This window comes from Thermoclostridium stercorarium subsp. stercorarium DSM 8532 (assembly GCF_000331995.1).
GTDB classification, from domain to species: domain Bacteria; phylum Bacillota; class Clostridia; order DSM-8532; family DSM-8532; genus Thermoclostridium; species Thermoclostridium stercorarium.
Genome location: NC_020134.1, coordinates 1,439,919 through 1,497,589, shown reverse-complemented (window position 1 = coordinate 1,497,589; position 57,671 = coordinate 1,439,919). Strand labels below are relative to the sequence as shown.

The 57,671-nt window shown below is 40.5% G+C and carries 55 protein-coding genes (2 of these 55 cut by a window edge); all 55 read left to right on the top strand.

Going from position 1 to position 57,671, the window contains the following annotated elements; all coding sequences use genetic code 11:
* Nucleotides 1-329 carry the 3' end of a 3-isopropylmalate dehydratase large subunit gene (gene leuC, locus CST_RS06550; protein ID WP_015359061.1) on the top strand. Its footprint begins 937 nt before the window's first position, so 329 of the gene's 1,266 nt are visible here — the last part of the coding sequence; its start codon lies beyond the left edge, outside the window; it ends in the stop codon at nt 327-329.
* Nucleotides 330-378: 49 nt separating this feature from the next.
* On the top strand, nt 379-867 hold the full coding sequence (leuD, locus tag CST_RS06545) for a 3-isopropylmalate dehydratase small subunit (protein ID WP_015359060.1): 489 nt from the start codon (nt 379-381) through the stop codon (nt 865-867).
* Nucleotides 868-913: 46 nt separating this feature from the next.
* Entirely contained in the window at nt 914-2,005 is a 1,092-nt protein-coding gene (gene leuB, locus CST_RS06540; RefSeq protein WP_015359059.1) for a 3-isopropylmalate dehydrogenase, read from the top strand.
* Between the two features lie 28 nt (nt 2,006-2,033).
* The gene (ilvB, locus tag CST_RS06535) at nt 2,034-3,704 is read left to right on the top strand and encodes a biosynthetic-type acetolactate synthase large subunit (protein WP_015359058.1); all 1,671 of its coding nucleotides are present in this window, start codon (nt 2,034-2,036) and stop codon (nt 3,702-3,704) included.
* Nucleotides 3,705-3,801: 97 nt separating this feature from the next.
* A complete protein-coding gene (ilvD, locus tag CST_RS06530; protein ID WP_015359057.1) occupies nt 3,802-5,460 on the top strand; it encodes a dihydroxy-acid dehydratase in 1,659 nt (552 codons plus the stop codon).
* Between the two features lie 72 nt (nt 5,461-5,532).
* Nucleotides 5,533-6,021, top strand: a complete 489-nt coding sequence (gene ilvN / locus CST_RS06525; protein WP_015359056.1) for an acetolactate synthase small subunit — start codon at nt 5,533-5,535, stop codon at nt 6,019-6,021.
* Nucleotides 6,022-6,055: 34 nt separating this feature from the next.
* Nucleotides 6,056-7,048, top strand: a complete 993-nt coding sequence (gene ilvC, locus CST_RS06520) for a ketol-acid reductoisomerase (protein ID WP_015359055.1) — start codon at nt 6,056-6,058, stop codon at nt 7,046-7,048.
* Nucleotides 7,049-7,197: 149 nt separating this feature from the next.
* Nucleotides 7,198-7,437: an AbrB/MazE/SpoVT family DNA-binding domain-containing protein gene (locus tag CST_RS06515; RefSeq protein WP_015359054.1), complete on the top strand. Its 240-nt coding sequence runs from the start codon at nt 7,198-7,200 to the stop codon at nt 7,435-7,437.
* 195 nt (nt 7,438-7,632) lie between these two features.
* The gene (locus tag CST_RS06510) at nt 7,633-8,637 is read left to right on the top strand and encodes a deoxyguanosinetriphosphate triphosphohydrolase (RefSeq protein ID WP_015359053.1); all 1,005 of its coding nucleotides are present in this window, start codon (nt 7,633-7,635) and stop codon (nt 8,635-8,637) included.
* 101 nt (nt 8,638-8,738) lie between these two features.
* Nucleotides 8,739-10,535 carry a DNA primase gene (gene dnaG, locus CST_RS06505; RefSeq protein ID WP_015359052.1) on the top strand — a complete coding sequence of 599 codons (1,797 nt, stop codon included), beginning with the start codon at nt 8,739-8,741 and terminating at the stop codon, nt 10,533-10,535.
* Between the two features lie 202 nt (nt 10,536-10,737).
* Nucleotides 10,738-11,904 (top strand): RNA polymerase sigma factor RpoD, encoded by a 1,167-nt coding sequence (rpoD, locus tag CST_RS06500; protein ID WP_410177104.1) that lies wholly within the window; start codon nt 10,738-10,740, stop codon nt 11,902-11,904.
* A 69-nt stretch (nt 11,905-11,973) separates the two neighbouring features.
* Nucleotides 11,974-12,681 carry a sporulation protein YunB gene (yunB, locus tag CST_RS06495; protein WP_015359050.1) on the top strand — a complete coding sequence of 236 codons (708 nt, stop codon included), beginning with the start codon at nt 11,974-11,976 and terminating at the stop codon, nt 12,679-12,681.
* Nucleotides 12,682-12,813: 132 nt separating this feature from the next.
* Nucleotides 12,814-13,848: a P-loop NTPase family protein gene (locus CST_RS06490; protein ID WP_242823601.1), complete on the top strand. Its 1,035-nt coding sequence runs from the start codon at nt 12,814-12,816 to the stop codon at nt 13,846-13,848.
* 26 nt (nt 13,849-13,874) lie between these two features.
* Nucleotides 13,875-15,146, top strand: coding sequence for a TadA family conjugal transfer-associated ATPase (locus CST_RS06485; protein WP_015359048.1), 1,272 nt, complete (start codon nt 13,875-13,877; stop codon nt 15,144-15,146).
* A 197-nt stretch (nt 15,147-15,343) separates the two neighbouring features.
* Complete coding sequence (gene rpsB, locus CST_RS06480; RefSeq protein WP_015359047.1) at nt 15,344-16,150, top strand: 30S ribosomal protein S2; 807 nt, start codon at nt 15,344-15,346, stop codon at nt 16,148-16,150.
* A gap of 28 nt (nt 16,151-16,178) precedes the next feature.
* Nucleotides 16,179-16,829, top strand: coding sequence for a translation elongation factor Ts (gene tsf, locus CST_RS06475; protein ID WP_015484993.1), 651 nt, complete (start codon nt 16,179-16,181; stop codon nt 16,827-16,829).
* Between the two features lie 83 nt (nt 16,830-16,912).
* Nucleotides 16,913-17,626, top strand: a complete 714-nt coding sequence (gene pyrH, locus CST_RS06470) for a UMP kinase (RefSeq protein ID WP_015359045.1) — start codon at nt 16,913-16,915, stop codon at nt 17,624-17,626.
* Between the two features lie 2 nt (nt 17,627-17,628).
* Nucleotides 17,629-18,183, top strand: coding sequence for a ribosome recycling factor (gene frr, locus CST_RS06465; protein ID WP_015359044.1), 555 nt, complete (start codon nt 17,629-17,631; stop codon nt 18,181-18,183).
* Nucleotides 18,184-18,185: 2 nt separating this feature from the next.
* The gene (locus CST_RS06460; protein WP_015359043.1) at nt 18,186-18,380 is read left to right on the top strand and encodes a hypothetical protein; all 195 of its coding nucleotides are present in this window, start codon (nt 18,186-18,188) and stop codon (nt 18,378-18,380) included.
* Between the two features lie 333 nt (nt 18,381-18,713).
* Nucleotides 18,714-20,117: a serine/threonine protein kinase gene (locus CST_RS06455; RefSeq protein WP_237266395.1), complete on the top strand. Its 1,404-nt coding sequence runs from the start codon at nt 18,714-18,716 to the stop codon at nt 20,115-20,117.
* Nucleotides 20,118-20,131: 14 nt separating this feature from the next.
* Nucleotides 20,132-21,067: a CpaB family protein gene (locus tag CST_RS06450; RefSeq protein ID WP_015359041.1), complete on the top strand. Its 936-nt coding sequence runs from the start codon at nt 20,132-20,134 to the stop codon at nt 21,065-21,067.
* Between the two features lie 20 nt (nt 21,068-21,087).
* A complete protein-coding gene (locus CST_RS06445; RefSeq protein WP_015359040.1) occupies nt 21,088-21,762 on the top strand; it encodes a hypothetical protein in 675 nt (224 codons plus the stop codon).
* A gap of 3 nt (nt 21,763-21,765) precedes the next feature.
* Nucleotides 21,766-22,581, top strand: a complete 816-nt coding sequence (locus tag CST_RS06440; RefSeq protein ID WP_015359039.1) for a CpaE/TadZ family protein — start codon at nt 21,766-21,768, stop codon at nt 22,579-22,581.
* Entirely contained in the window at nt 22,574-24,427 is a 1,854-nt protein-coding gene (locus CST_RS06435; RefSeq protein WP_015359038.1) for an ATPase, T2SS/T4P/T4SS family, read from the top strand. Before CST_RS06440 ends, CST_RS06435 begins: the two co-directional genes overlap by 8 nt.
* Nucleotides 24,427-26,445: a hypothetical protein gene (locus tag CST_RS06430; protein WP_015359037.1), complete on the top strand. Its 2,019-nt coding sequence runs from the start codon at nt 24,427-24,429 to the stop codon at nt 26,443-26,445. The genes CST_RS06435 and CST_RS06430 overlap by 1 nt, the downstream gene beginning before the upstream one ends.
* Nucleotides 26,446-26,477: 32 nt before the next feature.
* Nucleotides 26,478-26,942 (top strand): hypothetical protein, encoded by a 465-nt coding sequence (locus tag CST_RS06425; protein ID WP_015359036.1) that lies wholly within the window; start codon nt 26,478-26,480, stop codon nt 26,940-26,942.
* 26 nt (nt 26,943-26,968) lie between these two features.
* The gene (locus CST_RS06420; RefSeq protein ID WP_015359035.1) at nt 26,969-27,364 is read left to right on the top strand and encodes a hypothetical protein; all 396 of its coding nucleotides are present in this window, start codon (nt 26,969-26,971) and stop codon (nt 27,362-27,364) included.
* Entirely contained in the window at nt 27,365-27,916 is a 552-nt protein-coding gene (locus CST_RS06415; protein WP_015359034.1) for a hypothetical protein, read from the top strand.
* On the top strand, nt 27,903-28,862 hold the full coding sequence (locus tag CST_RS06410) for a hypothetical protein (protein WP_015359033.1): 960 nt from the start codon (nt 27,903-27,905) through the stop codon (nt 28,860-28,862). Before CST_RS06415 ends, CST_RS06410 begins: the two co-directional genes overlap by 14 nt.
* Before the next feature lie 208 nt (nt 28,863-29,070).
* Nucleotides 29,071-29,664 carry an SOS response-associated peptidase gene (locus CST_RS06405; protein ID WP_015359032.1) on the top strand — a complete coding sequence of 198 codons (594 nt, stop codon included), beginning with the start codon at nt 29,071-29,073 and terminating at the stop codon, nt 29,662-29,664.
* Between the two features lie 80 nt (nt 29,665-29,744).
* Nucleotides 29,745-30,386 (top strand): hypothetical protein, encoded by a 642-nt coding sequence (locus CST_RS06400; RefSeq protein WP_242823600.1) that lies wholly within the window; start codon nt 29,745-29,747, stop codon nt 30,384-30,386.
* Between the two features lie 357 nt (nt 30,387-30,743).
* Entirely contained in the window at nt 30,744-31,409 is a 666-nt protein-coding gene (locus CST_RS06395) for a single-stranded DNA-binding protein (RefSeq protein WP_015359029.1), read from the top strand.
* Between the two features lie 44 nt (nt 31,410-31,453).
* Complete coding sequence (locus tag CST_RS06390) at nt 31,454-31,864, top strand: P-loop NTPase family protein (RefSeq protein ID WP_015359028.1); 411 nt, start codon at nt 31,454-31,456, stop codon at nt 31,862-31,864.
* Between the two features lie 133 nt (nt 31,865-31,997).
* Entirely contained in the window at nt 31,998-34,430 is a 2,433-nt protein-coding gene (gene priA, locus CST_RS06385; RefSeq protein ID WP_015359027.1) for a primosomal protein N', read from the top strand.
* A 66-nt stretch (nt 34,431-34,496) separates the two neighbouring features.
* Entirely contained in the window at nt 34,497-34,964 is a 468-nt protein-coding gene (def, locus tag CST_RS06380; RefSeq protein WP_015359026.1) for a peptide deformylase, read from the top strand.
* 15 nt (nt 34,965-34,979) lie between these two features.
* Nucleotides 34,980-35,930, top strand: a complete 951-nt coding sequence (fmt, locus tag CST_RS06375) for a methionyl-tRNA formyltransferase (RefSeq protein ID WP_015359025.1) — start codon at nt 34,980-34,982, stop codon at nt 35,928-35,930.
* Entirely contained in the window at nt 35,908-36,678 is a 771-nt protein-coding gene (locus CST_RS06370; RefSeq protein ID WP_015359024.1) for a DUF116 domain-containing protein, read from the top strand. The genes fmt and CST_RS06370 overlap by 23 nt, the downstream gene beginning before the upstream one ends.
* Nucleotides 36,679-36,684: 6 nt before the next feature.
* Entirely contained in the window at nt 36,685-37,968 is a 1,284-nt protein-coding gene (locus tag CST_RS06365) for a glycoside hydrolase family 3 protein (RefSeq protein WP_015359023.1), read from the top strand.
* Nucleotides 37,969-38,000: 32 nt separating this feature from the next.
* On the top strand, nt 38,001-39,092 hold the full coding sequence (locus CST_RS06360; protein WP_015359022.1) for a mechanosensitive ion channel family protein: 1,092 nt from the start codon (nt 38,001-38,003) through the stop codon (nt 39,090-39,092).
* 24 nt (nt 39,093-39,116) lie between these two features.
* Complete coding sequence (locus CST_RS06355; protein WP_015359021.1) at nt 39,117-39,683, top strand: epoxyqueuosine reductase QueH; 567 nt, start codon at nt 39,117-39,119, stop codon at nt 39,681-39,683.
* A 388-nt stretch (nt 39,684-40,071) separates the two neighbouring features.
* On the top strand, nt 40,072-42,867 hold the full coding sequence (locus CST_RS06350; protein ID WP_015359020.1) for an N-acetylmuramoyl-L-alanine amidase family protein: 2,796 nt from the start codon (nt 40,072-40,074) through the stop codon (nt 42,865-42,867).
* A gap of 197 nt (nt 42,868-43,064) precedes the next feature.
* Nucleotides 43,065-43,787: a ribonuclease PH gene (gene rph / locus CST_RS06345; RefSeq protein WP_015359019.1), complete on the top strand. Its 723-nt coding sequence runs from the start codon at nt 43,065-43,067 to the stop codon at nt 43,785-43,787.
* A gap of 14 nt (nt 43,788-43,801) precedes the next feature.
* The gene (locus CST_RS06340; protein ID WP_034842476.1) at nt 43,802-44,410 is read left to right on the top strand and encodes an XTP/dITP diphosphatase; all 609 of its coding nucleotides are present in this window, start codon (nt 43,802-43,804) and stop codon (nt 44,408-44,410) included.
* Nucleotides 44,411-44,444: 34 nt separating this feature from the next.
* Nucleotides 44,445-44,930, top strand: a complete 486-nt coding sequence (locus CST_RS06335; protein WP_015359017.1) for a metallophosphoesterase family protein — start codon at nt 44,445-44,447, stop codon at nt 44,928-44,930.
* A 53-nt stretch (nt 44,931-44,983) separates the two neighbouring features.
* Nucleotides 44,984-46,132, top strand: a complete 1,149-nt coding sequence (locus CST_RS06330; RefSeq protein WP_015359016.1) for a cysteine desulfurase family protein — start codon at nt 44,984-44,986, stop codon at nt 46,130-46,132.
* A 37-nt stretch (nt 46,133-46,169) separates the two neighbouring features.
* On the top strand, nt 46,170-47,342 hold the full coding sequence (gene thiI / locus CST_RS06325; RefSeq protein WP_015359015.1) for a tRNA uracil 4-sulfurtransferase ThiI: 1,173 nt from the start codon (nt 46,170-46,172) through the stop codon (nt 47,340-47,342).
* 176 nt (nt 47,343-47,518) lie between these two features.
* Nucleotides 47,519-48,730 carry a VanW family protein gene (locus CST_RS06320; RefSeq protein ID WP_237266386.1) on the top strand — a complete coding sequence of 404 codons (1,212 nt, stop codon included), beginning with the start codon at nt 47,519-47,521 and terminating at the stop codon, nt 48,728-48,730.
* A gap of 24 nt (nt 48,731-48,754) precedes the next feature.
* A complete protein-coding gene (locus tag CST_RS06315; RefSeq protein WP_015359013.1) occupies nt 48,755-49,468 on the top strand; it encodes a DUF2225 domain-containing protein in 714 nt (237 codons plus the stop codon).
* Entirely contained in the window at nt 49,446-50,516 is a 1,071-nt protein-coding gene (locus CST_RS06310; RefSeq protein WP_015359012.1) for an AIR synthase family protein, read from the top strand. The genes CST_RS06315 and CST_RS06310 overlap by 23 nt, the downstream gene beginning before the upstream one ends.
* Before the next feature lie 115 nt (nt 50,517-50,631).
* Nucleotides 50,632-51,426, top strand: a complete 795-nt coding sequence (locus CST_RS06305) for a prepilin peptidase (RefSeq protein ID WP_015359011.1) — start codon at nt 50,632-50,634, stop codon at nt 51,424-51,426.
* A 339-nt stretch (nt 51,427-51,765) separates the two neighbouring features.
* A complete protein-coding gene (locus CST_RS06300; protein WP_015359010.1) occupies nt 51,766-53,256 on the top strand; it encodes a hypothetical protein in 1,491 nt (496 codons plus the stop codon).
* Nucleotides 53,257-53,520: 264 nt separating this feature from the next.
* Nucleotides 53,521-54,705: a BTAD domain-containing putative transcriptional regulator gene (locus CST_RS06295; RefSeq protein ID WP_015359009.1), complete on the top strand. Its 1,185-nt coding sequence runs from the start codon at nt 53,521-53,523 to the stop codon at nt 54,703-54,705.
* 121 nt (nt 54,706-54,826) lie between these two features.
* Nucleotides 54,827-56,344, top strand: coding sequence for a DUF1538 domain-containing protein (locus tag CST_RS06290; RefSeq protein WP_015359008.1), 1,518 nt, complete (start codon nt 54,827-54,829; stop codon nt 56,342-56,344).
* On the top strand, nt 56,345-57,037 hold the full coding sequence (locus tag CST_RS06285) for a P-II family nitrogen regulator (protein ID WP_015359007.1): 693 nt from the start codon (nt 56,345-56,347) through the stop codon (nt 57,035-57,037). It begins immediately after the preceding gene.
* A 621-nt stretch (nt 57,038-57,658) separates the two neighbouring features.
* Nucleotides 57,659-57,671, top strand: the start of a protein-coding gene (locus tag CST_RS06280) for a hypothetical protein (RefSeq protein WP_015484990.1). 293 nt of this gene lie beyond the right edge of the window; only the first 13 of its 306 coding nucleotides appear in the window; it begins with the start codon at nt 57,659-57,661; its stop codon lies off the right edge, out of view.

Genomic DNA, 57,671 nt, shown 5'->3' with positions numbered 1-57,671 from the left:
AGATTCTTGCAGGAAGAAAGGTTCATAAAAATGTAAGATGTATAATCATCCCCGCGACTCAGAATGTATGGAAACAATGCCTGAAAGAAGGACTTTTTGATATCTTTATCGAGGCGGGCTGTGCCGTTTCAACTCCGACATGCGGTCCATGCCTTGGCGGTCATATGGGTATACTTGCTGAAGGCGAGAGGGCTGTTGCAACTACAAACCGTAATTTTGTCGGGCGCATGGGCCATGTAAAGAGTGAGGTTTATCTTGCGAGCCCTGCGGTAGCCGCTGCATCCGCCGTGGCAGGAAAAATCGTATCACCGGCGGCAATAATGGACTGAATATCCGGTATGGAAAAATGACTATCGGAAAGGGAAAGGTGTGAAAGTTATGAACTATACAGGTGATGTCATAAAATACGGAGACAACATCGATACTGACGTAATAATCCCTGCGAGGTACTTAAACACCTCGGATCCGGGCGAACTTGCGAAACACTGCATGGAGGATCTGGATAAGACTTTTGTTTCAAGGGTTAAAAACGGTGACATTTTAGTCGGAGGATTTAATTTCGGATGCGGTTCTTCAAGAGAACACGCGCCTATTGCCATAAAGGCATCGGGAATTTCATGTGTGGTTGCCAAAAGTTTTGCACGAATTTTTTACAGAAACGCGATAAATATCGGGCTTCCTATCGTCGAATGCCCCGAATGTGTTGATGAAACGAACGACGGCGACAAACTGGAAGTGGATTTGGATAATGGTGTAATAATTAATCATACCACAGGGAAAAAATACAAAACCACGGCTTTTCCTGAATTCATTCAGGACATTATTAAATCAGGCGGACTTATGCAGTACATAAAAAACAAAAAATAAGAATTCCCGTTACTGAAATTTTAAGTAAAAAGGCAGGAGGTCTGCGATGAATTCTGTAACGAATACATATAAAATCACGGTATTACCGGGAGACGGTATTGGGCCCGAAGTCATAAAACAGGCTGTCAAAGTGCTGGATAAGGTGGCAGAGGTGTTTGGCTTTGGCGTGGAATACAATTATGCCGATATAGGCGGAATTGCGATAGATAAAACCGGCGATCCGCTGCCGGCCGAAACTCTTGAACTGTGCAAAAAATCGGACGCAGTGCTTCTTGGTGCCGTCGGCGGACCAAAATGGGATGATCTTCCGTTGAATAAACGCCCTGAGGCCGGGCTACTGGGAATACGTTCAGGGCTTGGGGTATTTGCAAATTTCAGGCCTGCAAAAATATTCCCACCGCTAAAAAATTCAAGCCCGCTTAAAGACAGAATTATAGGGGATAATCTGGACATCCTGGTACTGCGTGAACTTACCGGGGACGTTTATTTCGGAGAAAAGAAAAGAACGGTATATGACGGCGAGCCCTGCGCGTATGATACGATGATTTACAGAAAATTCGAAATAGAAAGAATAGCCCGCCTTGCGTTCGAAACAGCAAGGAAGAGAAAGAAGAAGGTCACATCGGTGGACAAGGCAAATGTGCTTGAAGTTTCACGGTTCTGGAGGGAAATTGTCACTGAAGTGGCAAAGGATTATCCCGATGTGGAATTAAAACATTTGTATGTCGATAATGCGGCAATGCAGATTGTAATTAACCCCGGACAGTTTGATGTTATTGTCACGGGAAACCTTTTTGGCGATATTCTGTCGGATGAAGCGGCGATGATTACCGGTTCAATCGGCATGCTGCCGTCGGCAAGTCTGAATTCTAAGGGATTTGGGCTTTATGAACCCGTACATGGCTCAGCCCCGGACATTGCGGGGCAGAACAAGGCCAATCCTCTCGCTGCGATTCTGTCAGTTGCGATGATGCTGGAATATTCGTTTAACATGAAAAAAGCGGCAGAGGCTGTTGAAAACGCAGTTTTGAGAGTACTCCAGGAAGGATACGCAACAAGGGATCTGGCAACGGAAAACTCAGAAGTCTTAGGATGTGAAGAAATGGGAGATGCGGTGGTGAGCCGGATTATCGGATAATCAATTAAAATGAAGCGGGGTGATCTTTTTGAAATTAACCGGTGCGGACATTGTCATAGAATGTTTGAGGGAACAGAATGTGGATACAATATTTGGTTTTCCCGGCGGAGCTGTGCTGAATATATACGATTCCCTTTATAAAAAAGGAGAAGGTATAAGGCATATTTTGACATCCCATGAACAGGGCGCTGCTCACGCCGCCGACGGTTATGCAAGGGCAACGGGAAAACCCGGTGTGTGCATAGCGACTTCGGGGCCCGGGGCAACAAACCTTGTAACGGGGATTGCTACTGCGTATATGGATTCTATACCTCTGGTGGCTATTACAGGTCAGGTACCTTCAACGCTTATAGGAAGAGATTCCTTCCAGGAAGTGGATATTACAGGAATAACCGAACCAATCACCAAGCATAATTTTCTTGTGAAAGATGTCAACAGGCTTGCAGAAACCATGCGCATGGCTTTTGAAATTGCCACAACGGGAAGACCAGGCCCGGTCCTTGTGGATATATGCAAGGACGTAACAGCCGACGAGACTGAATTCATCCCGTTCGACGGCAGGAAAAGGCTTAATCTGGATATTAAGGACCTGTATACCGAAAAAGACCTGGATGAAGCGGCATATGCAATTCAGAATGCGAAAAAGCCGGTTATTCTCGCCGGCGGCGGAACGATAATTGCAGGTATAACCGATCTGGTGCTTGAATTATCCGAAAAAATGATGATACCTGTGTCAACCACTTTAATGGGAACAAGTGCAATTCCGAGTTCGTATCCTCTGTATACCGGACTTCTCGGTATGCACGGCACAAGAGTTTCAAATAAGGCGGTTTCGGAGTGTGATCTCCTTATAAACATCGGTGCCCGTTTCAGTGACAGGGTTATAAGCGACATGAAGAGATTTGCGCCGTATGCAAAAATTATGCATATTGACGCAGATCCGGCAGAAATCAATAAAAACATTAGTGTTCACTATCCGCTTACCGGGAATACGGATAAAATAATGAAAGGCATTATTGAACGTCTTAAAAAGGTAGAGCGCTCCGAATGGGCCGAGCAGGTGTTAAAATGGAAAGATGAATACCGTCTTGTAATACCGGATAACGGGCAGCTGAAACCGTCGTACATTATAAAAAAGTTTTCCGAAATGGTGCCCGATGCTTATGTTACAACAGAAGTGGGCCAGAATCAGATTTGGGCAGCCCAGTATTTTGACTATAAATTCCCCAGGCAGTACATATCTTCTGGCGGACTTGGCACTATGGGCTATGGTACGGGCGCGGCAATAGGTATACAGCTTGCAAAACCGGGGCGAAAGGTAATCAATTTCGCAGGTGACGGCAGCTTCAGAATGAACTGTAACGAGCTTGCGACTGCGGTTTATTATAAACTTCCCATAGTCATAGCATTGCTTAACAACGGAACGCTTGGCATGGTTCGTCAGTGGCAAACCATGTTCTATGGCGGAAGGCATTCCCAGTCGACACTGGACAGAGGGCCGGACTTTGTTAAACTTGCCGAAGCATACGGTGCCATCGGCATAAGGGTGACCAAAAAAGAAGAAGTCGTTCCTGCAATAGAAAAGGCGTTAAGTCAAGATAGCGTGCCCGTGGTAATAGACTTCATCATTGACATCGACGAAAGGGTACTGCCGATCGTGCCGCCCGGAAAAGGAATAGATCAGTTGATTTATACCTGAATGGAAATTACATAATATTGTTATTAGTTTATAATGTAAGAATGTAAGAACATGATGACATAATTACATACTAATGGCGTGATAAGGATGTGAGTGTATGCGTAGCGATATAATAAAAAAGGGTATTGAAAGATCGCCTCACAGAAGTCTTTTAAAGGCTATGGGATATACGGACGAGGAAATTGAAAGACCGTTAATTGGTGTAGTAAATTCCTTTAATGAAATTGTACCGGGACATATACATTTAAGCAAAATAGCAGAAGCTGTAAAAGCGGGTATCAGGCTTGCCGGGGGAACACCTGTGGAGTTTGGATGCATAGGTATATGCGACGGTATAGCCATGGGGCATGAAGGTATGAAATATTCACTGGCAAGCAGGGAGCTTATTGCCGATTCCTGTGAGGCAATGGCCCTGGCGCACAGTTTTGACGGTATGGTGTTTATACCAAACTGTGACAAAATAGTTCCGGGCATGCTTATGGCTGCTGCAAGGATAAACGTTCCCTCCATATTTATAAGCGGAGGGCCGATGCTTTCCATAAACTGGAAAGGGAAACAGCTGGACCTGAACAGCGTTTTTGAAGCGGTGGGAGCCTACAAGGCGGGTATGATGACAGAAGAGGAAGTACTTGAATACGAAAATAACGCGTGCCCGGGGTGCGGTTCATGTTCAGGCATGTTTACGGCTAATTCAATGAATTGCCTTACTGAAGTTTTGGGACTGGGCCTGCCGGGAAACGGAACGATTCCTGCTGTTTATGCCCAGAGAATCAGGCTTGCGAAACAGGCGGGAATGAGAATTGTAGACCTTGTCAGAAAAGACATTAAGCCGCTGGATATACTTGTACCCGAAGCCTTTGAGAATGCCCTTGCCGTCGATATGGCACTTGGGTGTTCCACAAACTCGGTACTGCATCTTTTGGCTATTGCTCATGCAGCGGACATAAACCTTAATCTTGATATAATAAACGAAATCAGCGCACGGGTTCCTAACCTTTGCAAACTTGCCCCGAGCGGTCCGTACCATGTGCAGGATTTGTATATGGCTGGCGGTGTTCAGGCCGTAATGAAGGAACTTTCCAAGAAAAACCTTCTGCATTTGGATCTTATAACCGTTACCGGAAAAACCCACAGAGAAAACATTAAAAATGCGGTTGTAAGGGACAGAAACGTAATAAGGGACATTGAACACCCATACAGCGAGACAGGTGGCATAGCCGTTCTGAAAGGAAATATAGCGCCTGCAGGCGCTGTTGTGAAACGCGCCGCAGTGGCGGAAGAAATGCTGTGCCACAGCGGTCCTGCCCGGGTATTTGATTCCGAGGACGATGCAATTAAAGCCATTTATTCAGGAGAGATAAAAAAAGGTGATGTGGTCATTATTCGGTATGAAGGACCCAAAGGCGGACCGGGCATGAGGGAGATGCTCGGGCCTACATCTGCGATAGCAGGTATGGGGCTTGACAAGGATGTTGCGTTAATAACCGACGGAAGGTTCTCCGGTGCAACCCGTGGAGCGTCAATCGGGCATGTTTCGCCGGAAGCTGCGGTGGGTGGCCCTATTGCTGCAATCAGGGACGGCGATATTATTACAATAAATATACCTGAAGGTAAACTTGATGTTAATCTTTCCCGGGAGGAAATAGAAGAAAGGCTGAAGGCATGGAGGCCGCCTGAGCCAAAGATAAGGAAAGGTTATTTGGCACGATATGCAAAGCTCGTATCGTCAGCTGACAAAGGCGCAATTTTGGAATGAAAACTGGCTTTCGTCAATTCTAAGGTGTTAAATTACAAAAGATGCCGAGATAAGAGTATTGGAGGTATTTTTATGAAACATGTACTGTCGGTGCTTGTAAATAACCATGCGGGGGTTCTGTCGAGAGTTTCCGGCCTTTTCAGCAGACGGGGGTTTAATATTGAAAGTCTCGCAGTGGGTGTTACTCATGACCCTGCCATCTCCCGCATGACAATAGTGGTTGAAGGGGACGAAAATACGGTTGAACAGGTGGAAAAACAGCTTGGAAAGCTTATTGACGTTATAAAAGTTAAGCGGCTCGATATTGAAGATTCAGTTCACAGGGAACTGGCGCTTTTCAAGGTGAACGCAGATACATCGGTTCGTTCTGAAATAATGCAGATAGCTGAAGTATTCCGGGCAAACATTGTTGATATCTCGGAAAAAACACTTACAATTGAAACATCGGGCAGCTCAAAAAAAGTGGCTGCGATGCAGCAGATGCTGAAACCATTCGGCATTCTTGAAGATGTCAGGACAGGTATTATATCTTTGGAACGTGGAGAAAAAACAATTATTTGAATTTTATAAATTATATCGAAAGGAAGGATTACAAATGGCAAAACTGTATTATGACAGTGACTGTGATTTAAAATTGCTGGAAAATAAAACCGTCGCAGTTATAGGTTACGGCAGTCAGGGTCATGCCCATGCCCAAAACTTAAGAGACAGTGGTGTAAAAGTAATAGTAGGTCTGGCGCCGGACTCAAAAAGCCGTGAAAAGGCAAAACAGGATGGGCTGACCGTAATGGACACCGCAGAGGCGGCAAAAGCTGCCGACATTATCATGCTTCTTGTTCCCGATCAGGTTCAGGCTGATATATATAAAGAAAGTATTGAACCAAATCTTGAGGAAGGCAATATGCTGATGTTTGCCCATGGATTCAACATTCACTACAGCCAAATAGTACCTCCTGAATACGTGGATGTAACAATGATTGCTCCGAAAGGGCCGGGTCATACCGTACGCTCACAATACCTTGAAGGACGAGGTGTACCTGCTTTAATTGCAGTACATCAGGATTATACAGGGAAAGCCCGTGAATACGCCCTTGCCTATGCTGCAGCCATTGGCGCAGGAAGGGCGGGGATTCTGGAAACTACCTTCAGAGAGGAAACAGAAACCGATCTCTTCGGTGAACAGGCAGTTTTGTGCGGCGGTATCACGGAGCTGATGAAAGCGGGGTTTGAAACCCTTGTGGAAGCGGGATATCAACCAGAATGCGCATATTTTGAATGCGTACATGAAATGAAGCTGATTGTGGACCTGATTTACCAGGGTGGTTTTGAATTTATGCGTTATTCGGTTAGCGATACCGCAGAATACGGGGACTATACCACAGGCAAAAGAATCATAAACGAAGAAAGCAGAAAGGCCATGAAGCAGGTACTTGCAGAAATTCAGGATGGAACGTTTGCATCAAAATGGATAGCAGAAAATAAAGCAGGCGGCAGGGCGAGACTTCTCACCACAAGACGTAAGGAAGCAGAGCATCTTCTTGCAAAAACAGGAAGAGAACTAAGAAAAATGATGTCATGGCTTAAATAGTATGGAGAGGTTATTCCTCTCCTTTTATTGTTTTGTATTGACAAATTTCCTGGGTTGAGGTATCTTTTTTCTTAGTGTTTAATAAAAATATTTAGAAATCAAAAAATAATTAAATTTATTATATTTTTTACTGGGGGGGTATTTTTATAATGAAAGCTACAGGATATGTCAGAAAACTTGACGCTCTTGGACGTATCGTACTTCCGAAGTCTCTCAGAAAACAGCTGAATATCAACGAAGGCGACAGCATTGAAATGTTTATTGACAATGAAGGGAACGTGGTATTGGATAAATATGTTCCCCGCTGCACATTCTGTGATAATGTTTCTGACGATATGGTGGAATACAAGGGGAGGCATATTTGCAGAAATTGTCTGAACGAAATGTAACGAGCTTCAAAGGCTGATTTCAGATTAATTTAATTAAATTCGGACAAGGACAGTATAAAAAACTGTCCTTTTTTGCAGTATCATCCTTCGAGGTTTTATATACTCAATTAAGGCGGATTATAGGCGTATTTTTTGTTTTTATCGCTTATTTCCGAATTTTTTGGGTATATATAAATAGTTGAGGTGATCGGCCTTATGACAATTCGTGAGGAAATAGAAAGGATTGAGGAAAGAATTCTTTCTCCCTATGCCACTTTGTCATCCAGATCAAAAGGCAGAGCCCATCCTGAAGAAAAATGCAGTGTCAGAACCGATTTCCAGAGAGACAGGGACAGAATTATTTATTCAAAGGCTTTCAGGAGGCTGAAACACAAAACCCAGGTTTTCATATCACCCGAAGGAGATCATTACAGAACAAGACTTACCCATACTCTTGAGGTATCGCAGATAGCAAGGACAATTGCCCGCAGCCTGAGGCTAAATGAAGACTTAACCGAGGCAATTGCGCTGGGGCATGATTTGGGGCACACACCATTTGGACATGCAGGTGAACGTGTTCTTCAGGAAATATGTCCTTTGGGCTTCAAACATAACGAGCAAAGTGTCAGGGTTGTTGAAAAACTTGAAAAAAACGGCAAAGGTCTTAACCTGACCTATGAAGTACTGAACGGAATACTATGCCACACGGGGGAACAGAAGGCCGAGACCCTTGAAGGATGTATTGTAAAATTTGCGGACAGGATTGCGTATATCAATCACGATATAGAGGATGCCATCCGGGGTGGTGTTATTTCTCAGGATGAGCTTCCCAAAAGCTGTCTGAAAGTGCTGGGAAATACATCGGGTGAGCGGATTAATAATATGATTGTGAATATTATAGAAAACAGCAGGGATAAGGGCGAAATTTCAATGAGTGACGAATTCAGGGAAGCTACCGAAGAACTGAGGAATTTCATGTTCCGCAATGTGTATATAGGTTCCAGTGCGAAAGCCGAGGAAGGCAAGGCAGAAAACCTTATTCGCAGCCTTTACTATAAATTAACTGAACAACCCGAACTTCTGCCTGCAGAGTTTTACAACAAAATAGATGAAGAAGGAATTGAACGTGTAGTTTGCGATTATATTGCCGGAATGACCGACCGATATGCGATAAATACTTTTAACTCCATATTTATACCCGCAAGATGGATGAGATTTTAACAGATTTGCATTCTTTTTTGCCATTAAATTTATTTAATTTTAATAAGAAGGATTTTAATAAAAATTGTCGAATATGATAATATAGTGTGTCCGGGGGGTTTATGAGCTATTATCCCGATGAAATAATTGAAGAAGTAAGGTTAAGTAATGATTTGGTGGAAGTGGTTTCCGAATACATCCGCCTTGAAAAGAAAGGGGGAGGGTATTTTGGACTATGCCCTTTTCACAAGGAGAAGACACCGTCTTTTCACGTTGAACCCGTAAGGCAGTTCTATTATTGCTTTGGCTGCAACCAGGGCGGTAATGTTTTTCATTTTATAATGAACATAGAAAACGTAAGTTTTCCCGATGCCGTTAAAATGCTTGCAGACAGAGCAGGAATAGTACTGCCTGAGCCCGATGACAAGGAAGAGCAGCAAAAAATCAGGCTTAGGAAAAAAATTCTTGAAGCCAACAAAGCTGCCGCAAGGTTTTACTTTTCGTGTCTCGCCTCGGAAAAGGGTAAGAAAGCACTGAAATATCTCTATGACAGAGGTCTAAGCAACCGTATTATTAAACGGTTCGGGCTTGGTTATGCTCCGGATGAATGGAGTATATTGTCAGATTACCTTCTGAAGGAAGGTTTTGACGAGTATGTGATTATCCAGTCGGGACTTGCAATTAAAGGCAGAAGCGGAAAATTAATTGACAGATTCCGGGGGAGAGTTATCTTTCCGATATTTGATATCCGTGGGAACGTTGTGGCGTTCGGCGGAAGGGTTTTGGATGATTCTTTGCCCAAATACATCAATTCTCCGGAAACTCCCTGTTACAGCAAAGGGAGAGAACTGTTCGGGCTTCATTTGGCCAAAAAAAGCAGTGAAAAAAAGCTTCTGATAGTAGAAGGTTACATGGATGTTATTTCTCTGCATCAGGCAGGTATTGATTTTGCCGTAGCTTCTCTGGGAACTGCGTTGACCAGTATGCAGGGAAGGCTTTTGAAAAAATACGCGGATGAAGTAATTCTTGGATATGATAGCGATAATGCCGGACAGAAAGCGACCGAAAGGGGGATTGAAGTACTTAACAGAATCGGCTGCCGTGTTAAGGTACTTCAAGTTCCTGACGGAAAGGATCCTGATGAATTTATAAGAAAAAATGGTCCGGAAAAGTTTAAAATGTTGATAGATCGGGCAATATCACTGTTAGAATATAAAATAAACGTGCTGAAGAATACGTATCCGCCCGACAATGAAGAAGGCAGGCTTAATTTCCTGAACGGCGTGGCAGATCTTCTTACAGAAGTGGAGAACTTTATGGAAAGGGAGATTATAATCAGGAAAATTTCCGGTACCTACGGAATTTCGGAAGACGCTCTGCACGCTGAGGTTGACAGGCGGCTTAAACAGAAACAGCGGAAGGAAAAAACCACGGAGTTTTATTCCGCCAGAAAGGAACTGACGGGTCCTGCGAAGACTCCTCAGCTTCATAAAAACGAGAATATAAGGGTCCGGTACGAGAAAATGCTGTTGGCTCTGTTAAGCCGCGAGAACAGGCTATACCATATGGCAGCTGAAAGATATCCTGCTTCTGATTACAGCGACGGAGAACTCAGGGAGATGGCAGGTATCTTGTATGAGAAATTGAAAAACGGCGAGGATTTCGTCCTCGAGCAATATATTTCACGGCTTGCATCTGAAAAGGCTTCATCACTAATTCATATATCCGAAACATTTTGTAACTTCGATGAGCCTGAAAAGGCCCTCGAAGACATATTGGAGAAACTGGAGATTCTAAAACTGGAAGAGGAAAAAAAGGATATTTTAATGCGTTTGAAGAATATTACCAATATGGAAGAAAGAAAACGGCTTCAGGAACAACTTCAGGCCATAATAAGGAAAATAGCCAATAAATGGTAAAAATACTATTCACAAACGAGAGGTGGATTAGATTAATATGGCAGATAAAAAGAATAAAAATGTTTCTGCCGGTATAACCAATGCGGATAATGTGGAAAAAAACAATGAGATGATTTCCGAAACCGCCGGTAATGGAAGTAACGCCGGTCCCGAAAAAGAAAAGCTTAATTCCGGCAAGGACAACAACGGTAAGGAAGGGAACATGAAAGAGAAAAACGATAATAATAAGGCCAAAAACGGCAATGAAAAGGAAAAAAGCAAGGAAAAAGCTTCAAATACAAAGAATACCAAAAATCCGGCAGTCAAAAAGGAGCCTGCGGTTATTCTGCGGGAACTGGCCGAATTGGGCAAGGCTAAAGGTGTGCTTACGTACAAGGAGATTATGGATGCTTTTGAAACAGTAGATCTGCCTCCTGAAAAGATTGAAAGAATTTATGATGCTCTTGAACGTATGGGAATTGACGTGGTGCCCGATATAGATGATGAGATTGAGGAAATAGATCTGGAAGAAGATCCTGAATTAAGTCTTCCCGAAGGTGTGGCCATTGACGATCCTGTGAGGATGTATTTAAAAGAGATAGGCAAAATTCCTCTGTTAACCGCAGAGGAAGAAATAGAGCTGGCCAAAAGAATGGAAGCGGGCGAAGAAGAACCGAAAAAGAGGCTGGCGGAGGCAAATTTGCGCCTTGTTGTAAGTATTGCAAAAAGATATGTGGGAAGAGGCATGCTTTTTCTCGACTTAATCCAGGAAGGAAACCTTGGGCTGATTAAGGCCGTCGAAAAATTTGATTACAGAAAGGGTTTCAAATTCAGTACCTACGCGACATGGTGGATTAGGCAAGCCATTACCAGGGCAATAGCCGATCAGGCGAGGACCATTCGCATACCCGTGCACATGGTGGAAACAATAAACAAACTGATAAGAGTATCAAGGCAGTTGCTGCAGGAACTGGGAAGAGAACCGACACCTGAAGAAATTGCCCAGGAAATGGGTATGTCGGTGGAAAAAGTGCGGGAGATTATGAAAATTTCACAGGAGCCCGTCTCCCTTGAAACTCCCATCGGCGAAGAAGAAGACAGTCACCTCGGCGATTTTATTCCTGACGATGACGCGCCGGCACCGGACGAATCGGCTGCTTTTACGCTGCTAAAGGAGCAGCTGATGGATGTGCTGGATACACTGACACCAAGGGAGGAAAAGGTTTTAAGGCTTCGTTTCGGTCTTGATGACGGGCGGGCCCGTACTCTTGAGGAAGTCGGCAAAGAATTTAACGTTACCCGTGAGCGTATACGCCAGATTGAAGCAAAAGCGCTCAGAAAGCTTCGCCACCCGAGCAGAAGTAAAAAACTTAAGGATTATCTTGATTAAAAAGGCTGGATTTAATACAAGCACCGGAATACCCCCATACCAATATATTGAATGTATGGGGGTATTTTTATGAGAAAATATCTCTACAGAGAATATATGCCGTATATCAGAAAGAGGTACAGAAACCGTTACCGTATAAATACCCTGAACAGTATGCGCATACGTGATTTTATACGTTTCTTCCGGTTAGTGGCATGTATTTTGCTTTTCTCAGCCGCGATAAGCAAAGTTTTAAACAATTTTTATGCGTCAGTTGAGAAAGTCTGTGAATTTAAGGCCGCACAGCTTGTCAATGAGTACATAGACTACGGAGTAATGTCAGCCTCATCTGAGTTTAAGGGCAGAAATTTTGTTTCTGTAAGTTATAACGGCGACGGAAAGGTCACGTCTGTTGAAACCGACGGAATGGAAATAAACCGTTTTGCTTCGGTTTTATCAGAAAACATACAAAAAGAGATTTCCGGACGGGAATCCGAAACAATAACCGTTCCGTTGGGGTCGGTTACGGGCAGCAAATTATTGTCTTCTTTCGGTTTTTCAATTCCTTTCAGAATAGTTCCGTCAGGAAAGGTTAAAGTCATGCCGGAATCGTCTTTTCACGCTTCAGGAATCAATCAGACCGTTCACAGGCTGAAAATGAACGTATACGTGAAAGTGAGAATACTATTTCCCATAACTGACAGGGAAGAAGAGATAAACAGGGAATTAATAGTGTCTGAAACGGTAATTGTTGGCGATGTTCCCGAAGTGCTACTTTCGAAAAATGAATTAAAATGAACGCTTAAGTTTCTTTTCATTAAAATATTGACATGATTAAACAAATATTGGACAATTTATTTAAAATATTCATTTAATGTATTATTTATCTTGTCTGGATTTATATTGCCAAATTTTATTTGATTCCGGGAGATGGTGACTGTGCCCCTTGTACATCTTGTATTGGCCGATCACGATTTTGAATATATTAATCGGCTTGCTCAATGGTTTATGGAAAATAAAGCCGATCGGTTCAGTGTTTCGGTTTTTACTGAAAAGGAAAGTTTTAAAAAATTTGTTTCTGCAAACGGCGGTAAAATTGACGTTATTCTCGCGTCGGAAGATTTTATAACTGATATTCCCGCAAACAACGGTACTGCCATTTTACTGGGACAAGCTTTAAGGATTAAAAATTTGCCGTTTGTGGAAAAGTATAAGCCCGCTCCGTCCATTTATTCTGAAATCCTTTCGGCCGTTTCAGCCAGTCCTGCCGAAGCTGAAAAATGGAATTCAGGAGGTAAAAGCGATCTTGTTGTATGCTTTTCTACAAATATGTATTTGAAATCGGTTTTTGCAATATTGTTGTGCCTTACGGCAAAAGAGCATGTTTATGTCAGTCTGGAATCATTTCCCTTCCATACGATGGAAGAAGATACCTATTTTAATAAAAATCTTTCAGATGTTCTGTATTACATCAAAAGCAGGAAAGGCAATCCGGTAATGGCACTGGAAAGTGCGGTTATTACACGTGAGAACTTAAGCTTTCTTCCGCCTGTGGATAATCCCCTCGATTTATGGGAGCTTACCAACGATGAAACAGACACGTTAATCGAGGCGCTGGGGTCATGGGGTCACTTTTCAAGAGTTATTGTGGATCCTGAAGTCAACGCCGGAAGTTTGACAGTTAAACTGTTAAAAGCCGCGTCGTGTATAGTGGTTCCATTTGACAAAAAACATATGCACCAAATCCCGAGGATGAAAAGAATGTTTAGCGGTATTCTTGGGCAAGACCTCGGCAAAGTAAAATGGGTTAACTGTGGAAACAGCGGAACGGTTTATCCCGAAGAACTTGACAATTATTTTGAAATCACGTGGATTGATGAATCCATTCTATCGTTGCCGTCTTTAAGTGATTTATCCCTGCAACGATTCCAGAGGAAAAATCTTGAGGATCTACTTTCAAAATAACGGCCGGTGATTGAGGGTGAGGGAAGATGAGTCACAACACCGACAAAAATTTAATTAAGGAAATACGTTACGAAGTTGTAAGAAGGACTGAGATCACAAACGCCGGAGCCGGAGGGGAAGAAATTGACACAGTACTGATGGATACGGTTGAAGAGGTTGTTTTTGAAAAAACAAGACATATGCATTTGAGCGTATCGGAAAAAAAGAAACTGGTAGAGACTGTATTCAATTCATTAAGGCGTTTCGACATCCTGGAACCGCTGCTGAAAGATCCGGAAATAACGGAAATTATGGTAAACGGGCCCGATAATATTTTTATTGAAAAAAACGGCATTTCCCAAAAAACTGATTTGAGATTTGAAACAAAAGAACAGCTTGAAGATCTCATCCAGCGGATTGTAGCCCGGGTAAACAGAAGCGTAAATGAAGCCCAGCCCATCGTTGATGCAAGGCTCCCGGATGGTTCAAGGGTAAACGTTGTTTTAAGCCCCGTTGCATTAAACGGACCATTAATGACGATAAGAAAATTCCCTGAAAAACCCCTTACAATGGAAAAACTGATAGAAGCCGGTTCAATAAGCAAAGAGGCGGCAGAACTCCTTAAAATCCTTGTTCAGGCAAAGTATAATCTCTTTATATGCGGTGGAACGGGTTCGGGGAAAACAACCTTTCTGAACGTCCTGTCAGGTTTTATACCATGTCACGAAAGAATTATTACAATAGAAGATTCTGCAGAACTGAGACTTTCAAATATAAAAAACCTGGCCCAAATGGAAACTCGCAACGCAAACACCGAAGGCGTTGGTGAAATCCCAATGAAGGCATTGATTAAAACCAGCTTACGAATGCGACCGGAAAGAATCATTGTCGGTGAAGTCAGAGGCGAGGAAGCTCTTGATATGTTGCAAGCCATGAATACCGGCCATGAAGGTTCGATGTCGACCGGTCATGCCAATTCAATCCGGGATATGCTTTCACGGCTTGAAACCATGGTTTTGATGGCTGCGCCGCTTCCTTTGGAAGCCATCAGAAAACAAATAGCATCAAGTCTCGATATTATGATTTTTCTGTCCCGTTTCAGGGACGGTACCCGTAAAGTTACCGAAATCAGCGAGGTATTGGGTTATTTTGACGGGGAAGTGAAGCTTAATTCCCTTTACAGATTTGAAGAGGAAGGCGAGGATGAAAAAGGAAAGGTTTTGGGACAGCTAAAACCAACGGGAAATAAACTTCAGAATACTGCAAAAATCAGGCAACATATCGGTAACATGCCAAATCATCCTTTGATTGACTTATGAAAAATGGCAGAAAAATTGCTTGTTGCCAAATGAATGACTGTGTGGTATACTACTTGAGAACAAAAATACACACGTAGTTTGATTTGTAAAACTGTGCCTATTGTAACCGGAGTGCAGCGTAGCTGCTTTTTTTACGGTTAGATAGGTGTTTTACAAAGGTGAAAACTACGGAGGATGAACAGGAGGTTTATAGCTTTATGTCAGTAATTTCAATGAAACAATTGCTTGAAGCAGGTGTACACTTTGGTCATCAAACAAGAAGATGGAATCCGAAAATGGCGGAATACATCTTCACAGAAAGAAACGGTATTTACATTATTGATCTCCAGAAAACAGTCAAAAAACTTGAAGAAGCTTATTATTTCCTGCGAAATGTCGTAATGGAAGGCGGAGAAGTTCTTTTTGTCGGAACGAAAAAACAGGCTCAGGATGCAATACGCCAAGAAGCCGAACGTTGTGGCATGTATTATGTAAACAACCGCTGGCTTGGTGGTATGCTGACCAACTTTAAAACCATCCAGAAACGGATAGATCGCCTCAATGAGCTTCAGAAAATGGAAGAAGAAGGTATATTTGAAGTTCTTCCTAAGAAGGAAGTAACAAAATTAAAGCTTGAAATGGAAAAGCTTGAAAAAAACCTTGGCGGCATACGTGAAATGAAAAAATTGCCCGACGTGGTATTTATAGTCGATCCCAAAAAAGAAAGAATCGCTGTTCTTGAAGCAAGAAAATTAGGTATTCCCATAATTGCAATTGTAGATACTAATTGTGATCCCGATGAAGTGGATTATGTAATACCCGGAAACGACGATGCTATTCGTGCTGTTAAGCTGATTACCTCAAAGATGGCCGACGCGGTTATAGAAGCAAGACAGGGAGAGCAGATGACACCTGTTACTGAAAGTAATGCATCCGGCGAGGAAGAAGATTTTAACCTCGAGGACATTCATATTGGTGACGAAGCAATGAATGATACCGAAAAGAAAGACGAAGACGGGGAATAATAGAATATATGGATGGGAGGATAAAATAATGAATATAACTGCTGAAATGGTTAAGGAACTCCGTGAAAGAACGGGCAGTGGCCTTATGGACTGCAAAAAGGCCCTCATTGAAAGTAACGGAGATATGGAAAAAGCCATCGAGTATTTAAGGGAAAAAGGACTGGCAACTGCTGCGAAAAAAGCCGGAAGAATTGCTGCAGAGGGTATTGTTGATGCATATATTCACGGCGGTGGAAGAATCGGTGTTCTGGTTGAGGTTAATGTTGAAACTGATTTTGCCGCTAAAAACGAGGAATTCAGAAGTTTTGTAAAAGATATTGCAATGCAGATAGCAGCAAGCAATCCTCAATATGTCAGAAGAGAAGAAGTTCCTCAGGAAGTAATTGAGCGGGAGAAAGAAATATTAATGGCACAGGCAATTAATGAAGGTAAGCCCGCTCAAATTGCGGAAAAAATGGTTAACGGCCGCCTTGAAAAATTCTTTAAGGAAGTTTGTCTGCTTGAACAACCGTTTATAAAGGATACCGACAAGACAGTTCAGGACGTCCTTAATGAGAAAATTGCAAAAATAGGTGAAAACATTAATATTCGCCGCTTTGCTCGTTTCGAAATGGGCGAAGGGCTGGCAAAAAGAGAAGACAATTTTGCCGAAGAGGTTATGAAACAGCTTAATAAATAAGGGAAATATAGGGAAAAAGGGTATATTAATAAGACATATTAATATACCCTTTTGAATGTTATCAATATTGCCGGAGGAATTATATGGGTTTAAAGTATAAACGTGTTTTACTGAAAATAAGTGGTGAAGCCCTCGCAGGAGACAAGGGATTTGGACTGGATCAGGAATTTCTCGGAGAAATCTGTTCATCAATTAAAAAGGCCACTGATATGGGAGTAGAAATTGCTATCGTCGTGGGTGGCGGCAATTTTTGGAGAGGACGCCATGGAAAAGGCATGGACAGGACTACCTCGGATCATATGGGAATGCTTGCTACGGTGATAAATGCCCTTGCCCTTGCAGACGCTCTTGAAGCAAAAGGAGTACCTACCCGTGTTCAGACAGCCATTGATATGAGAAGAATAGCAGAACCTTATATACGAGGCCGGGCTATAAGGCATTTGGAAAAAAAGCGTGTTGTAATATTTGCATGCGGAACCGGAAATCCTTATTTTACCACAGATACGGCAGCAGCGTTACGTGCGGCAGAAATTGATGCCGATGCCATCTTGCTGGCAAAAAATGTGGATGCAGTTTATGATTCCGATCCCAAAGTCAACAGAAATGCGGTTAAAATAGACAAAATAACATATCTGGAAATGTTAAACCGTCAGTTGGGCGTTATGGATTCAACGGCTTCAACTCTATGTATGGACAACAATATTCCTGTCATTGTATTCGGAATCAAAGATCCCGATAATATATTAAGGGTTCTTACAGGAGAAAATATTGGTACTTATATTGCAAGGGAGGTATAAAGATGCAGAATGAATACAAACATATCACCGAAAAAATGGACAAAACAGTGGCGATTTTAAAGGAAGAGCTTGTAAACATTCGTGCAGGTCGTGCAAATCCGCGCATTCTTGACAAGGTTACGGTTGAATACTATGGCGTACCTACCCCTATAAACCAGCTTGCAAATATCAATGTTCCCGAAGCAAGGCAGATAGTTATACAACCGTGGGATCCCAAGATTTTGTCAGAAATTGAAAAAGCCATTATTGCCTCCAATCTGGGTTTGAATCCTAACAACGACGGTAAGGTTATCCGCCTTATCTTCCCTCCTCTGACTGAAGAACGCAGAGTGGAGCTTACAAAGCAGGTTAAAAAAGTTGGCGAAAATGCAAAAGTGGCCATTCGTCAGGTTCGTCGTGACGCTTTGGAACAGTATAAAAAGATGAAAAAAAACGCTGAAATAACCGAGGATGACTTAAAGGAAATAGAAGAAGATATTCAGAAAATTACCGATAATTACATAGAAGACATTGACAAGCTTTTGGAAGCAAAAATTAAGGAAATAATGGAAGTTTAACGATGGACGAAATGTTTTTAATAGGAATGACGCTTAAAGATGCAAAAGAAGTCTTGAAGAATGACGGTATAAATGAATACAGAGTGGTTGTTACCGCGCCGCCGCGCCGCAGAAACGCTGTTGTGAACGATAATTTCAGAGTTTTAATGGTTTATCCGGAATATTCCCCGTTTACCCTTATCGTAAGTGAAGCTTAATCATATTTTCTATATTTTCAAAAAAGGGACATGTATATTGTCCCTTTTTCTTTTTCCCCTATTAAGCAACTTTTTAAGCAACAAATTATACTTTTTTTGCAACAATTCTGTTTAAATCTTACGTTCATTCCAAAAAAACGTTTATTTCATGCAATATGCTGTATATTAATGCCAAATATGATAATTTTAGTATTTGCACAGGATGAATAACTGTATTAAAATGGGAATTACACTCCGCTTTTTTTCAAAAACAACTATTATTTTACAATTACAGCAAACAATTTATCTCTCATGGTCAGTTTATCAATCCAGGGGGAGCTGTGATTGGTTGAAATGACGGGGAAAATAATAGGTGGTAAATACCAGATTGTTGATAAAATCGGCTCCGGCGGTTCAGGAGAAGTATACAAAGCCTATCATATTCATTTGAAGACCCCGTGGGCTCTGAAAGTAATACCTTATGAAAATGTTTTTGCAGAAAATGAGCTGGCTGTTTTAAAAAGGCTTAACCATCCTGCTTTTCCGAGGGTTGTGGATGTTGTCACGGAAAATGACAAATGCATAGTTGTTTTTGACTATTATGAAGGACCGAACATGCAGGAAATAATAGACCGCTATGGCAGGGTAGACGAAAAAAGAGTTTTAAAATGGGCAATCCAGATTTTGGATGCACTGTCATACTTACATAACTGCTTTCCCACCCCTATAATCTACAGAGATCTGAAACCATCAAATCTGATTGTCCTGAATGATGATACGGTTAAACTTATAGATTTTGGAGCAGCCAGACAGTTCAATGAAAGTAAAAATGATGACACGATTTATCTCGGTACTCCCGGATATGCCGCACCGGAGCAGTATGGTTCGGGCCAGACAGACATCAGAACCGATATATATAATTTCGGAATGACACTTTTTCATTTGCTTTCCGGAATTCATCCGTTAAAATGTAATGAAGTTCAGATGAAGGATTTACTGGAGGACGCAGGGGTTTCAAAAGATTTAATTTCCGTTGTCCTGAAATGCACGGCAAAAAACCCTGACGAACGTTTTATAAGCGTAGAAGAAATAAAAAACGCAATAAACTTGTTTAGTAATAAAATACATTTTATGCACCCGGCCCATCCGGCGGGGAAAAATGCGGTTGAAATAAGTGTTTCGGGAATACAAAAAGGTGTTGGAGTCACCCATTTTTGTATATTGTTTGGAATGTGGCTTAAAAACAGGGGGTACAGGACGGCAATACTGGAGTACGGTGAAAACAGCGACGCTTTATGCCTTTGCAGACTTTTGAACAAAGAGTCCCAGTTAATGAAAAAAGGATATTATGAAGTAAGGGGATTAGATATCTATCCGTCAATGGGAATCGACAAAATTGACGGTTTCAGGAGATCAGAATATGATTTTATATTGCTTGATTACGGTATTCATGACGAGTATGTTTCCAGATTGATGCCGAGAAGTGATGTAAGGCTTATAGTGGCTCCCGGAGCCGACTGGAAAATCCGGGCAGTCAGTTCGTTTGTGGAAAGGTATGATGTCATACTTAAAATGCCAAATACTTACCTCTCCTTTCCGATGCAGGATAGAAAGTCAATAAGTGTTATAAAATCCTATTTCAAAAAAGTTAACATATTAGCCCTTCCTTATGCGGTTAATCCATGGAAAATCAACCCGGCGATAAGCAAAGAAATTGAAAATATATACAACAGAATATTTCAGGTTGGAAATTCATGACAGAAGGTGAAATCATGGCTTTTTTTCGCAGGAAAAGAATGCGTACGGTATTATTATCAATGCTGATATCGCTTCTGGTCATAATTCTGTTTTCAGTCGCCTACTGCATTTTTAGGCAGAGACTTGGCAGAACGGTTAATGAATACGAGGAAAATTTGGAAAAGTTAAGGCTTGACCTTTACTCACTGAACAGACTTGTCTATATACCAAAACAGGATATTCCCTCGGGAACGGTTTTAACCAGGGATATGTTTGATATTGTTGAAATGAAACTGAACATCCCCCAGGCGGAATTTATTGATGAAACAGACATGGGAAAGGTGAACATGATTTATTTGCCTGCCGGAACACCTGTTTTAAAAATGACAGTGGCAGATGAAAAATTACCTGACGACTTGCGGGAACTGGAGTTTAATATGTTTCTTGTACAGTCAAACCAGAAAAAGGGTGATTTCGTCGATGTACGCATTGTTTTTCCTAACGGCGAAAACTATATTGTACTGAGCAAAAAAAAGATCGTTGATATTATTCCAGAAGAGAACACTATAAGGCTGTGGCTCGATGAAACTGAAATTCACAATATCAGCAGCGCAATAATAGATGCATATATTCATCCCGGCACAAAACTGTATGTTACCAAATATGTAATGCCTGAACTGCAGGAAGCGGCCATACCGTTTTACGCGGCGAACGAGGCAGTATTGAATTTAATGCATAAGGATCCCAATATTGTTGAAAAGGCTTCGGATGCTCTTGCAAGAGAATTAAGAGCTTCTCTTGAAAGAAATTTAAATTCAGTGGCCGCTGAAAACATTGGCAGGGTTTCATCAGGAGTCAGTGAAGAAATGTCAAAAAGTAAAAAAATAATTCAGCCGACAGAAAATTCTGACTCTGATACGAATACTTATACTAACCATGAAAACAGTGAAGAAACTGAATTTTACAATTAAACGGAAAAAGGATGGTTACAATGACCGGTACTACTTTAATAGGTTTTGCAGGGTTCTGCAAATCGGATATTATGCTTTACCTGTCTCGGATTTTGCATATATCAGGCAGTAAAGTTGCGATAATTGACAGGTCAAACGAACAGGAGCTGCGTTACTGTGTTCCCGATGGTGCAAATTGTGGAAATATGGCAGAATACAGGAACGTGGACATTTATTTTGATTACTGTAAAGGCAGTATAGCCAATCTTCCGTTAACAGAATACTCCGCTGTTTTAATTGATTTGGGTGTAAATTATGACACTTATGAGGATATTAAATCACTTAAAGTACTGTATATAGTTTCCGACTTAAACAGGTATCACATTATGCCACTTTCGGCATGGATTAAAAATCTGACCGAAAAACCTGATGCCGTTCGAATTTTAAGAGACACGGTTTTTGGAAAAATCAGAGCGGAATACATTGATTTTGTTTTGGGGACTCGTGAATTTACAAACCTTGTCGGAGCATATGAATTTGCTTTTGACGAAATTGAATATTCAACAAGGCTTTCAGCTCAGTATGACGATATATTCAAATTCCAAAGAATTCCAAAGTGTTTCAAAAAAATGCTTACCGACTGCATGACCGAAATTTTCCAAATCGAGCCGAAAACAGCGTTCTATGCGCTGAAAAAAGCTCAGGCAGGAGGGTAAAAATTGCAGGTATCTTTCTGGAGCGATTACCATCAGCTCGGAACTACGAGCAATATGATTGCGGTGGCTCTCTATACCGCCCTTAGGTACCGTATCCGAATCCTTATGGCTCATAACCATTTTGAAAGAAGCACGCTTGAACCCGCCTTTATAGACAATTCGTATCTGGAATACAGCCTTATGGATTTTTCGGATACCGGCATTGATGCCTTAAGCAGATTTATTAAGTTTAATAAAATTGAGAAAGACGAAATAGCAAGTTATACAACCACTGTCCTGAAAAACAGGCTTGATCTTTTGACAGGAACCAGAAACACAAACATGGATATTTACCAAAGCAATATGAAGGAAACCATCCAGTTAATACTTAAATCTGCAGGCGTTTATTACGACCTTGTTTTTATTGATACAGCCCCGGGCAACAATGAGATATCAAAAAAGATTTTGGAGAATTCGGACTTAACGGTGGTAAACCTGAGTCAGAATCCGCACGCCATTGAAAGTTTTCTGAAAAATTTCGGTGATTACAGAGAAAAGGCTTTTTTCATAATCGGAAAATACGACCCCAATTCAAGGTTTAACATAAAAAAGATAAAAAAGCGGTTTAACTTGAATAACATATATGCCATACCCTATGACATTGAATTTGCTGACGCATGTGTTGAATGCAGGGTGATCGATTTCTTTATAAAAAACCTTAAGGCGGATAAGAAAGATATACACGGCTACTTCATCAAAAGTGTGGCGGAAACCGCGGAAGCGATATTGAACACGCTCGGGGTGGATGAAAAATACAGGGCAGGTGAATTGGGTGAATGAGATTATGATTGTGCTGATAACCGCGACTGTATCCGTTTTAACAATTTTGTATTTTAAAGATACCGGAAAAAACAGAATTAAAACGGCCGACTTAGAAGAAAACAGATATGCAATAGAGGCAATACTTGCTTTTATTCGGGAAGCGTTCAACAATATTCTGAAGACCAATCTTTACGAGCTGAATATCACAAGAGAGGAATTTGAAAAAAGAATGCACAACAGGAACAGGTTGCGCAGGGCACTAAAAAACTGCACATACGGTGACATAAATGCAAAAAACTATGTAAAGGATTTTATAAAGGATATTCTAGTCAGATCATATGAAATTGACGAGAATAATGTGAACAACATAATAAGTTTTGATAATCCAAGAAAGTTGTCAGCACAGGATAAGTTTGAAATTCTTCTTTATCATTACAAGAAAAAATATGGCAACAGAGCCCTCGAAAAACTAATACTGGAATATAATCTTGACAGTCCTGTCGTTACCGGGGAGGGGATATCCTACGTAATTACGAAGGAACAAATTGACAGTATTTTTGCAAAAGAAACCATAATCAACAGATTTGAGGACAAGCTCAATATAATAGCCCAAAGAATTTATCAGTTATACAAGGGCTTCGGAGTTATTGACGAAATACGGGATATGCGCATTGACGGTGTATCCGGAGGAGTATCGGGTATACCTCCGGCCTTCCATGAGGAACTGGATTTAACTGTAAGTCTTTCGATTATATCAAAGCTTCCGGCCAATTATGACTCTGTATGGATTTTTTTCAAAGGCAAAACAATACACCTGTCGTTTTTAAGTTTTGGGTCGGAGGAAGAATTAATCAGGGTATGTAAAAACATATACCGGTACAATTACCCAGGACAACTGAGCGAAAGCAACGGTTATAAAGTAAACGAGATGAAAGACGGAAGCAGGGTTGTTGTTGTAAGACCCCCTTTTTCGGAATCGTGGGCATTTTTCGTAAGAAAGTTCGACAGTATTGAAAGGGCGGAAATTGAAGAACTGATAACCGACAAAAACAGCGAAATTCCAATAGGATTAATCAAATGGCTTATAAAAGGATGCCGAGTAACCGCGATAACCGGTGCGCAGGGCACAGGCAAAACCACGCTTCTTATGTCGATTGTAAAGTTCATAAACCCGGCCTATACGTTAAGAATTCAGGAAATGGCTTTTGAACTGCATCTCAGAAAAATATATCCTGAAAGGAACATCCTTACTTTCAGGGAAACCACAACAATATCGGGACAGGAAGGTCTGGACCTTCAGAAAAAAACCGACGGTACGGTTAATATCCTGGGCGAGGTTGCTACGGCTCCGGTAAGTTCGTTGATGATTCAAATGGCTCAAGTGGCAAGTCTTTTCACCCTTTTTACCCACCATGCGAAAACAACGGTGGATCTTGTGAAATCTCTCAGAAATAATCTTTTGCAGACGGGAGTGTTTACGAACGAGAAAATTGCGGAACAGCAGGTAGCGGACGTGGTCAATTTCGATATTCATATGAACAGGGATTTAACCGGTCACAGGTATATTGAAAGAATTACCGAAATAATTCCGGTTGATGATACCGATTACCCTGAGATTAAATTTAATGACGATGAAGTGGATATCAACGGATTTCTTGACATCGCCCGCGAATTTTTCACAAGAATGACTGACAGAAAGGTGTTTGAAACAAGAGACATCATAGTTTATGAAAACGGGGAGTATAAAGTTTGTTCTCCTCCAAGCAAAAAACAAATTAATGCGATTATGAACAATTTAACCGATGACGAAAAGTCGGAATTTAAATCCTACCTGACCAGGTATTTTAACCGGAGTGAAGTTTAATGAAGGAGAATGCACTGATAACAATTTTAACAACGTTGATTATTCTGTCAGCAATAAGTGCGATTTTCGCAGGCATAATGCTTATTAACCTGAAAAAGAAAGAAGACTTGAAGGTCCGGCTCAAAATAAAAAAAGATTTCCTGTATTCTTCCTACAGGATAGCCGTGAAAATTCCTTTTTTAAGAAGATACATGAGCAGAATAAAAAAGCGCATCGAGATTCTTGATCTGTCCGATGAATGGACAATAAACAGGAAAACAATGCGTTTTACATATTTTTCCCTCGGAATTTCGTTGACCGTACTGTTTATATTGCTTATTCTCAGCCAAAACCTTTATTTTGCCCTGATATCGGTTTTCACCGTGTATATATTGCACAACCAGATAATAAAAATGCTGGTTGACAGACTTGATAGCAGACTTCTAAAGCAATTTGAAAATTTTCTGGAAAACGTCAGGCATCATTATCATGAACATGGAATGATTGATGAGGCAATATACGACAGTATATCGGAATGCGATTATGAAATGTCTCTTCATGCGGAGAAAATGTATGAAACTTTAACCGATACGAATATCGACGACAGGGTAGACCAGTTTTATGATACAGCGCCAAACAAGTACATGAAGACATTTATCGCAATGAGCTACCTTGTGCAGCGTTTTGGGGACAAATTTCTCGAAGGAAAGTCAATTTATCTTACCAATTTGAATTATTTAAAGCAGGAAATCAATATGGAGCTTTTGAGACGGGAAAAACTGGGATACCTTTTTCAAAGCCTCTCAGCCATAGCAATTTTCCCGATATTTACGTTGAATTTCATAAGAAAATGGGCTGTATCCAATATTCCGGAATTGTATGAATATTATGACGGTGTCTACGGTTTTATCGCAACCACTGTGCTTTTCATTCTTGCAGTAGCCGCTTATCAACTGATTGTGAGACTTCAGACAAATGCAGAATATTCGCCGCTCGGAAGCAAACTTTTGTCGAGATTGCTTAAAATATGGATAATTAGACACATTACCGATGCCGTTTATGAGAAAAAATATTCAAAATCATTAAAGTATGAAATGCTTTTGAATAAAACACAGGCTCGAATGACTGTAAGGGAGTTCATTCTGAAACAAATTCTGTATTCTGTCCTGGCTTTTCTGTTAAGCCTTTTGGTTTTCCTGAACGTTCACTGGATTGCAAGGCACAATATATTGTATTCATCACCCGGTTTGAAACTGGCCGGCTATAATCCTTTTATAGACAAAGAGACCGAACTTAAGGAAATAGAAACAGACAGAAAATATATAAACTTATTTAAGAACAAAAAAGTAACCTTTCAGGAATTGGCCGAAACGATAAGGCTGAATGAAAATTACGGTGACAAAAACCAGGTAGTGGTTACGGCAAAAAGAATATTAGGCAAAATCGAAAAATACAGGTCACATAACTTTAAATGGTGGGAACTGGTAATCTGCATTGTGCTTTCAGTTATATCTCATTACATTCCTTACTGGATGCTGCTTTTCAGTGAACGCATACTGAAAATTAGTATGGAGGACGAAGTAAAACAGTTTCACACTATCATTATGATGCTGATGCATATTGAAAGGATAAGTGTTGAGGATATACTGCACTGGATGGAACAGTTTGCCGAAATATTCAAACCGTCAATACAAAAATGCCTTAACAGTTATGAGTACGGAGACAGGCAGGCGCTGGAGCAATTGATAATTGACGAACCTTACCCGCCTTTTGCAAGAATTGTGGAAAATCTTATTTCCGCTGCTGACAAAATCACCGTCGAACAGGCTTTTGACGAGCTTAGGCTGGAAAGGGAATATTATCAGGAAAAAAGAAAACAGGACAATGAAATAATGGTGAACAGAAAAGGCATACTGGGGAAGTTTATAGCTTTTATTCCCATGGGAGCGACAATTCTGCTGTATATTCTTATACCATTCATTTTGCTTAGCATAAGGCAGTTGATTAGTTTTTCGGATGAAATCGATAAATTATTTTAAACTTTGAATAAAACATAAGGAGGAGTGGTTTTATGGAAAATTCATTAAAAGCCATTATAATCGGCGCGGGTGTAGTTATTACAATGGCTGTGGTATCAATAGGCATAATTCTGATGCGTTCGGGCCAGAGTACCGCATTGGCAACTATCGGAAAACTGGAAAGGATAAACACCGAACTTGAGGAATCCCAGTATACCATTTACGACGGCATGGAATTAAGCGGCAGCGAGGTTGTCAATGTTATAAGGCGGTTTAAGGATGAGTATATAGGCGTTATGGTAAAAACCAACAAGAATCCTTCAGGAACATGGTACATTAATGAGGTTGTTATCAGCAACAATACCGGTGAAATTAAAAAGAACGGAACGGTAAGCAATATATCAGAGCTGATGGATGAAGCAAGCGATAAATACATAAATAGAAACGGCAAGTTTACGGGAGAAGTTATCCGTGACAAGAACGGGAAAATTGTGGCATTGATTTTTACCCAGAAATGAAATACTGGTTCAAGGGGAGTAATCGTATGGAAGAGAATATACTGAAAGCCATTTCTTATTTCAGTGCCGCCTTTTTTATAATAACAGCCGTTACGCTTTTTTTTACTCTGTATAATAACAAAAATGAGATAATGGATACAATAAGTAGTAAAATTTGTGAAAAAGGACCGGTTTACGAAACAAATTACGTCGATATCCCGAAAAATTCAACGGTTTCCGGGGCTTTTATCATCGGTTGTATTAAAAACGGTCTTGAAACCGATATTTCGGTAGATTCGGTACTTATTCCTCAAAATACTGATATTAGCGCTTTTGATTACGACATTGTGGATTATGATTCGGAGTACAATGTGGAGTATGTTTTTAACACTTCCGGAGAGCTGGTTATGGTTAAATACCGAAAAAAAGGCGGTGAGCCCTAATTGTCTGAAACACTTGGCAAAACCGTCGCAATGCTGATATCAATTCTGTTGTTTTTCATTTTTCCTGTGGAAAATATGTTAACCCGGCAGGATGATATTACAAGAATTGTTGTGCTTTATGAAACAACAGATTTTGTTGATTCGGTCAGAAACCTGGGATATATCACTCCGGTTATGTATGCGCAGTTCTGTGAAGCTCTGGCGGCAACGGGAAATGTGTATGAAATAACCATGGAACATATACATTACAGCATAGATCCTGTTTATACAGATCCTGCTGACATAACGACGTTTCAGCATGATTATATGATTAATCGTAACATAACATATACCGAAGAGATCCTTGAACGATTGTTTCCCGAAAACCCGGGTTTTTCAGGTCAGACCGACAGGTATTATTATTTGTCAAAGGGAGATATTTTCAGAGTGAAAGTCGTAAATGTAAACAAAACGCCTGCTACAAGGGTTCAGCAACTGCTGCTTTTTTCAGAACTACCGGCAAGACGCATCATTGTCAGTTACGGAGGCATGGTACGGGATGAAAATCACTGACATGGCTGTTCTTTTTGTTTCCATAGCCTTGCCTTTTGCCCTGATGCTAAGAATTAAGAACGACAATCTGAAAAACGCCGAATATAAAAGCATGATTCTCAACAGATACCTTGACACTGCTGTAGAAGACGCATCAAATGCCATGATTGTAAGGGGGATGGATAACAAAATATTCATTTCACGTGAAAAGGCAGTGGAAGCTTTTTTCACGACACTTTATGTTAACTTTGGCATAATGCATGATGAAACGGCAAAGGATGTTTTAAAAGCCTATATTCCGGTAATAGTCCTCATTGATTACGACGGGTACTGGGTATATTCAGCGGAGTCCTACAAAAATATTAATGGCGAAATAATACAGGAAATGGTTTGGAAACCGAAAAAGCCATATTTCTATGAAAAAAAAGGATTTGTATATCTTTTCACTCTGGATGATTACGTTAAAGTTTTCGATACCATAAATAAAGTTTTTTATGAGGGCAGGAGGGAGGAATTAACGTCTGCTCTCCCGTTTGACACATTAATTTGTGACTTTGAGCTGTTTGAAGAAGTAAGGAAAAGAACAATTGCCGAATCCATCAAAAAGGACGTAAATATCGCCATAAACGAACATAACAAATATGCCAAAACGTATGGAATTGCTTACCACTTCAGCCCTCCTTCGATATCGGACGGTAACTGGCAGAGGAATATTGAGGATATAGGGATTCTTGCATTTTTTCAGGGAATACCGGTTGGAATCAGGGGTGAACGCTTCAACAGTTATGCCCTTGGAGCTGCGAGAATAATAAGAAAAAATTACTATTTCATTCAGCAGGATATAAACGGAATTTACTATTATCACCGGGAAAATTGCCCTATCCTTACAGAAAAGGACACGATATATGATAACAGGCGGGAATGCGCGCTGTTGGGGGCTTTTCCGTGCCATATCTGTAATCCTTAAATAATTTTTTTGAAAAAATTTGCCCATATACGTTTAAAGGGGTTCATGGTTAGTGTGCTTTATTCCGTGAACCCTATTTTTGTGTACAAAAGGCGTTTGCCACAGATTCATGCATTAAAAATATTCAGACGCACAGTATGTTAATAAACTGTAAATGTTGATTATAATAATAGTAAGCCAAAGTTAACGTAGGAAAGGACTGTTTTTTATGTGTGGGAGATTTTATATTCCGGAAAAGGAAATGGACGATTTTGCAAAACTTGTTTCAGAGGTTGAGCGGCATCTTATCAAAAAACACGGTGAGATATTCCCCGGTGATACCGTTCCCATTATCACACCTGACAGTGGAGAAAGAAAGGTTCACGCGGTAAAATGGGGGTTTCCGTCTCCCAACGGAAAAAAACTAATTTTTAATGCAAGATCGGAGACCATATCGGAAAAACAAATGTTCAGGACACCCTTCCTGAAACGCAGATGTCTTGTGCCGGCAACGGGTTTTTTTGAATGGAAAAAAAGCGGAAACAAAAAAATAAAACATCTTATCAGCATTGACAATAAACTTTTCTATATGGCAGGAATTTTCTGGTTTTTCAGAGGCAAAAGCGATGATTACGTTTTCCCTGCATTTACAATTCTTACAACAGATGCCAACGAAAAAATTCAAAAAATACATAACCGAATGCCGGTTATAATAAGTGAAAGGGACATGGACAGATGGCTGTTTTCGACCGATACAGCAGAGCTTGTTTCGATGCTTCGGGCGGCAGACAACGACAAAACATATATTGCCGAAGTGACGTAACTTATGCCGGATTACATCTCTGAATAGCAAATCAATAATTGCAGAAGATAATATCACGTTATAAACAAAGTATACAGACAATGAAGCAGGGATTAGGCATGCATATAGCCGGAATTATTGAAAACAGCAATACTCAGGATATTTTAGAAACAATAAAACACTTTCTTAATATTGAAAACAGAAAAGTCAGCATTTCAGAGTATGGATATTTCAGGAACAAGGAAACCTGGAACAGTTACTGTTCGGCAATCAATCAGACAGGAACTGAAATTCTCATTATTAAAATCAAATTTTCAGACATAGAAGATGCTTTAAATTTTCTCCCGCTGGATACATTAATTATAAATGATTACAGTGAATGGGCTTTTGCTCAAAATATAATCTGCAACAGCAAAAGATCTTTTAAAAACTTGACGATTATTTTAAACGGAGATGTAATTAAAACGTTAAATTTTTCCGATGAAATATGCAGAGTGCTACGTTATGGTTTTAATAAGGACTCAAACATCACAACGTCAAGTACCGGGGAACCTTCAATTAGCGGGCGGTTTCTGTGCTATATAAGAACCGGGCTGGTTACTGCTAATGGAAGAAAAATAGAACCCCAAGAGTATGTGATTAACATCGACAGTACTGCTGTGGATCCTTACAACATATTGGCAGCTGCTTCCTTTGCAGTGCTGTATGATGTGAATTTAAACAGGGGAAATGCCATTAGTTAATTATATTTAACATAATATACCGGCAAATATTGCTGAAAATAGCCGAAAAAAGGTGAAATTACAACAAAATGCTTTTAGAACATTGCATAACGAAGTTTATATGGGTATAATAAAATTGGCTGATTGCAGCCAATTCTGGCTTTGATGTGATTGTTGCTGGATAAGCCTTTTTTTGTTAATATTGCCCGTTTTGCAGGCAGCTTTACTTTTTGACAGGAGAAATGGTAATGTTATGAGTTTTAAAACTCTTAAAATAAAAATAAAAATAAAACTTCTAAAAACATATTTTGTGGAATAAGCTAACATGAGATGAATTTAGTTTTAGACACGAAAGACAGAGAGGAGTGGGGTTTATCCATGCCCGGTAATATTATGGATAACAATAGTGCCAGTTTGTCCGGAACCATAATATCAAAGCCTGAATTCAGTCATGAAGTTTATGGTGAAGGGTTCTATACTTTCACAGTAGAAGTTCCCAGACTCAGCAATACATACGATTACATTCCTGTAATGTTTTCAGAACGTTTACTGCCTCTGGAAAAATTCGAGGTAGGGAAAATGGTTGCTGTGGACGGGCAATTCAGAAGTTATAACAACTACAGCGGAGAAGGAGGCCGTAAACTTCTGTTAACTGTCTTCGCCAGAGACATTGCAGTTTTTGAACCCGGTGAAGATGTCAAAGTAACGAACAGCATTTACTTAAATGGTTTTATCTGTAAAAAACCTGTCTACAGAACTACGCCTTTCGGACGTGAAATCGCTGATATTCTTCTGGCTGTGAACCGCGCATACAACAAGTCGGACTACATACCGTGTATTGCATGGGGTCGCAATGCCAGGTATGCGAGTAATTTTGAAATTGGTGACAATATCAGAATTTGGGGAAGGATTCAGAGTCGGAACTATCAGAAAAAATTGCCTGACGGTACTGTAGAAGAAAGGACAGCTTACGAAGTTTCCATATCGAAAATGGAACACCTTAAGGAAAACAACAATGCACGCAAGTCAAACAGGGAAAGCTAAAACAGATAAGAATTGAAATATATGCCTAAAGGGGAAGATATTTTGTGATAAAAGTAGTATTTGGAACAAAAGGCGTCGGAAAAACGAAATATTTAATAGAAGACGCCCACAGTATAGTTGACAACATACACGGACATGTGATTTTCATCGACAGTGACGATGAACTCATAACGGCATTAAGGCATGAAATCCGTTTTGTTAATATAAAAGAGTTCAATATTGAAAATCTCAGTTCATTCTATGGTTTTATCTGTGGTTTGATTGCCTCAGACTACGATATTGCAGCCTTATATATAGACAGGCTGGATCTGATAGCCGAACCCAATCCCGACTATCAGCTTTTCTTTGAAAAAATTAAGGAACTTCATGATAAGTTTAACATACGCCTTGTATTTTCCATTAGCGGAAACATTAAGGATATTCCTGACTTTATTACAAAAGAGTACGCTCTGTAACAGACATTTAATATTTCAATATTTGCATTTTTTTCGGCCTGTTTCAAACAGGCTTTTTTATTTTGACCCTGTACTTTCAAACATTTATTCAATAATGTAAAATAAACTGAGAATGTACAGAGGTGTATAAAAAGTGTACGTGTCGGTTGTGATACAAAACAGCACAAGGGAATTTGACAAATTTTATGATTATATCGTCCCGGACAATATGAAAGACTGTATCAGACCGGGAGTTCGTGTTATTGTTCCGTTCGGGAAAGGGAACAGGCTGTGTGAAGCTTTTGTAATGGCTGTAAAGGAAACAAGCGAATTTTCAGGTTTAAAGGAAATTTCCCAGATTATTGACGAAACTCCCGTTTTGTCAGATGAACTTATAGAATTAAGCAAATATATGAGAAAAAGGTATGTATGCACCTATGATATGGCTATAAGATGCATGCTTCCCACCGGACTTGGGCTGTTATTCCGGGAAGATGTTATACTTATGTCAGCTGACCGGGTAGACCTTGACAGGGATGAACAGGAAATTATTAAAGTATTGTCTGACAACAACGGAAAAATATCGGTGGAAGATCTTACGCAAATTGTCAACAGACCTGTAAGAAAAATTCTTAATCAGCTTATAGAAAAAAATGTTGTAAGAATAAAAAGCCATGTCCAAATGAAAGCCAGGGCCAAAACTGAAAAAAACGCATGTCCTGCGATGGATGAGGAAGAATTCTGGGAATTGGTAGAAAATAACAACGTTAAAAATCTGAATTATATACGTATCATGGAAATACTTTACGAAGAAGGAAGCATATCCGTGGCCGAACTTAACGCTCTGGGTTTTTCCCAGAACACACTTAATAACATGAAAAAAAAGGGATATATTGCCTTTTATGACGCTGAAGTTGAACGGAATCCGTTTGAATATGACGACGCTCCTGAAACACTCCCCTTGCCGCCCACACCATCCCAGAAAAAAGCCCTCGACATTATTTACGAAGCCATGGAAACAGGGGGATTTCAGGAGATTCTGCTCCACGGCGTAACAGGCAGTGGAAAAACTGAAGTTTACATGCAGGCCATAGCCAAGACCATTGAAAAGGGAAAAAACGCTATTTTATTAGTGCCTGAAATCGGGCTTACTCCTCAGACCGTACGCCGCTTCAAAGGAAGGTTCGGAAATCAGATTGCACTGCTCCACAGCCGTCTTTCAATAGGCGAGCGTTTTGATCAGTGGCGGAGAATTAAAAACGGGGAAGCCAGAGTGGTTATCGGAGCGCGTTCTGCTGTTTTTGCGCCTTTGGACAATATTGGAATTATCGTTATAGACGAGGAACATGAAACATCCTATAAATCCGACAGAACTCCCAAATATGATGCAAGAGGCATAGCCACATTCAGATGCAGATACAACAATGCCCTTCTCATCTACGGTTCAGCAACACCGTCGATAGAAAATTATTACAGAGCCAGAACCGGAAAAATAAAACTTGTTGAAATGAATGAAAGAACGAACAATCTGCCGCTTCCCGAAATTATTACTGTGGACATGAGGAAGGAACCTGACATGGGCTCAAAGAACGGAATAAGTACTGTTCTTACCCGTGAACTTATAAAAAACAAGGAAGCAGGCGAGCAGTCCATAATTTTTATTAACAGAAGGGGATATTCAAATTTCGTACAATGCAGAAACTGCGGGTATATAGTATTATGCCCTTACTGCAGTGTTTCGCTTACCTACCATCAGGCGGAAAAGAAACTGGTATGCCATTACTGCAGTTTTGTAACGGCAAAACCATCGGTTTGTCCGGAATGCAAAAGTAATAACATTGATCTTCATGGTATCGGGACTCAAAAAGTGGAGGAGCAGATCCCTCAAATTCGTTCCGACATATCGGTAATCCGTATGGATATGGATACCACCACCGGTAAACGCGGTCACGAAAAAATCCTTGATACCTTCAGAAACAACAAAATTGACGTACTGGTGGGAACGCAGATGATAGCCAAGGGGCATGATTTTCCTGATGTTACACTGGTAGGCATACTTTCGGCGGACAGTCTCCTCGGCAGCGGAGATTATAAAGCGACCGAAAGAACATTCCAACTCATAACACAGGCAGCGGGAAGAGCCGGGCGGGCAGGCAGGCACGGCAGAGTCGTCCTTCAAACGTATAATCCCGACAATTTCAGCATCCAGGCTGCAATAAAGCAGGATTATAAAGAATTCTACAGGCAGGAGATCGCACTTCGCAAAATGCTGAAACTTCCACCTTTTTACCAGCTGGGATTGGTTCAGGTTTCATCGAAAAAAAGCGAAGCAGCTATGGAAATTATAAAAAAAATCCATTCAGATATAATAAATAACATGAACCTGAATGAAGGGATGTTTGTTTCCGATCCTGCCCCGTCACCACTGGCAAAACTCAGGAATCAGTACCGGTGGCGCATCGTTCTGAAACATCCGAGGATTAAAAACATGACAAATATTCTTGAATGGATCTACGATAAATATAACAATTCACGGAAAAAAGAATGGACCGTTTCGGTGGATATTAATCCGTATAGTATGATATAATGACATCATTGCGGGGTAAATAATATTATGTTTTAAGCAAAATTATTTTCGTTGGGAGGCAACTTAATGGCAATTAGACAAATTCGTAAAAAAGGTGATGAAATTTTAAGAAAAAAGAGTAAACCTGTAAAGGAAATAAACGACAGAATAAATGAACTGATCGATGACATGCTCGACACAATGTATGACGCGAACGGAGTAGGTCTTGCCGCGCCGCAGGTTGGCGTTCTTAAAAGAATATGCGTCATAGACGTCGGCGAAGGGCCGATTGTCCTGATTAACCCGGAAAAAATCGAAGAATCGGCCGAACAGGTTGTGGATATTGAAGGTTGCCTGAGTATCCCCGGGGTATACGGAGAAGTGAAGCGACCGGAACGCGTGGTTGTAAAGGCTCTTAACAGGAAAGGTGAATCCTTCACAATCGAAGGGACGGGCCTGCTTGCACGGGCATTGTGCCATGAAATGGATCATCTTGACGGAATACTGTTTGAGGATAAAGTAATACGGTATGTAGATATGGACAATGAAAATTAAAGAGAAGGTGTTGATATGAGGATTGTTTTCATGGGGACACCCGAATTTGCCGTTCCAAGCCTTGAAATTTTGATTAATAACGGAATGGATGTCGTAGCCGTGGTAACGCAGCCCGACAAGCCAAGAGGAAGAGGATACAAGGTTTCATTTTCTCCGGTAAAGGAATGTGCACTTAAATATAATATACCTGTAATGCAGCCTGAAAAAATAGGAAGCAGCGATTCGGTTCAGCAACTTAAGGAAATGGCCCCTGACCTTTTTGTAACATGCGCTTTTGGACAGTTTTTAACCCAGAAGGTATTGGATATCCCAAAATACGGAACCGTTAACGTCCATGGCTCGTTACTTCCGAAGTACCGTGGCGCCGCCCCGATTCAATGGGCAATAATAAACGGTGAAAAAACAACAGGCGTAACAACAATGCTGACGGTTCTGAAAATGGATGCAGGGGACATACTGCTCTCAAGGGAAATTCCAATTGATGATGACATGACAGCAGGACAACTTCACGATAAGATGTCCATAATCGGAGCCGAACTGTTGCTTGAAACAATCCGCCGGATTGAAAAGGGAACCATTACACCTATACCGCAGAATGAGGCAGAAGCCACGTATGCTCCACGTATTGTCCGTGAAACGGGCAGAATAAACTGGGATGCAGATGCCACGGCCATACATAACCTGGTACGCGGTACCGATCCATGGCCCGGGGCATATTCATACCTTAACGGCAAGCGGATGCGTATCTGGAAAACAAAAGTGCGGGATGCTGGACTAATATCGGGTAATAAGCCGGGAACAATAATAGAGGTGGGGAAAAGTTTTATTACGGTACAGGCGGGGAAAGGTGCGGTTAATGTTTTGGAAATTCAGTGTGACAACGGCAAAAGGATGACAGTGGAGCAATATTTGTGCGGACATGAAATCAAACCGGGGGATCGATTTGAACAGGAACAGCCACTTTAGAAACCTTTCATTAGGCGTTATTTTGGTTTTTTTTGTGCTTTCTGCATCAATATTGACTTCTGCGGTATTCCTGGGTGCCGAGTTTTTTAAAATTATTTTTGTCTGTACCGCATTTTTACTTTTTATTGTATTGGCATTGCTTTTGGCTGGATTTTTTACCGTTAACACAAGCCTTGTTAACGACCGGAAAAGTGACAAAAAAAATAACGGCGCTTTCACCCGGTTTTTCATGAACGTCGCGTTAAGAGTTTATATGCCTTTTTTGCTGTTCGTAAGCGACGTTTTCAGTTACAGGAAGGATGAAATACGAAAAGTTTTCATAAAGGCAAACAACAAATATGTTTTATCCCTTGACAAAAAAGTATTGCCTGAGAAACTGCTTGTTATACTGCCTCATTGCCTGCAATGGTCGGAATGTGCTCATCGCATCCGTGAAGGGCTTAATGAATGCAGGCAGTGTTGCAGGTGTACCCTCGGAAAAATAAAGGATTTGGTCAGGAAGTTCAGAGTCAATATAGCGATTGCCACTGGAGGAACCTCTGCGCGAAAAGCCATAAAGGACTTAAAGCCTGACCTTGTTGTGGCCGTTGCCTGCGAAAGAGATCTAGCGTCAGGGATTATTGATGTGAAAAAAATCCCCGTTTACGGTATAATTAACAAAAGACCCCACGGCCCATGCAGGGATACCTGGGTTAACACCGAAGAACTGGAATGGGCGTTAAAGCATTTTTTGCAGAAACAGGAATGATAACATATGAGAAAACGGGCAATTTTGCTTGCAGTATTTTTATTTTTTGCCACAGCCTGCAGTAAACATAATGAACATGAAAATTTTCCGACTGAAAACGAGAGCAAAACCGACGGCGAAATTATTTATACTGTGTCGCCTGCTCCTGAACCGGTTGAAGCCGATCCTGTCAAAACAATATTGGAAAACATGACAATTGATGAAAAAATCGGTCAGCTTTTTATCCTGTCCATGAGAAATCTCGACGCAACCAATGTGGCACTTGAAATAAACGAAAACATTGAAAATGCTGTAAAGACGTATAAACCGGGCGGAGTCATACTTTTCGCCGAAAATATAAAAACCATTTCCCAGACCACCAAACTTATAGATGAACTCCAAAAGCTTTCTGAAATTCCCCTTTTTGTTGCTGTTGATGAGGAAGGCGGAACGGTTAGCCGTATAACGAAGAGTTCAGCCATGCATGCAACGGTTTTTCCAGGTAATTCGGAAATAGGAAAAACCGGAAATCCCGATATTGCTAGGCAGGTAGCTTCAGCAATAGCCAGAGAAATCGCATCTCTGGGCTTTAATATGAATTTTGCACCCGTTGCTGACGTAAATACCAATCCTGATAATCCCGTTATCGGTCCGAGGGCCTACGGAAATGATCCGGAAGAGGTCAGTTCAATGGTCGCGGCCGCTGTTAACGGTATCCAAGGCCGTTCAGTTTCTGCGGTTTTAAAGCATTTTCCCGGCCATGGCGATACCGGCACTGACACACATTACGGGACGGCTGTCGTGAGCCATACAAGGGAACGGCTGTTCAGCACAGAGCTTTTGCCGTTTATTGCCGGTATCAGGGAAGGTGCTGACGGTATTATGACCGCTCACATATTAACGCCGAATATCCCCGGTGAGAATGTACCCGCGACACTTAAAGCCGAGATTTTGACAAAGATTCTCAGAAATGAACTGGGGTTTGAAGGACTTATAATTACCGATGCATTGAACATGAAAGCCATAACCAGCCATTACACGGCCGATGAAGCAGCTGTAAAGGCTTTTCTCGCCGGTGCGGATATTTTGCTGATGCCTGAAGACCCTGAGCTTGCGTTTTCAGGAATAAAAAAAGCATATGCTGACGGCTTGATAACCCTTGACAGGCTTAATGAATCGGTGGAAAGAATCCTTAAAGTTAAATATAAACGAGGTCTTTTCAGTGAGCAAAACAGGGAAGACCCCGAGGAAGTACTGGGATGCAATGAGCATACCGAACTGGCCGAAAGAGTGAGAAATTTCGGTAACTGAACAATTCCGTCGGAAAAAAGAGGAGGCAGAGCATGGAATTGTGGAATTCCGTTATTGAAAGATTTTCCGATATTCTTTCGAATAAATTTCTGGATATTGAAATATGGCGAATTGCTGTTGCGGGTATAATTATTATTTTAACCATTGCGGTTCGCAAAATTTTGGTAAATACAGCAGCGCTGCTAATAAAAAAATTTTCGGTCAGAACAAAATGGGTTATTGATGATGAACTGATTGTAGCCGTAGAACCACCTGTTAAATTAATGGTTTTAATTATCAGCATTTATTTTTCAGCCAGGATTCTGGGTTTTAAAGTCACGGATGAATCCTTTTCAGGGCATATAATACGGTCATTGATAATATTTTCATTATTCTGGGCGATTTACCGCACCGCGGAAATTATAGCGCGTATGTTTTACAGGGTTTCAAAAAAAACCCATACACATTTGGATGACATTTTGATACCCGTCATAAACAAAGGGATCAAGGCCGTTGTAGTAGTGATTTCAATAAATGTCATAGCAAAGGAATGGAAGTATGACCTCGGCGCATTATTGGCAGGGCTTGGACTTGGAGGTCTTGCGTTTGCCCTTGCCGCTCAGGAAACACTTTCCAATTTGTTTGGCGGACTTGCAATAATGCTGGACAAGCCATTTAATGTTGGTGAGTATATTCAGTTTGACGGCATGGAGGGAACTGTGGAAGACATAGGTTTCAGAAGCACACGAATCCGCACTCCCGATAAAACCATTGTGACAATCCCCAATTCAACAATAGCCAAAGCAAATATTATAAACTGTTCCCGCAGGGACAGAAGAAGGGTAAAATTCAGTTTTCCAATAAAATACGGCACAACAGCAAAACAGCTTGAGCAATTGCTGAGGCGAATCAGAGAAATGCTTGAGAACCATCCGGACATACACAATGAGTCAATTTATGTATATTTGGACGCCTTTGGAACAAACGGACTGGAACTTCTTTTAATTTTTTACACCAGAACGGCGGAGTATCGGGATTATCTTGCGGTTAAGGAGGACATAAACTTAAAGCTTATGAATATTTTGAATGAGCTTGGGATTGAAATTGCGATACCCGCCGTCAATGTATATGTTGAAAATAAGTAATATTGAAAGGAAGCGAAAAACGATATGTCAGACAAAAAACTGCTGCTTCATATATGCTGTGCGCCGTGCGCCACGGGAGTCATTCAGAAATTAAAAAACGATGGTGGTTTCTTAATAACGGGCTATTATTATAATCCGAACATTCATCCCACGGAAGAAAACAACGCCAGGAGAAATTCGGTTAAGGCGCTTGCCGAGGACGAAAACATCCATGTTATTTATAGTGATTTGGTTATGGTTAACTACTGGAAAGAAAATCTTGAAGGTAAAAAGGAACGCCGTTGTAACTTTTGTTATTCAATCAGAATTAACCAGGCTGCAAAAACCGCTGCGGAAAACGGATTTGAGGCATTTTCGACCTCACTTCTTATAAGTCCGTGGCAAGATCATGAGAAGGTGAGGCGAATAGCCGAAACTGCATGTAAAAAATATGGGATCGAATTTGTTTACCAGGATTTCAGGCCTTTTTACAGGCAAGGCAAGAATGAAGCCTACAGAAGGGGCTATTATTTGCAAAAATACTGCGGATGCATTTTCTCGTACAATGAATCCGATCATAAAAAGAAACCCATATACACACACTGGGACTAAACTTTTGCATTTTCAATGCAGCATCACAATTTAAATTTTCACCCTCAAATGAAATGGACGAAAGTCGTCAGAACCAGTTGCCGGTACTTGTCAGATAACGATCCATTGGTATGAGTGCAGTATTGAGAAATCCCGTGGATTGCAACATTATTTATCTTCTGATAAGATTTTATATGCAGAGCGGTTTTTCGTCATTTTGAAGCATTAAAATGTGTTTATGAAATATTTTCGCATAATTTTCACGGTCGATTTTTTTCTTTTAGTTTGCTTTTTTCTTAAATTTAGTAAAGAAATATTACTGTTATGTTAAATTAACCAATTTGTTATCAGAAATGTATATAAAAATGACGAAAAATAGATATATAAAAATCTGTTTGGGGGATTACAAATGAAAAAAAAACTAATTGCATCTTTGGCTTTAATTCTGACTGTCTGCATATGGCTGACTGGTTTGTCATTTTCCCTTGATATAATAGTTGACATTGCAGGTCAGAAATCCACCTATAAGGGAAACATATACAATCTTGAGTTGAATGGTATCTGGGTTCCTACAGAGACTCCCTGTATTGTTGTTTCAGGCGTCGCTTATGTACCTTTAAGGGAAGTTTTCCAGGATTATCTGGGAATGACGGTTGGGTATGACGGCAGCACTCAGACAGCGTATGTTCAGAAAGGTTCTAAGAGAATGGATTTTAATATCGCCAAACAGACTATTTATCAAAACGGTGTGAAAGTGAATACAAGTTTGCCGGTGGCTGCCGTTAACGGCAATACCATGGTTCCTCTTTCCTTAACAGCGGGATATTTTGGTTATACCGTATCTGTAAAGGACAGCAATAAAACCATTGCAATCCAGTGGACAAACAACGAAGAAAATTCGGCAATAGTAAAAGAAGCTAAGCTGTCGGGAAAGGTAAGCAAAATTACATACTATACTGAAAACGGCAAGGAAATTGTTTTTATTGAAACATCCGCAAACAGGATAATTAAACAGTATGTTTTAAATCCGGGAGATGGCAATCCGTATTACAGACTATGCATCCAGTTCGGGGATGCCAATGTGGACAAACCCGGCAGTCTGGACGTTTATTCGGGTTCTGTTCAGCAAATCCGTTATGCACAGGCTGATACCGCAAATAAAACAGTCAGCGTGGTCATAGAAGTTAACCGGAATCCGCAATACTCGGCGGAAGTTGTATCAAACGGCATAAAGATTACCATAAAGTCTTCAGGCACATCAGAAAACGTAAATCAAAAGCCTGAAGGAACTCCGAAAGTCTCTGTTACGCCTACGCCGATTCCGACGTCAACGCCAACTCCTTCGCCAACTCCTTCGCCAACTCCGAAACCAACACCGACCGCAACGCCCACGCCGGTACCAACCGTAACGCCGACACCGACCCCTATGCCAACCCCCACGCCGACGCCGGCAGTAACCGAAGTCGGCACAGGTGTTTTACACTATACTGTGGACGGAGACACAATAACCGTCATGATTGACGGTGTAAACCTTGAAAAGGAAATAAAGAACAATCCGGACAAATACAGAGTGGAATACCGTGATATAGAAAAAATATTGCATATACGGTTGCCGCTGAATGACAAATTCAGAAATGAAGTTCTTCCGGGCAACTCGATAGTTTACGGAATAATTTCATCAGTGAATAAGCTGTACGGTGAGGTAAATATCCGCATTTCAGGAAAAGACGATTTTAACTGGGTGCTTTCTTCAAACGGAAATACCGGTACAAAAATAATTATAACAGCCGCGAACGGCAAGGTAATTACTACTACTCCGACGCCGAAACCAGCAACTCAGTCACCGACACCAACGCCGTCATCGAAACCGGTGACGCCCACCCCAACCCCAAAACCGGTGACGCCTACACCGACGCCCTCTCCGACCTCCTCACCGGGCGAGCTTGTAAGCCGTGGAGGCGAAGTGCGTTCGGGAACTGTTTCTTATGCTGCAGCTTCCGACAAAATTATTATAGATGCCGCCTCGTTGAAAAATTATAAGATTTTCAGACTGACAAACCCGTCGAGGTTGGTAGTGGATATTTACGATAATGTTATTGAATCAAGGGAAGCTTCCGCGCCTGACGGTGCTCTTTATACAAAAATCCGTACAGGGCAGTTCGACAAATCAACTGCACGCATTGTACTTGAAATTCCTGACAATGTGAATTTTGAGGAGAAAGTCAGCGGTAACAGGTTAACCTTAACTCTATATTATTCAGGAATAAAAAATATAACATTAACCGGTGATTTGGGCAGTTTCATAATAAAACTGACCGGGCAAGGTATACGGGAAAAAATCCAGCAGAACATAGAAGACATAGTCATTGAGGACGATAATGAATCAAATACTTTTACCTTTGTGTTTCCGAACGGGATTATCGACCTGGGCACTGGCCAGCTTGATATCGGTGACAGTGTAATAAAGTCGGTACAGACACTGACTTCCGGTAAAAGCAGTTATCTGTCGATAGCCCGCAATAACAGTAACGTACAGTACAGCATCAGTTATACAGGAAGCAGCGACGAAGTCATCATTGAACCTGTTGCCGGAAAAGGTTCAGGCACGGGAAACAGTACAGGCTCGGGTACTGTTTCAAGACCTGATTCAGCCAATACAACAACGCCTGTGGCAAGCGGAAAACTGGTTGTACTGGATGCAGGCCACGGGGGCTCTGATCCGGGGGCAACTTACGGAATGGATGAGAAATGGTATAACCTTGATATAACGTTAAGGCTTGAGAAGTTGTTGAAAGAAAAGGGGGTTAACGTAAAACTTACAAGATCCACCGATGTGTTTGTCGGCCTGGACGAAAGGGCGGAAATGGCCAATGAGTGGGGGGCCGACGTCTTTATCAGTATTCATCATAATGCCCTTATGAAATCCATGCACGGTACGATGACGTTCTATTACCCTACCAGTTATAAAGGTAAGGAATATGCAACAATTATTCATAACGATCTGATAAAAAATCTGGGAAGCAATGATTTGGGAATAAGGACGGCGAATTTCGTAGTTTTGAGAAAAACAAAAATGCCGGCTGTACTCGTGGAAATAGGATGTTTGACGAATGACGGGGAACTCGCAAAACTGAATACCGAGGAATACAGGCAAAAAGCGGCGGAATCCCTGTGCGAAAGTATACTGAAAATAATATCGCAATAATTTAATAAAATGCTTTGAAATTAAACATACATAAAAAGTAAATAAAAAAATCAAAGGAATTCATTAATTCTTTTGATTTTTTTATGTTTAACATTGTGATAATATTTATAGTAAGCAATTTTCTCAAGATAAAAAATCGTAAAGGTTAAAATGCTTGCAGATTGCATGTTTATTTTTATTATGAAAGGAACAGAAATATGCAACGTGTAGACGGTAGAAAACATAATGAGCTGAGAAAAATTAACATCACAAGAAATTATATTTATCATGCCGAAGGTTCGGTCTTAATTGAATTTGGCAATACAAAAGTAATCTGTACCGCATCTGTTGACGATAAGGTTCCTCCTTTCAGAAAAGGTACGGGTGAAGGCTGGGTAACGGCCGAATACAGTATGCTCCCCCGTGCAACACAGGTCAGGAATGTACGGGATATAAACAAACTTAAACTAAACGGAAGAGCGTACGAGATCCAGCGCCTAATAGGGCGTTCGCTGCGTTCGGTGGTTGATTTCAAATCCCTTGGCGAACGTTCAATAATTATAGACTGCGACGTTATTCAGGCCGACGGCGGTACCAGAACGGCATCAATCACAGGCGGTTTTATCGCGCTGATGGATGCGTGCAGCTACCTCCTTGATAAAAACATAATTACCGAGATGCCAATCAAAAATTTTGTAGCCGCTGTCAGTGTAGGAATTGTGCATGAAAACAAGCTGCTGGATTTGTGTTATGAAGAAGATGCAAACGCTACCGTGGATATGAACGTTGTAATGACCGATTCAGGCCAGCTGATTGAACTGCAGGCCACTGGGGAATTATCCCCTTTTTCGCGTGACGATTTAAATCAGTTATTGAACATGGCAGAAAAAGGAATATCCGAATTGATTTCGATACAGAAAAATATTTTATTGAAGGGGTAATGACGTTCTGGTATATGGAACAATTGATTATTGCATCGGGAAACAGCGGAAAGATAAAGGAAATAAAGGAGATTCTGGCCGATCTTCCGCTGAATGTTGTTTCAATGAAGGAGCTTGGTATTGATATTAAATTTGAAGAAATAGGTGCCACATTCAGTGAAAATGCGCTGATTAAAGCCAAAACTTTAAGCGGTGTTGTTGACGGCATCGTCATGGCGGATGACAGCGGACTTGAAATTGATTTTCTGAACGGCGCGCCTGGAATTTTTACAGCCCGTTTCGCCGGAGAAAATACTAGCCAGGAAGAAAAGAACATTAAAATAATAAACCTGCTTAAGGGCATTGAGAAAAAATACAGAACGGCAAGATTCGTATGTGCAATCGCCGTTGTTTCCAAAAAAATCAACTTTACCGTGGAAGATTCAGTTGAAGGGCTTATAGCCGAAGAGCCCCTCGGCACCGGTGGCTTTGGTTATGATCCGATTTTTTTTGTACCCGAATACGGCAAAACCTTCGCAGAACTTCCCGAGGAGATTAAAAATAAAATAAGCCACAGGGCCAGAGCACTTCAGAAACTGAAGCAGAAGTTGTCGGCCGTTTATGAAGGCAGGGATTTCACATAAACTTACAACTGGACTCAGGAGTTGAAAAGCCGTAATGACAAAGTTACTTGTTATAAGCGACACCCATGGCGATATACTGCTTGCCGACAAAGTGCTGAAAAAGAACAGCGACGTTGATATCGTCATTCACCTTGGAGATTATTACCGGGATGCAGATAAATTAAAGCAGTTACATCCTAATTTTCATTTCGAATATGTTTACGGTAACTGCGATTTTATGACTGGTAATGTTTTGGCGGAAAAAATACTTGAAATAGAAAGGCAGCGTGTTTTACTTACCCATGGGCACAGATATTCGGTAAAATGGGGTATTGAAAAACTTGTCGAGAAAGCTAATAATGAAAATATCAATTTGATTTTGTTCGGGCATACCCATATTCAGCATGTTACCTACGGACCGGGATATATACTTCTCAATCCGGGAAGCATTTCCGAGCCCAGGGGTAATGATAAAAAGTCGTATGCCGTTGTTACAATTGATAACGAGAAAATCGATGTGGAAATGAAAAACGCGGTTTAAACTTTTTCAGCATTCCTGTGCTAAAATATTAAAGGAAAGGAGCACTGACAGTATTGTCGGATATTATATACTTTGACAACAGCGCAACAACTTCGGTATATCCTGAAGTATTATCGGCAATGAATGAAGTATATCTGAACTGTTACGGTAATCCTTCGTCCCTGCATAAACTTGGGAATGAAGCAGACAAATTGCTGCAGAAATCCAGGGAAACAGTTGCCAAGACCCTGAATGTGGATGAAGGCTGTATTTATTTTACCTCCGGTGGAACTGAATCAAATAACTGGGCTATAAAAGGGGTAGCAAGAGCAAACAGGAAAAAAGGGAACAGGATAATAACCACAAGAATTGAGCATCCGTCGGTGCTGGAGTGCTTCAAGTATCTTGAGAACGAAGGTTTTTCGCCTGTTTATCTGAATGTGGACTCCAACGGGCTTGTCAACATGGATGAAGTTAGAAACAAAGTTGACGATAAAACCATACTTTTCAGTTTCATACTTGTAAACAATGAGACAGGTGTCATCCAAAACGCAGAAGAAATCATAAGGGAAGTTCGTTTGAAAAATCCGAAAACTATCATTCATATAGATGCAGTGCAGGCATACGGAAAAATCCCTATTAATCTCTCAAGACTGGATGCAGATTTAATGTCTGTAAGCTCACATAAAATACACGGTCCGAAGGGCTGCGGGGCGTTATATATAAAAAAGAATACCCATATAATACCAATTTTGCATGGCGGAGGACAGGAAAACAAATACCGTTCGGGTACTGAAAACCTGCCTGCAATATACGGATTTGCAAAAGCGGCCGAAATTATTCATGAAAAAATGACAGATAACCGAAATAGAATAAGAGAGATAAGAAATGCAATACTTCATGGGCTTCGCGAAGAGTTTGAGGAGAATTTTTATGTAAACTCTCCCGAAAATGGGTATGAGGGCATACTCAATATTGCATTTCCAAGGGTAAAGGCGCAGGTATTAATGCACCATCTGGAAACAAAAAATATTATTGTTTCTGTGGGCTCTGCATGCTCTTCTCGAAAGAACATACAAAGTCATGTTCTTACTGCTATGAATTTGCCGAAAGAACGCGTTGAGGGTGCCATAAGGCTCAGTTTTTCGGGCATGAATACCGTTGATGAAGCTTTGTGTTTTGTACATGCGGTTAAGGAAATTATACCTGTAATAAGGTATTAAAATAAAAGTAAAAAACAATAAAAAAGCGGAGATAGGTATGAAGACAATAATACTGGTTCGGTATGAGGAGATATTTTTGAAAGGCTTAAATAAGCCTTCCTTTGAGGCCAAACTTGTAAAAAATATGAAGCATGTTTTAAAGGGGCTGGGGCCGGTATCGGTCACCCGATCCCAAAGCAGAATATACGTGGAACCCGAAACCGATGATTATCCTGTCGATGAGGCGATAAAACGCCTTACAAAGGTGTTCGGCATTGCCTCGGTAAGTCCTGTATACAAAATTGAATCCGATATTAACGCGATATATGACAAAGCAGTGGAGCTTTCAAGAAAAATCAGGTCGGAATCGGGTTACAAAACTTTTAAGGTTGAAACAAAGCGGGCCGATAAAAAATTTCCGCTGTCTTCAATGGAAGTTTCAAGAGAAGCAGGCGCCGCAATCCTTCGCAATGTCCGCGGCTTAAAGGTGGACGTAAATAATCCTGATTTTGTCGTGCATATAGAAATAAGAGATAATACGTACATTTACTCCGAGATCATACCAGGAGTTAAAGGTTTGCCTGTCGGTTCAAGCGGAAAGGCAACGCTTCTTATTTCCGGCGGTATTGACAGCCCCGTTGCAGGGTGGATGATGGCAAAAAGAGGGGTAAAGATCGAAGGAGTGCATTTTTTCAGCTATCCTTATACCAGTGAAAAATCAAAGGAAAAAGTAATCCGCCTTTGCAAAATACTGTCTGAATATAATCTGGGAATGAGGCTTTATATAGTGCCTTTTACCGATATTCAGCTGGCAATTAACCAAAACTGTCCTCACGAATACCTTACTATTATCATGCGCAGATTTATGATGAGGATTGCTGAAAAAATCGCGGTAAAGAACGGTTCGCTGGCCCTTGTAACAGGGGAAGCGGTGGGACAGGTGGCAAGCCAGACTCCTGAAAGCATCCTGGTAACGAACAGCGCAGTGACGCTTCCGGTATACCGGCCGTGTATAGGCATGGATAAAAGTGAAGTGGTTGACATAGCAAGAAAAATAGGGACCTTTGAAACTTCCATACTCCCTTACGAAGACTGCTGTACGGTTTTTGTCGCCAGACATCCGGTGACAAAGCCCAAACTTGAAAAGACAATCGAGTATGAATCGGTATTAAATGCCGATGAACTTATTCAGAAAGCGCTGGAGGGGACAGAAGTAATTGATATAGAATAATTTATTACAGCCCGAATAACTATATACAGGTGGTGTATATGGTAAAACGGGCTGTTAAAATTTTGATTTTACCTTTGTTTTTATTGTTTTTATTTTTTTTATCATGTTTTTTATATATACGTCACATTTTGAATTTAACCACAATTTATCCTAATATTTATATAGACGGAATTTATGTGGGGGGGCTTAGACGTGAAGAGGCTATTGCACTTCTGGACGGCAATCTGGACAGAACATATCAAAGTGAATACTTGACGCTTACAATATCTGAAAGACGGTACAAGCTCTACTTTGAAGATATAGATTATGTTCCCGATTATGAAAAGGCGGTGGCTGTTGCGTTTGAAACAGGAAGAAGGGGAAATGTTGCCGAAAGGCTGAAAGAAATATGGAAAACCCGTAAAAAGGCTTTGTTTATTACTCCGCCAATGTATTATAATGCCGAAAAAGTATTAAAAATACTGGACGGTATTCACAAAGAGACATACACGGAACCTCAGAATGCGAAAATTAATATTTTTAACGGCAAAGTGGATTTGTTACCGCATAAAACGGGATTTTCAATCAACATAAACGAAAGTCTGAAAAGGATTGATAATTCCTTAACTAATCGTGTATGGGAAGACGTGGAGCTCTGTTTTGAGGAAACTCTTCCTTCAATAACCACCGAAATGGTGGAAAACATAACATACAAACTTGGCGAGTTTGAGACGGTATTCAATCCCGGCAATGAGGCAAGGGCACACAATATAATAACAGCCTGCAGCAAAATAAATCAGAAGCTCTTGCTGCCCGGAGAAGAATTTTCACTGGACAAAGCCCTTGGTGACAGGACCGAAAAAAACGGATACAGAATTGCCAAGGTGATAGTTAATAATGAATATGTTGACGGGCTTGGCGGAGGAATATGTCAGGTGGCTTCTACAATGTACAATTCGGTTCTTCTATCCGGACTTGAAGTGCTGGAAAGAAGGAATCACTCCATTCCCCCTTCGTACATAGAAATGGGACGCGATGCCACAATATCCCATGGTTATATTGATTTCAGGTTCAGAAACAATACAGATTATGCCATCCTGATAGAAGCAAAAACAGCCGGAAACAGGGTTATAATTACGATATGGGGTCGCGAACCTGAAGTTAAAACAACTGCAAGAATCAGAACCCAGATTGTCGAGGTAATAGAGCCTGAAGGAATAGAGGAAGAAACAGACAGTTCTCTTAAAGCCGGCGAAACGAGAATTGTCCGCGAAGCGAAACCGGGATATAAAGTTGAAGTATACAGAGATTTCCTTGATACTTCAGGAACGGTTGTCAAAACCGAGAAAATCTCTGTTGACACATATCTGCCACAAAAGAAAAAGGTTAAAAAAGGAATAAAAAGATAAAAATTAAAAACAGCAGGTGGTATTATGACGGAAATAAAACCTTTTTATGATTCTGAAATCACATGTCCGGTATGCGATAAAACAATCAAAGTCACAAAAGTGCGTTCGAAATTTGTCAGGCTTCTGAAGCATGACGAAGATTTTTGTCCCCACTATGAAACGATAAATCCTGTCCTTTATGAAGCATGGGTGTGCAGCTTTTGCGGGTATGCAGCCCATAACTCGGTTTATGAACATATAACGACAGCCGGACGCAAAGCCGTTCTTGAAAAAATAACCCCAAACTGGACAAGCCGTGAATTCACGGGCGAGAGAAACTATGAAAAAGCCCTTGAAGCTTTTAAGCTTGTACTGTATAATTTACAGGTCAGGGAAGCGCCTTATTCCGAATTTGCCAAGATTTGTCTTAGAATTGCGTGGATCTACAGATACATGGGAAATCAGGGCGAAGAAGAACGGTTTTTGAAATATGCCTATGATTACTATAAAAAGGTTTATACGCGGGAAAATCTGAAAGACAGCTCAATGGATGAGTATACATGTATGTATATGATTGGTGTCCTTGCAAAAAAACTTAATTTAATAAGCGAAGCAAAATTATGGTTCAGCAGGCTTATATCCTTCTCGATTGATCCGAGAGAAAAGGACAAAATAAAGCCTTTTATTCTGGAAAATGCCAGAGAACAGATACAGCTGCTGAAAAATGTAATAAACGATGAAGAGGAGAAAAGCGAATAATTCGATAAATTTGGGAAGAAACACAAGATATATTTTGAGGCTTGGCAGGGTGAATCAAATGGAAATAGGGAAACTTCCGAATGATGTGCTGAATTCCTTGATTTTGGGCAAACTGCAGAATAGGAGAAGCGAAGTTCTATTAAGGCCTTCAATCGGCGAAGACTGCAGCGCGGTAGACTTTGGCCGGGAAATATGTATTATATCGACAGACCCTATAACAGGCACCGAAAATCAGATTGGAACGATCGGTGTTAATGTCGCATTGAATGATTTGGCTTCAAGCGGCGCAGAACCGGTAGGAATAACGGTTACATTGCTTATTCCTCCCGATGCCTCAATGTCGGACGTGGAAAATGTAATAAACCAGCTGGTCTCGGAAGCTTCAAAGCTGAATGTGGATATCATCGGCGGGCATACCGAAGTGACCGATGCGGTTAGCAGATTTGTATTAAGCATTACCGCTATTGGAAAAACAATAAACAAAAATGTTGTGACAACTTCGGGGGCAAAACCCGGAGACGATTTGATACTTACAAAGTATGCGGGCCTTGAAGGCACGTCAATTCTGGCATATGACTATGAAGAAGAGCTGGCTGAAAAATTTGGTAAAGAACTGGTTGATAACGCGAAACGGCTGATAAACAATATAAGTGTGATTAAAGAGGGAATTATTTCGGCAAAGTTCGGGGCCCATGCAATGCACGACGTTACAGAAGGCGGGGTACTGGGCGCGGTTTGGGAGATGTGCCATGCGTCCTGCTGCGGGGCGGTGATTTTTAAAGACAGCATTCCTGTTCTCAGGGAAACCAAACTCATTTGTGATTATTTCAATATTGATCCTTTAAGGCTGATCTCCAGCGGATGCATGCTGATTGCCTGTGAAGACGGGGAGCAAATGGTACGTGAATTATCCGAAAACGGTATAAAAGCGGGTATTATCGGCAAAATTACCGCTGATAAAAGTATTTTACTGTCAACTAATACAGAAAATATAAATATTTCCCCTCCGAAATCCGATGAATTATATAAAGTCAGTAAATCAAAATGAACCATGTTTGTTAAAAAATATATTATTTTTGCCCGGCAGTAAAATATACCATTAAATGTTCCGATTATTAGATTAGAATAGTGAGAATTAAAAAGTGAGGTTTTGGGTTAGCTCTATGAATGTATTAGTACCGTTGTTAATTTTCATAACAGGTCTTATTTTCGGATCTTTTTTTAATGTGGTTATTTATCGGCTGCCGGAGGGTAAATCAATAATAGCGCCCCGTTCTTTCTGTCCTTCGTGCGGCGCCAAACTTAAAGCATATGATTTAATTCCGGTTTTCAGTTTCATATTTTTAAGGGGAAAATGCCGTTATTGCGGCTGTAAAATTTCTTTCCGCTATCCTCTCGTCGAACTTGTTACAGGTGTTGTTTTCGTTATCTTATACATTAAATTTGGATTATCCGTTGAATTTATTTTTACCGTCTTCCTCATGTCCATACTTCTGATGGTGTTTTTTATTGATCTGGAACATATGATAATTCCAAATGAACTGGTAATTGCTGGTCTGATCGGCGGTATTGCGCTTTTCGTGCTGCGGTTTTGGTTTGATGACGCACTTGTCGGCGATTCCCAGTGGTATTCACCCATTCTCGGAATGCTTGCTACTTCAGGATTCCTTCTTCTGGTTGCGCTTATAGGTCTGGCGATATACGGTACAGACGCTTTCGGTATGGGTGATGTGAAAATCTTCCTCCCTATAGGGTTAATTCTTGGCCTGAAACTCTCAGTGATATCACTGGTATTCTCAATATTTATCGGCGGTATTACGGGTCTTTTTCTGATAATAACGGGACTCAAGCACCGGAAAAGTCATATCCCTTTCGGGCCCTTCATTGTGATGGGGACATTTCTGTCCATTCTTTTCGGCAATGAATTTTTTGCCTGGTACGTCGGAATGCTTTTATAAACTCCGTTGATACCAATAAAAAGGCTGAAAATTCTGGATATAAGAAAAAAGCAAAATAAGACATCTCTCATTCAATTCCCTTTTTGCTTTTTTACAATTATATTCATTCTTTATTTCAATTTAGTTTTCTTGGGAACTATTGTTAAATTCCCCGTGTCAAAGATATATATCGGAAATGTGCGGAGTAAATTTTGGGAGGTGATAATTAAATTTAATTCATCTGAAACCAAAATTTAATATTAATATTAACTTTTTCTAATTACAATATGTATAAGGAATTCCATTACAATATAAAATTTTCAAATTAATAACTGTATAAAAATGGAATTGGAGGTAGCCATGGATAAGAAAATTGTGTCATTACTGTTAATCGCATGTTTATTAATGCCGTTGTTCCAGGTCAGGAGTGTCGCAGCAAGCAGTCATTCTGCCGTAAGCGGTGTTATTTCATTACCCGGTAATGATACCGCTCCTTCGGGCGGGGTTAAGGTAAAACTGACCATTGGCACCGACAATAATACCCCCGAAAATAAAAATGACGATAAATTAGTTACAACCGAAATTATAATTCCTAAAGGCCAAAAATCTATTGCATACAGCGTTCAGGTTCCAAAAAGTCAGAACGCAAAAGCAAAATACTACGTATACTATACTGTTGAAAAGGGATATGCACCTTTTGGATGGTACAGCAAAGAAAAAACCACCGCAATAAAGGAAAACAGAACATTAATTGACGTAAACGGAGGCGACGTTTCAGGCGTTAATATTGAACTGTTGCCCGGGAGAACTATTTCAGGGAAGATCATTCACGGTAATCCGTCAACAAAACCCATGAATGACTTAAAATTCGTCGTAACCGCAGTTCAGGAGGGCCCAAAGGCAAACTCAACCGATGACGACATAATTATCAGTAAAGAAATAATACTGAAGGCAAACAGCAGCAATGCTCCATACGAGCTTGTTGTTCCCATCAACGACGTAAATAAAGGGTATAAGGTTTATTATACCTATGAAAATCAAGGATATAAGGAAACAGGTTATTTCCACAAAAACGGGACTTCAAGGAACGGGGAAAAAGTAACACTTATAGACGTGGCCAATACAGCCGAGAATATTGATTTAACTACTTTGCCGTTTACAAACATTACCGGCAGGGTTTACCTTCCAAATAATGAAAAAGCCCCGAAAAACGGTATCGAGATTACAATAACGGCTTACAACAACAATGTAAAATCGTCAGCTTCCGATGATTTCAGTTTCAGTAAAACGGTAACAATCCCAGCCAATTCCAATTCAGCAGACTATGCTCTGACAGTACCTGTAACATCGACCAGTTACATTGTTTCATACAAAATTGTTACAAAGAATACGGAGTATATTAATGAAGGTTATTACAATAAGAACGGCACCGAAAGGGATATAAAGAATGCAACACCGGTCAAAACCAGCAATACAAACATTAATGCAGTGGATCTTGAGCTTATCGGCAAAAAAGCGGGGCAGAAACCTACTCCCGTTCCAAAATCCGGTGTTGATATCCCTAAAAAATACGATCTCAACGAAGACGGATATGTTAACATTTTTGATTTAATTGAATTGGCAAAGGTAATTGCGGAAAGGTATGAAAAAGAAGGGTTTAACATAAACCCCGACGAATTCAAAAACCGAAAGCTTGATATGAAAGATCTGGAGACACTGTGGAAAGTTTTTAACCCGTTTACCGCTAATCATTTTAAGATAAGATGGTTCAATAACCATAACTGGTTTGATTTTGACTTTGATGATTTTGACTGTGAAAAATTTATGAAGGAATGGCGCAAACGTTTTTAGTCTTGATAATTTATAAGGTATTAAGGAAATAAAATCCACCTGAAAAGATGATAAATGTTTTGTTTATCACCCGCCAGGGTGATTATTTTTTTATATTTCCCGTATCGGTATTATATTTTGTTACAAATCGGTACAGTTTACGTTAAATAAACAAGTTATGGTAATAATTACCCGTAATTTATCATAAATATGGTATAATATACTGAGTAATATTAAAAACATAGGAAATTTTTAACCTTACAGCTTTAATCTGGAGGGAAAACAATGCTTACGGAAGCAGCTAAGGGAAAAGACCCGTGCAGGCTTATGATTTTTACTCTGGGAAGGTTTGAAATTTACCATAAGGAAAAAGGATTTTACAATATATCCGGCAGGTCAACCAAACTGTGGTGTCTTTTCAAATACCTTCTTTTAAACAAGGGAAAAAGAATACCGCCTGAAACCATCCTTGAAAATTTGTATCCGAATGAAGAATATGAAAATCCGAAAAACACACTGCAAAACATTATATACCGTCTGCGTAAGATTTTATCTCACGAAGAATTTTTCAGCAACTTAGGCTGTAATATTGTATATAATAACGGCTGCTATTCCCTTTACTTTAACGATAATTTCTTCCTTGACACCGATTTTTTCGAGGAATGCATACAGAAAGCGGAACTCCTGAAAAATGAAAAACCCGATGAAGCCATAAATTACTATGAAAAGGCACTGGAACTCTACCACGGTGATTATTTCCCCGAACTTGTATATGCAGATTGGGTAATTCCCAAAAGGAACTACTATCGAAGACTGTATATTCAGTCAGTACTTGAACTGGTAAAACTCTACAGGCAGAAAAAGGATTACGACAGCGGTATAAAAATTTGTGAAAGGGCAATACAGATAGAAGCCTATGAAGAAGATTTACATATCAGTCTTATGGAAAATCTGATAGGAAAAGGGAGGATTAAAGAGGCACAGAATCATTATGAATTATATACTTCAATGCTATACAGACAGTTTGGAATAAAACCGACTTATGAACTGCAACAGATCTATAAGCAGTTAAGAAATATCGTAGATGAAGTAAATACCAGTGTTTTTACCGAGAAATGTCCTGCCGATGAAATTTCCGAAGGGGCATTTTACTGTGACAGAAACATGTTCCATTCGCTCTTCATTCTTGAAAAAAGGCGCAGCGAAAGAACAAGTCAACAGGTATATGTTGTTTCGATAACGGTAAACGAGAGTTCAGAAATTTTCGATGAATTCAGGAAAAGCCTGATAAAATCGCTCAGAAAGGGGGATGTAGTCACTACCTGGGACACTAACAGGATACTTATTTTGCTTCTGGGAATGGATTATAAGCAAATTCATGCAATAATGGACAGAATAATCAGACGCTTTAACAAAAACATACACATATATGATATTGATGTAAAAATTCATACGTCGATACCGGCGTAATACATGTATTATAAAAAATTAAAAAAAAATTTACAAATATCTACTAAAAATTTTTAATTTTTAATGATAAAATATCGTCGGCTGTAATTTACATAAATATTCAAGGGAAAAGGGTGATGACTTGAGTGAGTTAACAGGAAAACTGAAAGAAGTACTTGCTTCAGTGCTGCCAATCACAACAATTGTTTTAATACTGCATTTCACAATATGTCCTCTGGAACCTAATATGTTGTATGCATTTCTGATAGGTTCCGCCCTTGTTATTGTCGGACTTACCGTTTTCCTGTTCGGAATAAGCCAGGGAATTGAGCCTATAGGTCATGGCGTGGGAAACGCTGTCACAAAAAGTAATAACTTAGCGGTAATAATATTTGTTATGCTGATATTAGGATTTTTCATTTCCTATGCAGAACCCGACGTGCACATACTCGCAAAACAGGTGGATAGTGTAACGTCAGGGCAGTTTGACAATATTCTCATGGTTGTTGTTGTCTCAGTCGGAATCGGAGTCATGATGACTCTCGGATTGTTGCGCATTCTGTCAAATATACGTTTGAAATATGTATTTGCTGGCGCGTATGGACTTATTTTCATTATTGCGTTATTTTCAACATCTGATTTTCTTGCTATAGCTTTTGATGCTTCAGGAGCCACCACAGGTGCCATCACCGTTCCTTTTATGCTGGCCATGGCAGCAGGTTTTTCGGCAATGAAAAAAGACAGCAAAATGAGTGAAGCCGACAGTTTCGGACTTGTAGGCATCTCTTCAACGGGAGCCATATTGGGAGTTCTGATTACCAGCCTTTTTATCAAGGGCGGCAAACTGAATGGGATCCTCCCGGCAACCGACTTAACAAATGCCACATTGTGGGAAATATACCGTTCCAAATTTTTAACAATTGTATGGGATTCATTTATTACTCTGCTCCCGATTATTGTGACATACATAATTTTTCAGATATTTTTCTTCAAACATAAAAAAAGCAAGGTAATAGATATCGTCCGCGGTTTGGTGTTAACATATATCGGCCTTGTTATATTCCTTCTTGGTGTTAACGGCGGGTTTATGGAAGTTGGCGCCCAGCTTGGAATGCAGCTTGCTTCAATGGAATCCAGGGGCCCGGTTCTGATTGTGGCTTTACTGCTCGGGCTTACCACTGTTCTGTCTGAGCCTGCAGTCCACGTATTAACAAGCGATGTTGAGGAAATTACCGGTGGTTCTGTCAGACGTATTCTGGTACTTATATTCCTTTCAGTGGCTGTAGGTCTGTCAATTTTTATGTCAGCACTCAGAATCCTGATACCCGATATACAGCTCTGGATGTATTTGCTTCCGGGGTTTGGACTTTCGGTTTTATTGGCTTTCTTTGTTCCTGATCTTTTCGTAGGCATGGCTTTTGACGCGGGAGGGGTTGCTTCAGGGCCGATGACGGCCACTTTTTCGCTTGCTTTTGTTCAGGGAATTGCCGCACAAATTCCAACTGCTGATGTGGTCGCTGACGGATTTGGAATGATAGCAATTGTTGCAATGATGCCCATAATTGCGATAGAATTACTTGGTGCACTCTACCAGGCAAAATCAAAAAAGGCATCGAAACTTTCGGTTTCAAAAAAGCGATCAATCGGAGGTAATAAATAAATGACAAGTGAATACGAGTTTCAAATTATTACGCTGATTTTAAGCGAACAACAGTGTCATAGGTTCAGTCGTATCGCCAGGGATAAGGATATCCACGGAGGAACTGCAATAATCGGTAAAGGTACTGTTAACAGTGCGACTTTGAATTTGTTTGGAATAAAAAGCCAGAGAAGAGAAATTGTAAGCATAATGGTGGAAAAAGAAAGGGCGAAAGAGCTGCTTGATTACTTTGCGGAAGAACTCCAGCTCAATGAACCCGGGCATGGAATTGCATATGTAACATATGCAACATTGGCAGAGCAGATAATTAACGGTAAGCAGGATACATTGAATATAGCCCAAAATATGGAGGGAGACAGTATGTATAAAAAAATGACCGTCATTGTGAATCGCGGTATGGCCGACAGTGTAATGGAAATTGCAAGAAAAGCCGGTGTCAAAGGAGGAACTGTCATACACGGTCGTGGAACGGGTTCGGAGTTTACCGAAAAATTATTTGGTGTTGAAATAGTGCCTGAAAAGGAACTGGTTATAATCCTTATGCCCAGCGACCTGGTAAGTAAGGTTGCCGATGAATTATACAGGGAACTTCAGTTGGACGTTCCCGGGAACGGGATTTTATTTGTAGAACCGGTGGCAGAGGTCAGAGGCCTTGCCGATTCACACAATAAAACCAATAATGAAAAAGAATAAATTGTGGCAATAATTTTTAGGCTATTCTTTAAATTGCGAACACCCCGAAGGTAGGGGTGTTTTTTTTGCCCTTAGATTTATTTTTATTATCCATGATTTTAATTCTGTTTTCATATAACTATATTACAAATTAAATCAATTTCACCCTTTTTAAGTCTAAAATTACCGGTAAAAAGTATGACTGAAATGTGACTGAAAAAAGAATAAATTGTGAGTGTCCTCAATATAATTTAAAGTATGATTAAAAAATCTGCAACGCTTAAATAATTGTTTGATTTTGGTCTGACTGAGATGTAAGCGCTGAATGAGTGAATTATGACCAGTATTATACATTAAAAACCGGGAGAGATGATTGTGACATTGAAACAACCTGTTGGGCAGACTGCCAATTATTCAGACGAGAAAACAGAAAACACCTCTTTTTTGTCAAGATATACCGTCAAAATTATATCATCCAGCAAATAATACAATGGATTGAAAAATAAAAACTGTGTGTTTCCGAAGTTTAATGGAATTGATTTTTTCAATCGGCGAAGCTGCTTCAAGGGAACAGACCTGAAGAATTTATCAATGAAATGGAAATACCGGAGACAACGGGATTTGAGCCGGGGGAGGGAATTCATGACACTAAAAC

Coding starts and splice junctions, on each gene's coding strand:
- rpoD (WP_410177104.1), top strand. CDS start 10,738: ATGAAAGAGAAAAACGATAATAATAAGGCCAAAAACGGCAATGAAAAG.
- CST_RS06315 (WP_015359013.1), top strand. CDS start 48,755: ATGACGGAAATAAAACCTTTTTATGATTCTGAAATCACATGTCCGGTA.
- frr (WP_015359044.1), top strand. CDS start 17,629: ATGCAGAATGAATACAAACATATCACCGAAAAAATGGACAAAACAGTG.
- CST_RS06365 (WP_015359023.1), top strand. CDS start 36,685: ATGAGAAAACGGGCAATTTTGCTTGCAGTATTTTTATTTTTTGCCACA.
- CST_RS06410 (WP_015359033.1), top strand. CDS start 27,903: ATGAAAATCACTGACATGGCTGTTCTTTTTGTTTCCATAGCCTTGCCT.
- CST_RS06400 (WP_242823600.1), top strand. CDS start 29,745: ATGAAGCAGGGATTAGGCATGCATATAGCCGGAATTATTGAAAACAGC.
- CST_RS06295 (WP_015359009.1), top strand. CDS start 53,521: ATGCTTACGGAAGCAGCTAAGGGAAAAGACCCGTGCAGGCTTATGATT.
- CST_RS06355 (WP_015359021.1), top strand. CDS start 39,117: ATGTCAGACAAAAAACTGCTGCTTCATATATGCTGTGCGCCGTGCGCC.
- ilvD (WP_015359057.1), top strand. CDS start 3,802: ATGCGTAGCGATATAATAAAAAAGGGTATTGAAAGATCGCCTCACAGA.
- CST_RS06405 (WP_015359032.1), top strand. CDS start 29,071: ATGTGTGGGAGATTTTATATTCCGGAAAAGGAAATGGACGATTTTGCA.
- leuB (WP_015359059.1), top strand. CDS start 914: ATGAATTCTGTAACGAATACATATAAAATCACGGTATTACCGGGAGAC.
- pyrH (WP_015359045.1), top strand. CDS start 16,913: ATGGGTTTAAAGTATAAACGTGTTTTACTGAAAATAAGTGGTGAAGCC.
- CST_RS06450 (WP_015359041.1), top strand. CDS start 20,132: ATGGCTTTTTTTCGCAGGAAAAGAATGCGTACGGTATTATTATCAATG.
- CST_RS06515 (WP_015359054.1), top strand. CDS start 7,198: ATGAAAGCTACAGGATATGTCAGAAAACTTGACGCTCTTGGACGTATC.
- thiI (WP_015359015.1), top strand. CDS start 46,170: ATGAAGACAATAATACTGGTTCGGTATGAGGAGATATTTTTGAAAGGC.
- leuD (WP_015359060.1), top strand. CDS start 379: ATGAACTATACAGGTGATGTCATAAAATACGGAGACAACATCGATACT.
- CST_RS06425 (WP_015359036.1), top strand. CDS start 26,478: ATGGAAAATTCATTAAAAGCCATTATAATCGGCGCGGGTGTAGTTATT.
- CST_RS06300 (WP_015359010.1), top strand. CDS start 51,766: ATGGATAAGAAAATTGTGTCATTACTGTTAATCGCATGTTTATTAATG.
- CST_RS06490 (WP_242823601.1), top strand. CDS start 12,814: ATGGTGACTGTGCCCCTTGTACATCTTGTATTGGCCGATCACGATTTT.
- ilvC (WP_015359055.1), top strand. CDS start 6,056: ATGGCAAAACTGTATTATGACAGTGACTGTGATTTAAAATTGCTGGAA.
- CST_RS06395 (WP_015359029.1), top strand. CDS start 30,744: ATGCCCGGTAATATTATGGATAACAATAGTGCCAGTTTGTCCGGAACC.
- CST_RS06485 (WP_015359048.1), top strand. CDS start 13,875: ATGAGTCACAACACCGACAAAAATTTAATTAAGGAAATACGTTACGAA.
- CST_RS06445 (WP_015359040.1), top strand. CDS start 21,088: ATGACCGGTACTACTTTAATAGGTTTTGCAGGGTTCTGCAAATCGGAT.
- CST_RS06455 (WP_237266395.1), top strand. CDS start 18,714: ATGACGGGGAAAATAATAGGTGGTAAATACCAGATTGTTGATAAAATC.
- rpsB (WP_015359047.1), top strand. CDS start 15,344: ATGTCAGTAATTTCAATGAAACAATTGCTTGAAGCAGGTGTACACTTT.
- CST_RS06285 (WP_015359007.1), top strand. CDS start 56,345: ATGACAAGTGAATACGAGTTTCAAATTATTACGCTGATTTTAAGCGAA.
- CST_RS06430 (WP_015359037.1), top strand. CDS start 24,427: ATGAAGGAGAATGCACTGATAACAATTTTAACAACGTTGATTATTCTG.
- tsf (WP_015484993.1), top strand. CDS start 16,179: ATGAATATAACTGCTGAAATGGTTAAGGAACTCCGTGAAAGAACGGGC.
- ilvN (WP_015359056.1), top strand. CDS start 5,533: ATGAAACATGTACTGTCGGTGCTTGTAAATAACCATGCGGGGGTTCTG.
- CST_RS06310 (WP_015359012.1), top strand. CDS start 49,446: ATGAAGAGGAGAAAAGCGAATAATTCGATAAATTTGGGAAGAAACACA.
- CST_RS06340 (WP_034842476.1), top strand. CDS start 43,802: ATGGAACAATTGATTATTGCATCGGGAAACAGCGGAAAGATAAAGGAA.
- CST_RS06305 (WP_015359011.1), top strand. CDS start 50,632: ATGAATGTATTAGTACCGTTGTTAATTTTCATAACAGGTCTTATTTTC.
- fmt (WP_015359025.1), top strand. CDS start 34,980: ATGAGGATTGTTTTCATGGGGACACCCGAATTTGCCGTTCCAAGCCTT.
- def (WP_015359026.1), top strand. CDS start 34,497: ATGGCAATTAGACAAATTCGTAAAAAAGGTGATGAAATTTTAAGAAAA.
- dnaG (WP_015359052.1), top strand. CDS start 8,739: ATGAGCTATTATCCCGATGAAATAATTGAAGAAGTAAGGTTAAGTAAT.
- CST_RS06360 (WP_015359022.1), top strand. CDS start 38,001: ATGGAATTGTGGAATTCCGTTATTGAAAGATTTTCCGATATTCTTTCG.
- CST_RS06350 (WP_015359020.1), top strand. CDS start 40,072: ATGAAAAAAAAACTAATTGCATCTTTGGCTTTAATTCTGACTGTCTGC.
- rph (WP_015359019.1), top strand. CDS start 43,065: ATGCAACGTGTAGACGGTAGAAAACATAATGAGCTGAGAAAAATTAAC.
- CST_RS06510 (WP_015359053.1), top strand. CDS start 7,633: ATGACAATTCGTGAGGAAATAGAAAGGATTGAGGAAAGAATTCTTTCT.
- yunB (WP_015359050.1), top strand. CDS start 11,974: ATGAGAAAATATCTCTACAGAGAATATATGCCGTATATCAGAAAGAGG.
- CST_RS06460 (WP_015359043.1), top strand. CDS start 18,186: ATGGACGAAATGTTTTTAATAGGAATGACGCTTAAAGATGCAAAAGAA.
- CST_RS06420 (WP_015359035.1), top strand. CDS start 26,969: ATGGAAGAGAATATACTGAAAGCCATTTCTTATTTCAGTGCCGCCTTT.
- CST_RS06335 (WP_015359017.1), top strand. CDS start 44,445: ATGACAAAGTTACTTGTTATAAGCGACACCCATGGCGATATACTGCTT.